This is a genomic window from Lihuaxuella thermophila, assembly GCF_900110165.1.
Taxonomy (GTDB): domain Bacteria; phylum Bacillota; class Bacilli; order Thermoactinomycetales; family Thermoactinomycetaceae; genus Lihuaxuella; species Lihuaxuella thermophila.
The window spans coordinates 1-57,671 of record NZ_FOCQ01000005.1 but is presented as its reverse complement, the minus strand read 5'-3'; the positions used below and the strand labels follow the sequence as shown (position 1 = coordinate 57,671).

Sequence of the window (57,671 nt, the reverse complement as noted above, 5' to 3'; positions counted from 1 at the left end):
CAGCACGTTCTTCCGCATGGCGCTGATCGTTTCGCGCGCGATCACTTTGTTTCCGATGGCCGCCTGGATGGGAACTTCAAACATTTGCCGCGGAATCAGCTTTTTCAATTTTTCAACCAGCGCGCGCCCCCGGTGATAAGCGCGGTCCCGGTGCACGATAAACGACAGGGCATCTACCACTTCACCGTTTAAAAGAATATCCATCTTCACCAGATTGGATGTTTTGTATCCAATCAGCTCATAATCAAACGAAGCATATCCTTTGGTGCTGGATTTCAACTGATCGAAGAAGTCGTAGACGATCTCCGCCAAGGGCAGTTCATAGGTGATATTCACGCGGTTGGTATCGATATAGCTCATATCGAGATATTGTCCGCGTTTATTTTGGCAAAGCTCCATGACTGTGCCTACATAATCGTTCGGCACCATGATGCTTGCCTTGACATACGGCTCTTCCACATGGTCAATCTTTTGCTGCGGCGGCATCAAAGTCGGATTTTCAATGTCCATCACCGAACCGTCCGTCAGATATACTTTATAAACAACGCTCGGCGCCGTAGTGATGAGCGGAATGCCAAATTCGCGTTCGATTCGTTCCTGGATGATCTCCATATGGAGCAGCCCCAGGAAACCGCAGCGGAATCCAAAGCCGAGTGCGGTTGACGTTTCCGGTTCGTAGGCGAGAGAAGCGTCGTTCAGTTCCAGCTTTTCCAGCGCCTCCCGCAAATCGTCGTAGTCGGAAGAGTCGACCGGATACAGCCCGCAGAAAACCATCGGGTTAATCCTGCGGTAGCCGGGCAGCGGTTCGGCAGCCGGATTATTGGCATCGGTAATCGTATCCCCCACCCGCGTATCTTTCACATTTTTAATATTGGCGACGACAAAACCCACTTCACCGACGGACAGTTCGTCCATCGGCACGGGGTGGGGCGAATAAGCACCCACTTCGGTAACTTCAAAGGTTTTGCCCGTAGCCATCATTTTGATCTTCATGCCTTTTTTAATCGTGCCTTCCACCACACGCATGAAAATGATAACTCCTTTATAGGAGTCATACAGCGAATCAAAGATCAAGGCACGGAGCGGCGCATCCGGGTCGCCGGCCGGAGCGGGAATTTTCTTAACCACTTGCTCCAGGATCTCTTCGATGCCGATGCCCGCTTTGGCCGAAGCCAGCACAGCATCGCTCGCGTCGAGGCCGATCACATCTTCAATCTCCTGTTTAACCCGTTCAGGCTCGGCGCTCGGCAAGTCGATCTTGTTGATCACCGGAATGATTTCCAGGTCATTTTCCAGGGCCAGATAAACGTTGGCCAGCGTCTGCGCCTCCACTCCCTGCGAGGCATCAACCACCAATAAAGCTCCCTCGCACGCCGCCAAACTCCGGGAAACTTCATAAGTGAAGTCGACATGTCCGGGAGTGTCGATCAGGTTGAGAATATACTCCTGACCGTCTTTCGCCCGGTAAGGGAGGCGGACCGATTGCAATTTGATGGTAATCCCGCGCTCCCGTTCTAAATCCATTTTATCTAAAAACTGATCCTGCTTTTCCCGTTCGGTAAGCACACCGGTCGCATCCAAAATCCGGTCGGCCAGTGTGGATTTCCCGTGGTCGATGTGGGCGATAATGGAAAAGTTGCGGATCCTTGCTTGGCGTTCTTTTTTATCCATCGCCGTAGTCCCTCCTGCAAAAACGAGCACGACTGCATTCCTTAATTATAGCAGGATGCACGCTTTGCTTCAATGGAACAGACGCCTGTGGAACCCGCTTTTCTAATCCGCCCAGCTAAAAAGAAACTCGGCAATTTTCCGCGTTGCCTCACGGATTTCCGTTCCCATCTGGTTGCCGATCGCTGCTAACCGGTTGGATTCTTTCTCCACCTGACGGGCAACTCCCGCTACCTCATACCGGTCCATCTTCTCAACAGGATTGGATGTCTCCACGACCTCCCCCAAAACAGCGATTTCAATCTTTCCGTTTTGCGGACTGATTTGGATGGCGCGCGGAGCCCCTTCTGTCCCCTGTATTTTTTGTATATTTTTTTCTGCCGAATCGATTCCCAAAAAGATTCCCAGGATGAGCATCCCCACAAGACTGATGATCTGAACCGATGCGCGCATCCCATTCACCTCGATCATTTGTTGACATCACGGCTTGGCCGGCTCTCCCGAAACCGGGACCGCATCATGAATCTTCTCTGCTAACACTTTTGCCAAAATATCCAGAGATCGATACGTTTCCTCGAAATGATTGCCGACCCCGCCCACTTCCACCAGGATACTGTTGGGCGATAAAGACTGGTTATATTCTCCGTTATTTCCATTTGTGCGCTCTTTAATGACAACAGCTCTCGAAAGACCCGGATGAAGCTCATTAATCCGCTTGTGCAAATAACGGGCAAACTGCAAATTTTCTTCAAAGTTTTTGCTCGATCTCCCCACAATAAAAGCAAATCTGGCGTAGGCTTTTCCATCCTGTCCGCTCACCAGCGTCGTTTTGCTCCGGGGGAGCGCATCACGGTGGATGTCAATCAAATATTCGATGTCATCATGCTGTTTCATCACCGCTTGCACCATTTTGCGCGATTTCACATACGATCCCTGCCAAGTATATTGCTTTTGGGTGAAAATCGCACCCACGCCCATTTTTTCCAGTTGTTTAACCAAATGTTTGCTCAAATAGGTTACATTTTTGTTGAGATCGCTCGCCTGGCCCGGTTGTTTCTTTCCCAGTTCGGGCAAATAGGACTCCCAAAAATGTGTGTTATAAACGAGTACCCGTTTGGTTTTCACACCGCCCTTTGCAGGTTCTTGGACCAGCGGGTCATCCGCGGATTCGGACTCCTTCAACCCCTTTAAAATTTCTTTTTCCAACTCTGCCGGCGGTGGTGATTCGATAGGAATCGATGTATAGTCCACATCCTCACTCGCCACGTCTATTTCCGAATCAAACAGGGCAAACATGGGAAGCTCCCTTCCCAAAAAGGTTCGCGGATCACGAAAATCAATGCTGGTCATCAATTCAAAAATGAGCCGGGACACCATTTTTTCCATTCCGGAGGCTTGTACATGCTCTTTTAAGTAAGGGATCTCCCCGCCCATCACCATCACCAGCGTTTTGTCGGAAATGTGGGAAGTCCATTTGCTTAACTCGGAGGACCCAATGCTGTTTTCCGCTTGAATCATCGCAAAAGCACCGGCAAAAGAAAAGATGAGCGCCGTTCCGAGAAGCAGCAGCACAAATACCCGGCGCGTTTTGGGGCCGGACATATTTACCGTGGTAAATCCGCGATATCGGTTTCTCATCTCGTTCACCCTCTATCAACTCGTCTCATCCTCAAACTATGAGAGAGTTGCAAGGAGTAGAACCTATCAAAAAGAAAAAGTAGAAAGAGAGGATCATAAAAAAATAAGAGAATATACCGTGTATATCCTCCATAGAGACGGTTATTGGACATGTGAAGCCACATTATCCATGGTTACCGCTTCATGCAGGGCACAGTTGATGCCATTGGCCACCAATTTGGCGATATTGGCGATAAAGGAGTCCACTTCTTTCGGGGTCACAATGAGATTTTGCCCCAGCGGAGCCAGCACCTCCTGAATTAATTGTCTCTTTTCCTCAGCATCCAGCCCGCCGAACATTCCCATCATCCGGTTTCGCGTCTCTTTCGGCACCTCATGTTCCTGCAGTTCTCTCACCGTCGGCCGGTTGTACGGATCGAGCGGATTGGAGCGTATTCCTTGCATCTCCCTGCTGATGTGCGACAACACAAAGTCGATCGTATCATGGGCGATGGTCACCGCATCCACAACGGTTGGAACTCCAATCGCAATCACCGGAATGCCCAGTGTTTCCCTATTTAATGCCTTCCGCCTGTTCCCTACCCCCGAACCCGGGTTGATGCCGGTATCGGCCACTTGAATCGTGGTATTCACCCTAGAAAGGGCCCTTGAGGCCAAAGAGTCAAAGGCGATGACGAAATCGGGCTTCGATTTTTCCACCACTCCGTGCACGATTTCACTGGTCTCGATTCCCGTAATCCCCAATACGCCCGGGGAAATGGCGCTGACCGAGCGGTAGCCCTCCGCCACGTGCTCCGGGGACAATTGAAAAAGATGGCGGGTGACCATGGCATGTTTCATTACCAGGGGTCCAAAAGCATCTGCCGTCACATTCCAGTTGCCAAGACCCACCAGTAACGCCTTGTCATTCGGACCAATCCCCACTTCCTGCAGAAAACGGTTAAATTGATCCGAAAAATGTGTAGCCACCCGGTTTTCCAGCACTGAATCTTTGGAGCGAAGACCAGGAACTTCCAAAGTCAGATATGTACCGGGAACTTTTCCCATTTCTTCCCCGCCGGCTTCGTCATCGATCCAAATCCAACTGGTCGTGATCCCGTTCTCCGTTGTCTCTTCAATGCGGACACCCGGAATCGAACTTCCCTCCCCGCGACGTGCAACCGCCATATCGTGAGCCTCGCGCGCCAAATCCGTCCGGATCGAATAACCGCTCAAATCAATTTGATGCTCCCGCTGCATTCCGTTCACTCCTTCCATATACCTAGCTGTATTTTTTGCAATTGCGTGTTTTAATTATTCTCCCGCATGCCTGTTATTGCTTTTTATCTTCCCTCATGCTAGAATATTGCGTGTTGCATGTAATGGGATGCGTAATAATGCCCCGGGAGGTGAAAGATTTGGCTAACATTAAATCCGCAATTAAACGTGCAAAAACCAACGAGGTACGTCGCGCACGCAACGCTGCCCAAAAATCCGCCATGCGTACTACCGTGAAAAAATTCTTGGCTGCCGTGGAAGCGAATGATCAAGCACAGGCAACTGCACTGTTGAAAGAAGCGACCCGCAGCTTGGACAAAGCGGTAACCAAAGGGATTATCCATAAAAATGCAGCTGCACGCAAAAAATCCCGTCTGGCTAAAAAGCTGCAAGCTTTGAACGCTTAATTCACATACCCTCTGAGCCGGGTTCAGCCAGGCTGCTGACAAGAGTCAGCAAGCCTTTTTACATAGGAATACCGTTTAAAAAAGCGCCTTTCTTAGATTTTGGTTCTAAGAAGGGCGCTTTTTTTGACAAAAGAAATCCTCATGAAAAGGATTATACAAAAAGATGAAGAAGGAAATAGAATCAAACAGAAAAAAATATTATTGCAAAAACAAAATATAAAAGAAAAAATGCTATACTTTAGAGTAATCAAACATCACTCTCATCCGAAAAGCAGGTGATTCACATTGAAGGGAATTCCGGTTCCGTTTGTGCGTGCCAATCAGTGGTTTATCTTGCTTTCCGTCCTGTTGACCCTGGTACTCGGCCTTCCTGAAATCCTGTTGATTCCCCTCCTCGCCGGCTTGTACAGTCTGGCTTTCAAACAAAACCCCGTTTTTGGGCTGGTGCGCCCGTTCTTAAAAAAACCGCCGTCTGATTATGAACAGGAAGACCCGGAACAGCAACGGTTCAATCAATGGATCGCCGTCATCTGCCTGGGACTCAGTTACCTGGGATTTGCCACGGGGTATGGTGTGGCGGGGTATATATTTATGATCATGGTGGGAGCCGCCTCGCTGCTTGCCATCCTGGGCTTTTGCATCGGATGTTTCATTCGCTATCAATACATTCAATGGAAGCATCGCCGCCAGTCGGGGTGACAGCATACAGGGAAAATCAGCAGAAAACCGGCGGCCATATCGTTTCCTGTCCGCCGGCTCCATCCTTTTCAGCTAAAAAACAGATCCACAATATCTTTGTCTGCCGATCGTTTGATCCGGTAAAACTCTGAATAACCGCAGTTTTTGCATGAAACAACTTTAAATTCATTGTGCTGAATATCAAAGAAACGACTTAGGCCTGTTCCTGTCGCTGCAATCTCTCCCACCGTCACTTCCTGACCGCCGCATTTGGGACATCCTCTTTTCATCGTTTTATATCCTCCACTTACGGCTTAAAGCAGCTTTCGGGCCGTCTGGCTTTTTTCCGCCTCTTTTTCGTCCTTCATCGTCCCCAGCAGGCGGTCCATCACCGGGTTGGTCACTCCATACCAATAATGTTCGCTTTTAAAATGATGCAACAGATGGTATTTTTTCAGCATTCGGCCCCACGGGGTGAGCGGTTTGATCGGGCGATGGGCTACATAATGCTTCCACTCGTAATAGAGTTGATACCCCATTGCTCCAGTGACAAAGGAAATGGTCACGTACGCGTTCCCGCTGATCAAAAACGCGATCGTCCCAATCAGCAGAAATTGGGGAGCCGTATACCAAACCGGCAGAAAAAGCAACTTCAGGTTATCGGGATCTTCATGGTGATCATAATGCAATCGCTTAAGTAATTGAAGAAGAGTCCGGTTTTTTGGCGGTTTTAGATGAAAGAAAAATCGATGGGTCAGATACTCGCTGACAGCAAACAAGACACATCCCACCACCGCTGCCAACCAAATCCGGCCTTCCCCCACACGTGGCACAGTCATGACGACCCCGGCTGAGAAAAACAGGCACAGGATGAAAACGTCGTAATGGGAGAAAAATTCTTTCAGATACTTGGACATCGAATCACTCCTTTCCATTTGATCCACCTATAAACATTCTAACAATTTTTATGATTGCGGAATATCTTCTCATGCATAAAAAAATGCCGGGGAAGCATCCCCGGCACTCCATGTTACAAGAGCCCCATCGCCTCTTGCATTTTCCTCAACGTGTCGTCAGCGGTTTGAGCAGCGCGCTCCGCTCCTTCTTTCAGAATGCTTATCAGTTCCTGCGATCTCCGGATTTCATGGTATTTTTGCTGAATCGGGGCGAGATGGTCGATCGTGATCTCGACCAGGTCTTTTTTCAGCTGACCGTATCCGGCTCCCTGATACCGTTTTTCCAGCTCGGATACCGGTGTGTCGGTGAGCAGGCTGTAGATGACGAGCAGATTGCTGACGCCCGGTTTGGTTTCGGGATCGAAGCGGATCACGTTTTCGGAATCGGTCACGGCCCGCTTCAATTTTTTCTCAATTTTCTTTGGATCATCCAGCAGAGTAATGTAGTTGAACTCGCTTTCCGCACTTTTGCTCATCTTTTTCTCCGGGTTATCCAGTCCCATAATCCTTGCGCCAACTTGACCGATCATCGGCTCGGGGATGGTAAACACTTCCCCGTAGTCGCGGTTAAACCGTTCGGCAAGGAGACGGGTCAACTCCAGGTGTTGTTTCTGGTCTTCCCCTACCGGAACGAGGTCCGCCTGATAGATTAAAATATCCGCCGCCATCAAAACAGGGTAAGTGTACAGGCCGGCCACGACGGATTCCGAACCTTTGCTCTTCTCTTTGTACTGCACCATCCGGTTTAGCTCTCCGATCCGCGCAACGCATTGCAACAACCAGCTCGCTTCACTGTGGGCACGGACCTGTGACTGCACAAACAGCGTGGCCTTGTTTGGATCAAGGCCGATCGCCAAATACATTGCCGCCAAATCCAATGTGTTTTCCCGCAGCATGGCCGGGTCGCGCGGCAAGGTCAAGGCATGCAGATTCACAACGCAGAAATAGCAATCCGCTTTATCCTGCAACTGCACAAACTGTTTCATCGCACCCAGGTAGTTTCCCAGGTGAGGAACGCCTGTGGGCTGAACACCGGAAAGAACTCGTTCCATGCGTCTTCACTCCTTTAATAAAATAAAACAACTCGTCCCAACTAGGGACGAGTTGTGCTCGCGGTACCACCCTAATTCGCTTGTTCAACCATCCAAGCGCACTTCATCACATAACGGTTTTCGACCGGTATCACCTACTGGGAAGGTTGACCTTCCGTTCGGATCACAGCTCCAAAGCCCATTCACACAGTTCCCTGTTTGGCTTGCACCACCCGCCAACTCTCTGGACAGTTTCCTGTGTTACTCTTCTTTTTCATCGCCGTCGTGTATTCCCATGTAAGAGGAGACAAAAGATATTTGAAGAATATTTTCCTGTAATAGAAAACAGAAGTCAAGTTTTTTCCTACTTTTGCTCCGCTTCGGATCACCCGGGCTCTTGCAGTTAAAATGGGTTAAGAGATGTTTATCTGATGTTTGACCGATGGAGCATCAGCTTTTGCATAGAACAATCCTTCCAGTGAGAAGATATGGTTTGAAGTTTGAGTCCTGCCATCTCAAGCTGAGGTTACGCATAACTTATTTACAAAACACTAAAAATGTGCTAGTTTTTTCATGATTAGGGAGGTAGGTTGTATGGGGCACGCTTTACCTGTCAATATGCATCTGTTCGCACCACTTGCATTGATCGTGATGGCTTCCATGGTCATCGTCATCCGTTTAAGAGCCACCCAAAAGCCCACATCGGCCAAAAAGATCATCCTGCCGCCGCTCGGGATGAGTACCGGATTCTTGATGTTTCTGTTTCCGCCTACCCACATTCCATGGTCGTGGGCGATCCTCGCGTTTCTGGCCGGGGTTGTCTTTTTTTCCATTCCATTGATTCAAACTTCTAAATTTGAAGTGATTGATGATCAGATCTACTTAAAACGTTCCCGGGCGTTCATCTGGATCTTGATCGGCCTTCTTGTGATCCGGCTCTCGCTCCATACCTACATTGAGCAACACATCAGCATCTACCAGACCGGCGGACTTTTCTTTATCCTTGCCTTCGGGATGCTTCTTCCATGGCGGCTGGCCATGTTTTATCAATACAAAAAGCTGGAAAAACAGTTGGTAAGCAAAGTGGTACAATCATAACTAACCCCCCGCTGATGTCGGAAAGCGGGGGGTTAGTTTTCGTTTTCCATCGTTTCTTCGGAGACCACCCGGATGCCGTGACGGCGGAGAAGAGCAGCCGTCACCCCTTGTCCGGCTTTTTTTACTCCCCGAAACTGCCCGTCGTAAATCATGCAGCTTCCGCACGACGGGCTTTTTTCTTTCAAGATCGCCTCTTTCGCCCCTACCGATTGCGCAATTTTGAGCGCTTCGTACGCTCCGCGGATAAAAGCTTCCGTCACGTCATTTCCTTGATTGTCGATGACCCGCGCTTTCCCGTCCAGCACGTCCTCACCGTCTCCCCCGACAATTTCCGCCGGATTTCGCGGAGTTGGCAGGCCTCCCATCACTTCAGGGCAGACAGGAACCGCTTCCCCTTTTTCAACCAGTTCTTGAATCCGGCTGATCCGGTTATGCCTTTGATCATACCGGCAGTTTATGCCGGCAAAACAAGCGCTGACAATTTTTTTGCCCATCATGATCCCCGCCTTTTGTAATTCCCGAGCTTGAATTAAGATAACACAAACGGATTGTAGAATGAAAGTTGCGAACTTGACCAAAACTCTACTCGAACAGACTTGAACTTGATACAATGAAGGCATACTAAATGATGGAACCGTTTTACCAGAGGAGAGTGTTTCTTGTGCCTGAAAAAGTGATTGTGGTGGGTGGAGGTTTGGCCGGCTTAAGCGCCGCTGCTCGACTCGCGCACAATAATTATGATGTGACTTTGTTGGAGAAAGCCCCAAAACTGGGCGGGCGAGCGATCTCCATACCGATGAAAGGCTTTAACTTCAACTTTGGAGCTCACGCGATCTACGCTCGCGATAAATCTATTTTGCGTAAATTTGAAAGCGAAATCCATCTGAAAGTCGACTGGAAAGATTTTTCCCCATCAAAAGCTTTCTATGATTTAGGCTCATATACCACGCCCATGCCGGCAACACTGGAAGGCCTGTACCGCACAAAAATTTTGGATTCACAAAATAAACTGCGCTTTGCTTACGAAGTCTTTAAAACAATGGCTGCAATCGAGCGGGGGGAAGACGGGGTTCCCATCGGTGAATACCTGGAAAAAGAACCGGAGCAGGTGCGGGATTTGCTGCTCACCGTAGCTTCATCCAACTTCTTTACCAATGAGGCGGAAAAAATCCCTTCGCCCCTCTTTTTCCAATATTATAAGCGATTGTTCTCCACTCATCGGGCCGTTTCCTACATCGGGGGCGGTTGGCAGGCGATTGTTGATGCGTTTGCTGAGATCATCGAAAAAAATGGCGGGAGCATCGTGACCAAAGAAAAAGTGACCAAAGTGGAACTGGATGGAAAGCGCATCACCGCCGTTCACGGGAAAGAGCAGGTGTACCAGGGAGATCATTACATTTTCTGCATTCCTCCCAAAGAATTGTTCAGTCTGTTCAGCGATACACCTCAACAGAAATACTTTGAAGAGTATGCGCGTTATGTTCCCACTCAAGTGGTTGTTTACGATGTGGGTCTCAGCGAACGGATTCGCAGTCCGTTTACGTATGTATATCAAAAAGCTCAGCGCGTGTTCATCACCGATATTTCCTACTATGACACGACTTGCGTGCCCGAAGGCGGACAGTTGATGCAAGCGGTTGCCTATCTCAATGAGGAAGAGATCGCAAGCGGCAAGGCGGATGAAAAAGTAGCCCTGATCGAATCCGTCTATGACAAACATTTCCCGGGCTGGCGGGAACGCCTCGTCGCCAAACGGGTCTCCAAAAGGGCGACCGTGCAGGAAATCAAATGCATTGACGACCAGCGCCTGATGCCGGTCAAGTTTTACAGTCTGTCCAACGCCTATTTTGCCGGTGATTGGTGCAAAGGGGAAGGACAACTTTCCGAGCTTTCCTTCAGCTCAGCCTATGAAGTGACCAGCCGGATCATGAAGCATCCCGTTGAAGAATAAAACAACACAAAAAAGCAACCAGTGGATGGCAACTTGCACTGGTTGCTTTTTTCATCACGTCATCACCATGACCACAAGGGTTCCCAACAGGGTCATGACGACGGAGACAGACGCGAACACGAGCGAAAAAAGCATTTTGTCATCGGCATACACTTTCAGTTGTTCCGGCGTTTTTTGGTCGATGCGCCGGGTATGGACACGCAGATTGAAATTGAGCACGAGAAGCATGACAAGCGGGATCACAATCAGATACCAAAACGGGATTCCCTCCATAAATGGGGTATTGCCGTCGCGGATCAGAGCCTGGATGAAGAAAAAGATGCTCAGCGCGAACTGCAGGAGAAAGCCTGAAGTGTAATAACGGCGCCAACTGTTCCCCAGCTTGTCCAATTCATAACGAATCAATTCTTTCATTCCCGGGAACAGCTGAAGGAATGGATGGGGTCGTTTTGAAATCTGCAAGCTGATTGCAGGGATAAGGAAAATGAGACCCAATACGGAATAAACCACCACCCCCGAAGCCCGGCTCAACACCAGGCCAAGCAAGAGGATCAGCGTTACGGCAAACATCAGATTCATATAGATGAACTGCTTTCTGCGCAGGTTGTTCAAGCGACGCTCTTCCATACAAAACCTCCTCACACCGCATATTCTGTGAAAGTGCATCGAGGCGGGCGGTCGTCGGCCACCCTGTACGAATGCGAAAAGTCTGTCTCTCCAAGGCTCGCTCGGACCGGAAATCCGTTTGTTATCCATCTTAACATATTTTGGTCCCCGTGCCTGATCCAGTTGTTGCAATCGGAGGAACATCCCGGTTTCACTTCCCATCCGCTGGATGGACTTGGATCAACAATCGCTCCACGCCGAGCACTTTATCGATTTTTCCCGATTTGATATCCTGTTCCGTTGCAATCGCTTTGGCCAGCAAAGAGCGGAGGATTTTTTCGGAAAAGGACGCTCCCTGCTTGTAGGCCAACTTGACCGGATAAGGATGAATCTTTAGGAAAGAGCCGATTTCCTTTTCGGACATCCCTTGTTGGGACAAAACCTTTACTTGAAGCATGAGACGGAATTGGCGAATGATCAGGGCCAGTATTCTGATCGGTTCTTCCCGCTGATCGAGGAGATCGTACCAGATGCTGAACGCTTCATCCAGTTTCCGCTGCGCGATGCGGTCGATGAGTTTAAACACATCCTGTTCCAACGTCCGGGGAACCAATTCCGCGACCATCTGAGAAGTAACCGTTCCCCCTTGTCCTGCGTAAATGGCCAGTTTCACACATTCCTGATGCAGGAGGCGCAAATCATTGCCGACCAGCAGGACGAGCTCCCTCAATGTTTGTTTCTCTATATTGACGTTCAGCTGCTTGAACCGCTTTTTTAACCAGTCGACGAGCATCGGTCCGTTCAACGGCTCAAAATTCATCGTGCGAGCCTGCTTCTCCAATGCTTTGGTCACTTTTTTTCGTTTATCCAATTTATCTGTGGGAGCGATGAGGACCACAACGCTGGATGTAAGAGGCTGCTGGAGATAAGAGAGCAGCGCCTCGGGATTGTGATCCACCCCGCCCCTTGTTTTCTGCGTGGTGAGAAAGTAGGCGTTTTTCCCGACAATCAAGCGGCGATCCCCAAAAAAAGGAAGAGTTTCCGCCTCTTGCACAAGAGTCTGTACCGGAACCTCTTCCAAATCCAATTTGACGATGTTACCTAAACCGTCCCCGTCCGGCATGAGTTGCTTTTCCATCCACTCGACTGTCTCTTCGATCAAAAAGGTTTCTGTTCCGTAAAAAAAGTAAACCGGATGAACGATTCCTTTCTTGATTTCTTGCAACAACTCGCGATCCATAGACGCTTTTTCACCTCTTCATCCCGTTTACTTGGTTCTTTTCTTTTGCACCACATCAATCGTAACCTTCCTGGTCATCTCTTGTCCATCTTTCCCGCTAAGGACGGCTTCAATTTCGCGGTTGGATTTCCATGTAAGGGCGATCAACCGCTCACCTTTAAACCTTTCGCTCCGATATTGAATCTCTCCGGACGGTTTGCGGACAATCAGGCGCTCCTCTTCCCATTTCGCTTGATAAACCTGATCGGGTGACCAGACTGCCCCCTGGGATTCAAAGGTAGTCATGAATGTGCCGTCCTCTGAAGATCGTTGCCGGGGATCGGCAGCAGATGAGCCTTCCTTCTTCACGCTGGTTTCCATATATGTGGATGTGGACGGCTGGGAGCCCTGTTCCAACGGTAAAAACGGAAGTGTGAAAAGAGCCGCAACAGCCGCGATCGCCACTGCCGCCCCTGTTTTTACCCACCGGGAGCGGATGCGCTTTTGTTGCTTGTCAGCGGCTTGTGCTAAATCTTCATCAATGGCGGGGAGGATCGAATCGATGACACTGCTTGGCGGGACGACTTTGGGCAGCCGGGATAACTCATTGGACAGCGACCGAAGTTGTTGGGCGAGCTTTCTGTCTTCGGGCCTCTGAGACAAGTGTGCCTCCAACGCTTCTTTTTCTGCAGGTGACAAATCGTCATCCAAATCACGCTGAATCAGTTCCATTATTTTTTCGCTTCCCATCGAGTCACCCCTCCTTCCCGGTATTCAGCCAACCACTGCTGAAGCTGTTTTCTGGCCCGAAACAGATGGGATTTAACCGTATTCAAAGGCAATTGCATCGCATCCGCAATTTCCTGGTAATTGTACTCCTGTACATATCGTAAAATAATGGCTTTGCGCTGCGCATCGGGCAACCGTTCAATCGCTTGCTTCAGATCGGCCGCGACCGCCCCGCGCTCCACTTCCCTGACCGCTTTCCGGTCTTCGTGCCATGCTTCCTCTTGTATAAAAACCACCTTCTTTCTTTTCCGGAAATGATCCATGCACACATTGGTCACAATCCGTTGTGCCCAGGTTTCCAGCATGGAATCCCCCTTAAAAGCGGGAAGGTGTTTATATATTTTAAGCAATGCTTCCTGGGTGGCATCCATGGCATCCTGCTCATTGCCCATCCAGTAATAAGCCGTGCGGTAAACGGGTGTCTCCAATCGTCTCAAGAGCTGCACAATCGCCTCACGGTCTCCGGACTTGGCCCGCTCTATGATTTCCTGGTCGACCAATCCAACCCCCCCTAATGAGATAGACTCCGTTTGTGATTCATAAGTTGCAACCAAAAAAGCCGGACTTTCAAGGTTGAAGCATCGTTTCCGTCCTGATGCCTTCCGGCCGGATCTTTACCGTGACGGCTCCGTGTCGGTCGGTTCTGAGTACCGCCGCTCCAATTGCCTGTAAACGTTGGAGCACTTCAGGAGCCGGATGGCCGTAACGGTTTTCCCTCCCTACAGAGATGATCGCCTGACGGGGCTTCAGTACTTGAAGCCATTTCGCCTGTGTCGATGTTCGGCTGCCATGATGGGCTACTTTTAACAAATCAACGGTTGGCAGCGCCCATTCCGACAAGACTTTCGATTCAGCTTCTCGCTCCATATCACCTGTCATCATGATTCGCATTTGAAAGACAGAAAGCAGAAAGACAACCGAATCATTATTGCTCTTTTCGTTCGTACCGATCAATCGGGACGGATCAGGGTGAAAAAACTTCCACTTGATGCCCGGCTCCACCTCCCAAGATACCCCGGGAGACAGCGTATAGATCCGTGTTCCTTTTTTGGCCAGCGTTTGGAGCAACCTCTTTTCCGTCTGGCTGCCGGGAGGATGGGGATTGCGGATGACCCTTCGAACAGGAAAGCGCTCTGCTACCGCCAAGAGTCCCCCGATGTGATCCGTGTCCCCGTGAGTGATCACTAATTCATCAATCTGACGGATGCCCCGGTATTTCAAATATGGAACGACGATCCGTTTTCCCACCTCAAATGGATCGCGCCTGATTTGCCATGGTTTCCTCGGGAAAAAGGGAGTTCCTCCTCCATCCACCAAAATGACTTTTCCTTCCGGTGTTTCAATCACCGTACAATCCCCTTGCCCTACATCCAAAAAAGCGATTCTGGCTTCGTCCTTTCCCCACAGGTGTGCCTGATGGGCAACCGCAACCAAACATATGAAACACAGACCGGAAAGCATTCGGTGCCGACCCGGGAAAATCAAATTTCCCGCCCAGCTGATCCATAGATAGATAGCGGCCAAAGAATACAGCAAAACCCACAGAAGAGTTGGCGGGACCCAGGTGACATGGGCCCAAGACCACTCTAACAACAGATCCGTTCCCTTATGTACCAGATCGAGCAACAGGGAAGAGAAGCCGGCCAGCCATCTTCCTGCCGTTTCATGTACAAAACCGAGCAGCAAAGCTGCCGTCGAAACGGGGATCACCAATGAGCTGATCACAGGGACAAACAGCAGATTGGCAAACCACGACAGAAATGAGAACTCATAAAAATGATATATGAGGACCGGAAAAGAGACAACTTGCGCTACCAATGCAACAGCGATCCCCTGATTCAGCCGATGCCACGGAAAGGGAAGCTGCCGGGCGATCGGTTCCACCCCGATAATGAGAGCGCCGGTCACGAGAAAGGTAAGCTGAAATCCCGGTTCAAAGATTTGATAAGGATTCCAGGCAAGTTGAATCAACAGCGACAGAGCCATAAAGGAGAGCAGTTCCTTCCAGCGGCCGAAGAGGACTGCCAACAGACTTAAACCGGCCATGATCGCGGCACGGATCACCGGAGCCTCCGCCCCTGTTAAGATCACATAAAAAGGAAGGGCCAGAATGACGAGCAAAGCTGCCTTTTCTCTGGTCAGCCCCGTTTGTTTCAGCAGAAAGTACAGACAAGCAACAAGCACCCCTACATGCAGACCGGAAATGGATAAGAGATGAACGATTCCCAGGGTGGAATAAGCGGCTTCCATCTCCGCATCGACTCTCTCCCTCTCCCCGAGCAACATCCCCCGGATCAGTCCGGCGTATGCAGGAGAATATATTCGCTCGATCTGCGATCCCAGCTCCTCCCGCAAGCGATCCATCCAGACAAACAGATGATCGCGGTCTGCCGATAAAATCTTCACCCTGTCTAAAGATTCTCCTTTGGCCAGCCAGTGAATTTGTTGCCTGTACAAATAGGCACGGTAATCGAACGCACCCGGATTTCTCGCCGGTGAAGGCCTTTCCAGCACCACGAGCGTTTCAATTTTCCAATAACGCTGAAATTGGTGCGCATTTAGCCACTCTGTTTCATTTTGCAGCCGAACCGTTACCTTTATCTCTTCCTCGGGGATTCTCCACCGGATTCGTCCGTCAGCCAACTGGCGAACCTTTATATCAAACAACAATCGATCCCCGTCGACTTGAGGCCGGGAAACAATCTCTCCCGTGATGACAGCCGCCGTTTCCCCGTTTGAACCGACGACGGCCGCGATGGCAGAATGATTGTTCACCTCTGCATAGGCATAACGGGCAGCGCCGACGGACAAGCCAACCAGAAACAACGTAACGAGGAGCCCTTTTCTGTACTGGTAAAAAAACCAGGCACCCAAGACGCTGATCCCAACCGCTAAACCGGCATATAAAGAAACACTTTTCCACCCCCAGTGACACAGCAAACTCCCGGTAATCCATCCCAAACTGCTCCAGACCAACGGTTGCTTCAATTCATTCTCACCTTTCAGGAAAATAGAAACCGGTTGATTTTTATCAGATGTGCATCGGCTGACCATTAATGGTGAGAATTATTCCCTATGGTTACTGTATTTTCCTTCTCATCTGTAAAATCAATGATATCCTGACCGGTGAGAAAACTTTAACTTCGTTTGGAGATGACAGGGATTGACGGACGCGGGGGCAATCAAGGCGGATCGGCACAGGGCCCTATCCAAAAGGGTCCGGCAGTCAAGCTGCATCACCCTTACCGGCCTTCTCTTAGCTTTTCTACAAATCCCTTCATACGAACACGAAGATGACTCCGCATGGAAGCCCCGTTGGATGGAAAAGTGGATCTATAAAATCCCCGCATCTGTCCGCAAGACGGGTTCGAGGTAATCCACTTTTTCTCTCTGATCTTCCCGGCAGAACTTGCGAACGGCTTCCGGGTCTGTTGAAACAAAGGTCAATGAAGTAAATTCGGGCGTTTCTCCCGCGGACAACAAAGATTGGACGTGTTTTGCGTACAACTCTTGCAGTTCCCGGGAAGTGAGGCGAAGGTTCGCTTTGTAGATGACCGCGATCGATCTGAAAGGCCCGCCCAGTTTGACATATTTGGGATCAAAGGAACCAACCAGCTGCCGATTCTTTAAATCAAAACCGATTTCTTCCCGGCACTCCCGGATGACACTCTCTCTGAGATCAACCCGGTTGCCGTAAACATCCCGGGGATCGACGCTTCCCCCGGGAAACTGAAGCCTTCCCGGATGAGCCGTGTCCGTCCCCATTTCTCCGATCAACACTTGTTCATCTTGAGTCACGAGCATAACCGCACTGTAAATCACCTGGCAGGCGTACGCTTCCGGCAATGATTTTCTGTTGGTATACAAATAGTGCGCATAATCGGTTTTTACCAGTTCAACATTTAAAAAATCCGGGTTGGATTCCATCCTGCTGACGGTATAGATGGTTCCACGGGTAAATCTCTCTTGATCCCGGTTTACTGTGTTCCAATAGTGATCGATTTGTTCTTGAATGGGAAGCGGCAGGTCCACCGTTTCATCTTTAACCCATACCTGGATCCTTTTAGGAGCGGAAAGAATGGTCACCTTTTGATTCATAAGCGTCCTCCTATAAATCAGAAATCGGATGAATTGAATTATCTTATAAATTCATTTATTCAAAAGTTCGGAATTAAACGAGTGAAACAGCCAGCAGGCTGGATCAACCCGCTGGCTTTCCCTGCTACACCCTTGGGAGAGTAATCCCGGTCTGGTGCTGATATTTTCCTTTTTTGTGTCGGTAAGAGACTTCGCAGGCTTCGTCGCTCTCAAAAAATAAGACCTGGCACAGCCCTTCATTGGAATAAATCTTCGCTGGCAGCGGAGTCGTATTGGAGATTTCCAAAGTTACATATCCTTCCCAGCCCGGTTCAAACGGGGTCACGTTGGTGATGATGCCGCAGCGGGCGTAAGTGGATTTCCCCACGCAAATGGCCAATACGTTTTCCGGGATTCGGAAATACTCAACCGAACGGGCCAGGGCAAAGGAGTTCGGCGGGATGATGCACACATCCCCTTTGAAGTCTATAAACGAATCGGAGTCGATCTTTTTGGGATCGATCACCGAGTTTAACGCGTTGTGGAAGATTTTATATTCATCCGCCACGCGCAGGTCATAACCGTAACTGCTCAGTCCAAAGCTGACCGCTTCTCCTTTCCCGACATTGCTGTCGATAAACGGTTCGATCATTTTATATTCCCGAGCCATTTTTCGTATCCATTTATCTGATTTAATGGTCATTTTTCTCCCGCTCCTTCTCCTATTCTCTTTTTTTATGTCATTGTTCATTGTACATGATGAGAGCAAAAAGAAAAACGCCTCCGTGGGGAGACGTGTATGATTATCATTTTCCAGCTACAACGGACCACACTTTTTCTTCGATCGCCTGGGCCAGGTCATCGATCAGATCATCCGCATTTTCCAGGCCGACGGAAAGGCGCAGGAGGCCGTCGGTAATCCCGTGCTTTTGCCGTACTTCCGGCGGCATCGATGCATGGGACATTTTCGCCGGGTAGGATAAGATGCTTTCCACCGCACCCAAGCTCACCGCCACGATCGGCAACCGAACTTTGTTCAATATTTGCTTCGCTTTTTCTTCGCTGCCGACGTCAAACGACAACACCGCTCCATGGCCGCTGGCCTGCCGGTCTTGGAGATGGTGGCCGTCATGGGACGGCAGTCCGGTATAGTAAACCTTCTTCACGGACGGATGTTGCTCCAGCCATAACGCCAGCTTCTCCGCGCTTTTTGTGGAAGCCTCCATCCGCGCCTGCAAGGTTTTCAACCCTCTCATCACCAGCCAGGAATCCTGCACGCCAAGGATGGCTCCGAACGAATTTTGCAATTGTCCGATCTGCTCAGCGATCTCTTCCTCTTTGGCCACGACCAACCCGGCGACGACATCGCTGTGACCGCTGATAAACTTGGTCGCGCTGTGAACCACAATGTCCGCGCCCAAATCGAGCGGCTGTTGGAAATAAGGAGTAAGGAACGTATTGTCGACGATCGTCAGCAATCGGTTTGACCGGGCAATGGCCACAATACCCCTCAGATCGGTTACTTTCAACAGCGGATTGGACGGTGTTTCCACATAGATCGCTTTGGTATTGGAACGGATGGCGTTACTCACCTGTTCCAGGTCCGTGGTGTCCACAAACGAAACCTCAATCCCCATGCGGGAAAATACCCGGGTCAAAACGCGGTACGTTCCCCCGTACACGTCCTGGGAGACGATCAGATGATCTCCACGGGAAAAGAGCAAAAATACCGTAGAAATGGCTGCCATTCCGGAAGCGAAGGCAAAACCGCGACATCCTCCTTCCAGTTTGGCGATCATGTTTTCCAGCGCATGCCGGGTGGGGTTCCCCGAACGGGCGTAATCATACTCGCCCGGTTGATCGATGTGAAAGTGGTGATAGGTGGACGCCTGATAAATGGGAATACTGGAAGCACCCGTATAATCATCGATTTCGTTTCCGTTGTGAAGCAAACGCGTTTCAAATCTCATCTCCACTCAACCTCCTCAGACTTCTGACTGCTCTGCCTGCTGAAAAGCTTCAGCCAAATCTTCTTTTAAGTCGTCTATATGCTCAATGCCAACCGATAAACGCAACAATCGGTCACAAACCCCCACCTTCGCGCGAATCTCTTCCGGAATATCGGCATGGGTTTGTGTGGCGGGATAGGTCATCAGGCTCTCCACTCCGCCCAGACTTTCAGCAAAAGTGATAATCTTCAAATTGCGGAGAATAGCCGGAATCAACTCTTTCTTCTTCAACCGGAATGACAGCATCCCGCCAAAACCTCTCGCCTGTTCCGTCAGTATTTCTCTGTCTCTTTCCGCAAGCGCCGGGTAGAACACCTCATCCACCAACGGATGTTCTGCCAAAAACCGTGCCAGCTGCCAGGCGTTTTCCTGATGTTTTTCCATGCGCAAAGCAAGTGTTTTCATGCCTCTCATCAGCAACCATGAATCAAGCGGCCCGAGTGTTGCCCCGATCGAATTGTGAATAAAACCCACCCGTTCCGATAATTCCTCCCCTTTGGTGACGATCAGCCCGGCCAGCACATCGTTATGCCCGCCCAGATACTTGGTGGCGCTGTGGAGAATGATGTCTGCCCCCCACTGAAGCGGCCGTTGCAGGTAGGGTGTCATAAAGGTGTTATCAACGATAGATAATAATTGATGTCGTTTGGCGATTTGACAGACCGCTTTGAGATCGGTCACCCTCATCAGCGGGTTGGTCGGTGTTTCGATAAAAATGGCTCTGGTGTTGGTCCGGATCGCTTGCTCAACCGCTGCTTCGTCCCGCAGATCCACATAGGAAAAACTGAGCCCGTAACGCGAAAGTACTTGTTCAAATAAACGATATGTACCCCCGTAAAGATCGAGGGAAACAATCAAATGGTCCCCTTGGGAAAACAATCCCATCACCGTTTGTACGGCTGCCATGCCCGAACTGCAGGCAAACCCGGCGTCTCCTCCTTCCAACCGGGCAATGCTTTCCTCCAGGATATCGCGGGTGGGATTGGCCGTTCGGGTATAATCGTAGCCTGTACTTACACCACCGATATGTTCATAAGCGGTTGCAAAATAAACGGGAAAGTTGACAGCTCCCGTTTTCTTCTCTTTTTTGGTTCCCACTTGAGCCAGTTGTGTTTCGATTCTCATGATGCAGCCTCCTGCCACGGTCTTTGGATTGATACGAAAAAAGCCTCTTCTCCTGAATAAGAGAAGAGGCCGGCACCTTCATGTTCAGCATCTTCTCTTATCTCTCAGGAAAACATTCCTGCAGGAATTGGCACCATCCGATGCATGTCTCCACATCGAGGTTGCCGGGCTTCATAGGGCCAGTCCCTCCGCCACTCTGGATAAGAGAATGAATATCATACACAGTTTTAAGTTTTCGGTCGGTCATTCCACTTGGGATGATTATACTAGGCTTTTATCCCTGCGTCAACCCGATTGAAAAATATGCACTCGGCTGAGTAGGCATGCATTTCATTGATTTTGCCCGTTTTCTTCCCTTACAATGATGATGTTGGCTTGAAATTCTTTATTTTAGAGGAGGTAGCCCATGTCAAGAAACAAAGCACTGATTGAACTTACCGATAAATATGGGGCAAGGAACTATCATCCCCTGCCGATCGTGATCTCCAAAGCAGAAGGGATCTGGGTGGAAGATGCGGACGGAAACCGCTATATGGACATGTTGAGCGCTTATTCCGCACTGAATCACGGACATCGTCATCCCCGCCTGATTCAGGCTCTGAAAGAACAAGCCGATAAGGTCACCTTGACTTCCCGCGCTTTTCATAATGATCAGTTGGGAATCTTTTATGAAAAAGTGGCCCGCATCACCGGAAAAGAAATGGTTCTGCCCATGAACACCGGTGCAGAAGCCGTCGAAACCGCGATCAAAGCCGTTCGCCGCTGGGCTTATGATGTGAAAAAAGTTCCCGATAACCAGGCGGAGATCATCGTCTGCGAAGAAAACTTCCACGGGCGGACCATCACGGCTGTTTCCCTGTCCTCCAACGATGAATACAAACGTGGATTTGGCCCCCTTACACCCGGATTTAAGATTATTCCGTACGGCGATGTGGAAGCGCTTAAGAAAGCGATCACTCCCAACACTGCCGCATTCCTGCTCGAACCGATCCAGGGAGAAGCCGGCGTGATCGTTCCCCCGGAAGGTTACCTGAAAGAAGCTTATCGTGTATGTAAGGAGAACAACGTCCTCTTCGTCGCGGATGAAATTCAAACCGGATTTGGCCGTACCGGGCAAACGTTCGCTTGCGATTGGGAAGATGTGAAACCGGATATGTTTATTATGGGAAAAGCACTCGGAGGCGGAGTCATGCCGATCTCTGCAGTGGCGGCTGACAAAGAAATTCTGGGCGTTTTTGAACCGGGCTCACATGGTTCCACCTTCGGCGGAAACCCGCTGGCTTGCGCGGTTGCCATCGCTGCACTCGACGTCCTGATGGAAGAAGAGCTGCCGAAACGCTCCCGGGAGCTTGGAGAATATTTGATCAACGAACTGCGTAAAATCGATAACCCGATCATCAAGGAAGTTCGGGGTAAAGGCTTGTTCATCGGCATGGAGCTTCATGAACCGGCCCGGCCTTATTGCGAGGCATTGATGCGGGAAGGGCTTCTCTGCAAAGAAACCCATGAAAACACCATTCGCTTTGCGCCACCGCTCATCATCACCAAGGAAGAATTGGATCTGGCTTTGGAAAAAGTGCGTAAGGTGCTTTCCAAATAATTTACACCGGAAACAAAACCCTTTCTGGATGGACAGAAAGGGTTTTTCCAGTTACTGCACGATAATTTGATCACGAAACTTTGCCAGAATCTTTTCCCCAATGCCCGGAACACGGGTTAAATCATCCAAGGATTGAAATTTCCCGTGTTCTTCCCGATAACGAACAATCGCTTCTGCCTTTGACGCTCCGATTCCGTCCAATTGTTCCAACTCTTGTACGGTTGCCGCATTGACGTTTATTTTTTCAGAAGCAGACCCGGTCTCATCCGTTTTATTTGCCTGGATGAACACAGGAACCTCTTCCCCTTTCTGCGGGATATAGACAACCATCCCGTCGGAAAGTTGCCCCGCCAGGTTTACCCGGTTGAGATCGGCTGACTGTACGGTCCCTCCTGCTTTTTGAACGGCCATATAAACCCGGGAATGGGCATCCAGCTCATAAATTCCGGGCTTGCGGACGGCCCCTTTCACATCGACAATCACTTTTGTCGCTTTAACGTTCTCTCCTGAATTTGTATCGGCTTTCTTTTTCTCTGTTCCCATGGCTTGATAAGGCTCAAGGGGAGCCGGTTGAGATGATTCCTTCCCATTCCACCAAAAGCTGGAGAATAATATAATAATAGTAAGAGCTAATCCAATTCCCAGCATCTTCTCTCTGGAAGTCCAATCGGCCCGGATCATTAAATCGCCCCTTTTGTTTATGAGTGGCTTCATATCAGTCAAGCCGGTCACGTAAGAATAAAAAAAGGATGTCTGTCCGTAACTGCACATAGGAGGGATCATCTGTGAAGATTGGTTTTATCGGAACCGGGAGTATGGGCCGCACCCTGGTGGAAGCATTTATCCGAGCGCAGACATTCCGTCCCTCGGAAATCGTCGTCAGTAACCGCACGCAAAGCAAAGCCGATCAACTGGCCGCGAAGTATCCGGGAATGCGCGCAGCTCAAGGGAATATCGAACTCGTCCGCGAAGTGGCATGCTTCTTTATCTGCGTAAAACCAGGTGAATTCCGGACCGTGCTGGAAGAGATTGAAAACAGTGTCCAACCGGAACAACTGGCGTTCTCCATCACCAGCCCGGTCATGCTGGAAGACTTGGAAAACTGGCTCCCCTGCAAGGTGGCCAAAATCATCCCCAGCGTCACCAATCAAATTCTTTGCGGCACCTCTCTTTATATTCCCGGTTCAAGAATGAACGAGCAGGAACAAAACTGGTTGCACCAGTTGCTGGCCACCATCAGCACACCGTTAAAGACGGATGAACAGCACACGCGCATCGCTTCGGATCTGGCCAGTTGCGCACCCGCTTTTCTCGCAAAAATTCTCGAGCAGATGGTGGAAGCGGCTGTGAAGAAAACAGGCATTCCCAGAGAGACGGCCGTTCCCCTCGTAAACCAGATGGCGCTCGGGGTAGGGAAATTGTTGACCGAAGGCGGATACACGCTTGAAACATTGCAGCAACGCGTCGCCGTTCCAGGGGGGATTACGGCGGAAGGCCTCCGCTTGTTGGATCGGGAATTATCCCCGGCGTTTGAAAAATTGTTCCACATCACCCACGACAAATATGCGGACGACGTGGAGAAAGTAAAGAAGTCTCTTCGAAGAGACTGAGTTTTTCATATTTTGTATTTTATACCAGATATATTTATTTTTTCAATCATCTGCAAGTTTATTTAAGAATCATTTATCGTTTTTCGATCCCTCCGGATCGATGGGAGTCCGCATTCGCGCATGGCACAGCACTTTGCTTCCACGCTCTCACGATGATTCCTTCTTTTTGGCCAGCATCGGCAGTGGCACTATTCATGGGAACTACGATTCAAGGCTCTGCGATGTAATCTGCTCATACACCAGTACGAACCTTTTTTTTCAGGAAAACACTTGCTTCTTTCATTTAGATTTTATAAAATGTTTAGACATATAAATGTTAAAGATGGATTGAACTGTTGGAGGCAAAAAGATGAAATTTTTAAAGATGAAGGAGCCCGCAAGCACCTGGACTCACTTTATCCCGTTTTTGGCAGGAATCGTGGGCCTGGTGTTTCTGATCCTGGAGTCAGTGAATAATCCTGCAAAGCTGGTCATCATGACGATCTTCGGGGTCAGTGTCATTTTGTTGTATGGAGCAAGTTCGCTCTACCATTGGATTCGAACGACCCCTGAGAAGGAATTAATACTGAGAAAGATCGACCATATGGCCATTTTTATCCTGATCGCCGGAACCTACACGCCTGTATTGTATTACGGGCTGGCGGGAGCTTGGAAATGGGTGATGTTGATTGCGGTATGGCTCCTCTCCTTCATCGGAATGGCCATCAAAATCTGGTTCATTGATCTTCCCCGCTCCGTATCGACGATCTTTTATCTTGCGTTAGGTTGGATTGCGGTGATCCCGTTTGCAAAACTGGTTCAAACTCTGCCTGTTGAAGCCATCATTTTAATGATTGCAGGTGGTGTCGCATATACCATTGGGGGAATTATATATGCCACGAAAATATTGGATTTGATCCCCAACAAATTCGGTTTTCATGAAGTATTCCACATCTTTGTCTCACTGGGAACATTGCTTCACTTCTTCATGATTTTTCACTATATCATGCCGCTTTGAACCAAAAGAAAATGTTGTAAAGGGGTCCGCACCGTTGCAGACCCCTTTGCAATAGTTTAATTCGCAACAATATTGACCAGTTTACCTGGTACGACAATGACTTTCCGCACCGTCTTCCCTTCGATCAGCATCCGGATCCTGTCTTGTTGAAGCGCTTGTTTTTCCACTTCATCACGGGAAGCGGAGGTGGGAACGACTAATTTTTCCCTCACTTTTCCGTTGATTTGCACTGCGATTTCCACTTCGTTTTGCACGAGAGCCTCCGGGTCGAATGCGGGCCAGGCTTCCTTGTGCACGCTCTCCTGTTTCCCCATCATTTGCCAGAGTTCTTCGGTGATGTGCGGCACGAACGGAGCCAATAATATGACTAACTTTTCCAACGCCTCGCGGAAGATGGAACGGTCAGCGTTTTCCGGATAGGCGTACAGGGCATTGACCAGTTCCATAATCGCGCTGATCGCGGTGTTGAAGTGATTTCGCTCTCCGATCTCGTGCGTCACTTTCTTGATCGTCTGATGCAAGATGCGGCGCAATTCCCGGGCATCTCCGGTCAACTCCCGTCCGGTGTCGGCTTTCTGGCCGAAGAGTGATTCATTTTGGGCGATCAAGCGCCATACCCGGTTCAAGAAACGGTAGCTTCCCTCAACTCCGGCATCGCTCCAATCCAAATCACGGTCCGGCGGTGCGGCAAACAAGATAAAGAAACGCGCCGTGTCCGCCCCGTACTTCTCGACAATCTCCAACGGGCTGACAACATTGCCCTTTGATTTGGACATCTTAAATCCGTCTTTGAGCACCATCCCCTGGGTCAAGAGACTTGCGAACGGCTCATCCACCGCGATCATACCGGCATCATACAATACTTTGGTAAAGAAGCGGGAATAGAGCAAATGAAGGACCGCATGTTCGATTCCGCCGATATATTCATCGACCGGCAACCAGTTGTTAACTTTCTCCGGGTCAAACGGCACCTCTGTGTTTTTGGAATCCGTATAGCGCATAAAGTACCACGAAGAGTCAAAGAACGTATCCATGGTATCCGTTTCTCTCCGCGCTTCCCTGCCGCAGGAAGGACAGGTGGTTTGAACAAAGGTCTCCGATGTGGTGAGCGGATTCCTCTTTCCGTCGAAGACGACATCTTCCGGTAAGAGAACAGGCAGATCTTCCTTGGGAACCGGAACCGTACCGCAAGCATCGCAGTAGATCATCGGAATCGGAGTTCCCCAGTAGCGCTGGCGGGAGATGAGCCAATCCCGCAAGCGGTAGTTGACCGTCGGTCCGCCCTGGTTGGTTTCGGCCAGGTGTTCGGCGATGGCGGAGAGAGCTTCCCGGTTGTTCATGCCGTTAAAAGGACCGGAGTTGACCAGCTTTCCATCCTCTGTATAAGCCTCCGTCAACGGTTCCTCCAGCGGTTCGCCTTCCGGTTGAATCACCACTTTGATCGGCAGATCATATTTCTTCGCGAACTGGAAATCACGCTCATCGTGTGCCGGCACGCCCATGACCGCGCCTGTGCCGTAATCCATCAATACATAGTTGGCCACCCAGATCGGAATCATCTCTCCGGTGAGCGGATGTTTGGCATAGGCTCCGGTCGGATAGCCCACTTTTTCTGCATCCGTCGAAGTGCGTTCAATCTCGGTTTGTTTTTTCATCTGTTCAATGAACTCGAGAATCACGGATTCGTTCTCTTTGCCTTTGATCAGCCGCGGCACGAGTGGATGCTCAGGCGCAACCACCATATAGGTAACGCCATACAGGGTATCCGGACGGGTCGTAAAGACGGTCACCCGTTCATCCTCCAATTCGGGAATGGAAAAGCTGACATGAGCCCCCTCGCTTTTGCCGATCCAGTTTCTCTGCATGGCTTTCACTTTTTCCGGCCACTTGGGCAGACGGTCCAACCCTTCCAGGAGACGTTCCGCATAGTCGGTAATGCGCAAAAACCATTGCTCCAATTCCTTTTTGGTTACTTCGGAATCACAGCGCCAGCATCGGCCGTTTTCCACCTGCTCATTGGCCAGTACGGTGCTGCAATCCGGGCACCAGTTGACAAACGCCTTTTTCCGGTAAGCCAGCCCCCGCTCGTAAAAGAGCAAAAACAACCATTGGTTAAAGCGGTAGTACTCCGGCAAACAGGTGGCGACATACCGGTCCCAATCATAGGAGACGCCCATCATGGACTGTTCCTTCACAAATCGGTCCATGTTTTTTAACGTCCATTCTCCCGGGTTGACGCCTCGGTTGATGGCGGCGTTTTCAGCCGGCAAGCCAAAAGCGTCCGCTCCCATCGGATGCAAGACCCTGTATCCGTTCATCCGTCGGAAACGGGCGATGACGTCACCAATGGAGTAGACGCGCATATGCCCCATATGAAGGCCGTCCCCCGAAGGATAAGGAAACTGTTCCAACGCGTAATACTTTGGTTTCGACGAATCTTCGTCCGTCGCATATAAACGGGTCCCGGCCCAGTGTGCCTGCCATTTGGATTCAATCTCTTTTGGAGTGTACTCCTTCACTTTTCTTCATCCTCCAAACCTGCGCAAGATCTTGCTTACGTTTTTTCTTCCCATATAATCATAAAACCTCCCGCCCCCAGCATTTTTTGGCTAGGGACGAGAGGTTAAATAACCATACCCGCGGTACCACCCTAATTAGTGTCTGCCATCGGCATACACTCACTCTGGATCCGTTAACGGGGATGAGCCGCCAAAGAGTACTAAGTGGTTCCCCTTTGGAGCGATGAGGTGAGTTCATTTGCTTGCCCAGATTGACTTCCACCAAACCGTCAACTCTCTGTGCTGGGTGAACAAATTACTGATCCTCATCCTAGCTTGTCAAATATTTATCTTAAATTATATAGAGCCGGATTGACCGGTGTCAATGCCCTTTTAACCAAAAATTCTTTTCATATCCACACATTTTACCCAATTTTTACGGAGTGTATACATGTCTACTGTACACGGACTTGACGCGCATCTCCCCATAATCGCTCCAGTCCGTAGAACTCACGTTCATCTTTGTGGAAAACATGTACAACCACATCACCGAGATCGATTAATACCCAACGTGCATCGTGGTAGCCCTCAATTCCCCGCAGCATGATATTGGACTCAAGGACTTTTTCTTTAATCCCTGACACAATCGCCTGCACTTGGGTTTGAGAGTTTCCGTGGCAGATCACAAAGTAATCTGCAAATACGGATAACCCGCGGATATCCAGGATGGTCACGTCCTGGGCTTTTTTTTCCTCGGCAGCGGTGGCTGCTAACTGAGCGATTTCCACCAGATTCAAATAGATTCCTCCCTTAAACGCATTTCATTTCGTTTCACTTGATCCAGCATGTCATTTCGCGCAAGCAAAGTGAGAGGATACACTTTTTGCCCGCGTTCGATCAAGAAGATGATGGTATTGTTCAATGCCTGCAGAACGGCTTGATCCAAATCGCTTTCGGCAAGCTCCCGCACCCGGTCCACACCCGGAAAACGCCGGCCGGGTTCGATGTAATCGGCCAAAAAAATGATCTTTTCCAGCTCGGACATGCGGGGGCGTCCAGTCGTGTGATAGCGAATGGCATTTAAAATGTCTTCATCTTCGATGTCCCATTCTTTCCGGGCCACTTCAGCGCCGACGGGAGCATGCCACAATTCTTTGTTATACGAAAGGAGATCTGGGGGGAGATGGCATGTTTTGATCCAGGAAATCAACTCGTTGTCCGGCCAAAACTTACAGTAGTCATGCAGGATAGCCGCTATTTCAGCACGGTCCGGATCGATCTTCACCCGCTTGGCGAGCCGGACCGCCGTGTCGGCCACACGGAGCGTGTGTTCCCATCTGGCGGGAGTCAGTTGTTTTTTAGTAGCTTGCAATAATTCATCACGATTCATACAACCGATGCTCCTTCATATACCGGCAGACCGGATCCGGGACCAGATAGCGGATCGATTTCCCGCTGTTGAGCCTTTCCCGGACTGCAGAGGATGAAAGATTGGTTTCAATCGCTTCCCGAATCCAAATGACCCGCTCCGCCATCTCAGCCGGCAAGTCATCCGTACTGAAGCCGGGACGCTGCAGACCAATGATTCGGACATATTGTAGGATTTTCTTTATTTTATACCAATGGGGTAAATCTTTCACCATATCTGCCCCGGCAATCAGAAAAAATTGGTAATTTGGGTATTTATCGGTCAATTCTTCCAGCGTATCAATCGTATAAGAGGGTCCTCTTCTCTCCAGTTCAATGCGCGATAAACAGAAATCCGGGTTGCCTTCAATCGCCAGCTCCACCATGCGGGCCCGATGATGAGCAGGTGTAATGGGTTTGTCCAGTTTATGCGGCGGCTCGCCAGCCGGTATAAACCAAACCCGGTCAAGCTGAGCTTCTTCCAGCGCTTGCTGTGCCAGGAGGAGATGCCCCAGGTGAATCGGGTCAAATGTTCCGCCAAAAACCCCAACCTTCATCTCCATTCACTCTTTCTATGTTTCTATTTCCTGTTCAAGATATTTCTAAAACCTGTTTCATAAGCGGTATGGGCGCCGGTTTTCCCATCCAGAGCTCCAAGGCGATGGCCGCCTGATGAATCAGCATTCCCAATCCGGTATGAATTTGTGCCCCCTTTTCTTGCCCCGCAATCAAGAATGCCGTTTGGCGGGGGCGGTAAACCAGGTCGCTGACAATGTGCCCTTCATGCAACCAATCGGCAGGGATCGGGCTTTCTTCTGTACAGGGGTACATGCCCACGGATGTGGTATTCACTACCAGGGTCGCTTCTTCCACAGCTGTTTTGCTGTCGGTAATCGAAACGGCAGCCGTCCGGGTCCATCGGGAAAGGTGTTCCGCCAGTTGTTCCGCTTTTTCGACGGTACGGTTGGCAATGGTAATCTTTTCGGCGCCCGCTGTTGCCAGTGCATAGCCGACCGCGCGGGCGGCCCCCCCTGCTCCGAGAAGCACTACCCGCTGCTCGGACAGCCGGATGTCGATCTCTTCCGTTAGCGACCGGAGATATCCGGCGCCGTCCGTATTGTGTCCAATCCATCTGCCCTGATGATAAACAACCGTATTGACGGCACCGATTTCCCTGGCACTATCGTCCAGTTCATCCAGGTGCGGGATGATGGCCACCTTATGGGGAATCGTCACATTCCAGCCTCGGAACTTTAATGCCTTCATTCCCTCTACCGCTTGCTTCAATTCATCCGGTGAAACATCATACGCCAAATAAATGTAAGGCATCTCCATCGCTTTCAGAGCCGCATTCATCATCTCCGGCGATTTGGAATGTCCTACCGGATGCCCGAGTAATCCCAGCGAACCTGTCTGGCTGGTAATCATTTTTTCTCCTCCCCTTAAAGATTGAAACGCCCGTCATGGGCGTTTAAATCATAGCCGGACGTGTTACCACCCGAATCCCTTCAGGAGCCCAGACATGAAGAAGTGCTTTTTCTTTGCCGCATGAGATCCAGCCAAGGCCTGTAATCACCACATCTTCTTTTTCCTTTCCCGACAGGTGGATCACATGCTTTGTCCATGGAGGCAACGTTTCCGGTTTGTCCGGCGGCACCAAGAGTTCGCCGTGGTGTTTTTCCTGGAAAACCTGCGCATGGTCCAGTTTCGTGCGGTGAACATACAAGCGGTTGGATACATAGCAGACAAAGGGCTGTCTGGGGCCGCTGACAAAGTCTAACCGGGCCAGCCCGCCCAAAAACAGCGTTTGCCTGTCATTTAATTGATACACTTTGGGATGGATCGTGGAAGATGGGACGATGACTTTGAGATCGTTCGGGCTCATCCATTCACTGATCCGGTCTTTGCGCACAATCCCCGGTGTATCCACGATCGCTTTACCGTCGTCCAAAGGAATGCGGATCGCGTCCAACGTGGTGCCGGGATAGGGAGAGGTGGTAATCACATCTTTTTCCTCGCCTCCCAAATCGCGCAGCAACCGGTTGATAAACGTGGATTTGCCGGCGTTGGTCGTGCCCACAATATAGACATCCCGCCCCTGCCGGTGCTTTTCGATGGCCTGGACGGCCTTGTCCATGTTGATTCCTTTGGCCGCACTGCACAAAACCACGTCAACAGGAGTTACCCCCAAGCCTTGGGCTGCTTCCATCAGCCACTCCCTCAACCGTCCCCATTTGACAGACCTCGGAAAAAGATCGATCTTGTTGGCCAGCAAGAGAAGCGGGTTGTTTCCGATATGACGGTGAATCCCGGGAATCCAGCTGCCTGCAAAATCGAACAGATCCACAATCTGGACGACCAGACTGTTGGTATCGGCAATTTCACTCAGCTTTTTTAAATACAGGTCAGGATCTTGGGCCACGGTGCCGATGTCGCCATAGTGCCGGATTCGAAAGCACCTTTGGCACAGAACCTCTTCCCGCGTGAGCGCCGATTCCGGAACATATCCCAGCTTACCGGGATCTTCTGTCTGGATCAGCACTCCGCATCCGTGACAAACATATTCTCTTTCTTCGCTCAATGATTTTCCTCCCAACGAAGCAAACCTCGTTTTTCCATCCAGCGAAAAACCAATCGTTCAATTTGCCGGTTTATTCTTGTAAAAAAGCCATCCACATTGGAGACGGGCGTCACCAAAATGGTGTATAAGCCCATCCGGTTGCCGCCAAGCACATCCGTCAAGAGCTGGTCACCGATGACAACGGTTTCTTCTTTATTGCTGCCCATCATTTGCAATGCTTTGCGAAATGCTTGAGACAACGGTTTTTTCGCTGTGTGAATATACGGAATCTGTAAAGGGGTAGCAAACTGTGAAACGCGCGTTTTCGTATTATTGGACACGATTATCACTTGAAAACCCATATGTTTCACTTCATCCAACCACTCGATCAGTCTGGGGGTCGCATCCGGGCGTGTAGACTCTACCAATGTATTATCCAGGTCAACGATGACCGACTTGATCCCGCGCCTCTGCAACTCATGAAAATCAATCGTATAGATCGATTGCGCATACATGTCAGGAATCATTGATTTTAACACATGCCCACCCCGTCCGTATCAAACTTATCGGCAATAAATATATCACAGTGCCTTCCCGGTTGCAAAAGGTTGTAATACGACTTTAACGTATTTGGCGGGTTCACTTTGGATTTTCTTTTCAACCGTCGGTTGGTTCAGCAGGCGCTTTTCAAGTGCATTTATTATTATCGACCGTGCAGGCATCGGTTCCTCTAGTTAATAGCATAGGATATAATGAGATTGGATAAATTTTTTACGAATGGAAAGGCAGGATTCCCATGTGATGGCTTGCCCCTACAAACAAAAAAATGAAATATGGACAAAGGGGAAATTACATGCATCCATCACTTTCTTTTCGCCTTCTCTGGATCGGACAATCTCTGGCCAATTTGGGAGATTCACTGTATATTTTAGCGATCGTCACTCTGATCTACCAATGGACCGGTTCAGCAACCTTAGGGGCACTGGTCCCTGTCGTCCGGCTCTTTTCCCAACTGATCAGCGGTCTGATTGCCCCTCTCTTGCTTGAACGGTTTAAACTTCTGCCGCTGCTGGTCATTTCCCAGGCAGGGCAAACACTGCTGTTTACCGGTTTAACCTTATTGTGCATCCTGGTCCCTTCCGCGGAGTTGACCGGATCCATCTGGTGGTTGATCGCAGCGATCTCTTTTTTTGACGGTTGGAGTACCCCTGCCCGGAATGCCCTGGTTCCGAGACTCGTATCGAAGGAGCAGTTGGTGAAAGCCAATGGTCTTCTCTCAACTACGGATCAGACATTGCTGCTGCTTGGCTGGTCACTGGGAGGAATGCTGGCGGCTGCCTGGGGATCCGGGAATGTTTTATGGTTGACCGTCGTTTTTTTCATTGTTTCCACATTGTCCCTGTTTTTCATCCGCGACCCCGCCCAACGGGACATAAATCCGCAACCCGAAACAAAGAATTGGAAAGTGATCAAAGACGGATGGCAAACGCTTTTTTCCCATCCGGTTTTGAAGCGCGTCACCCTGATGGATCTGCTGGAGCATGTCGCCGGTACGGTCTGGGTAGGTGCCGTCATCCTGGCTTATGTGGACAAGGTGCTGCATGAATCTGCCGCCTGGTGGGGATTCATTAACGGAAGCTATTTCGCGGGAGCCATTCTGGGAGGAATTCTGGTGATGGCTTTCTCCAAATGGATGGAAGCCCGGCTGATCAAGGCACTGTTTCTCGGCAGTTTCAGCATGGCTGTTTTAACTTTTGCCTATGCCGGCACCACCACTCCCCTGATTGCCCTCATTCTCTGCCTGATCATGGGGCCTCCCTATCAAGCACGGGAAATTGCCCAGCGAACGCTCTTTCAAACGGAGACCAGCCTGGAGCAAATGCCCAAGGTTTTTGCCGCGCACAATACGCTCACTTACGCGGTATTTGGCATCGCGGCTTTGGGAATGGGTTATCTGGCCGATCTCTTCCCTGTGCAAACCGTTTATTTCATTTCCGCTGCGTTGTGCGGGTGTGCTGCCCTGATTTCTCTAACCATCAAAATGAAGGAGCCGGCTCCTCAGCCTTCCCCGGCCGGCTATAAACAAAAACGAGCCTCTTAGTCAGGCTCGTTTATACTTTTGGCACTGCCCGGCTTCTGTCTGCCCTTTTTCAGAAGAAACCAGGTGACGGCGATGAGAATGGCCCCCAGGAAAAGGAACGTGCCAAATCGTTGCGAAACTTCCATGAAACGGTGGACAGTATGCAAACTTCCCAGATTTCCCACGAACAACAGCAACGTATTCCAAGGGAAAACCCCAAGATAAGTAAAAAAGAGAAAACGCCCTACCTTTACTTTGCTGATTCCGGATATATAGGAAATATAGTTTCCGAAGCCGGTGGGACGGGAAAAGACAATCGTCCACTCTCCATATTTATGGAACCAGGCTTGGGCTTTTTCGATTTTCTTCGCATCAAACTTTTTCTTCGATAATTGCTCCATTTTACAGCCGACGGAGTATGGAATCAGGGTAAACAGCGTGTACACGGCACTATTTAAAGCTCCGATCCATACGAGCTGCCACGGGCTCACCTGAAAAAGATAGCCGTACACGAGTACGAACAACGCTCCGGGAAACGGCAACGAAGAAGCTTCGATGGCAGTCGCCGCAAATAGCCCCCAGACTCCGCATTTTTCGAGAAAATCCAAAGCGTATTGCAGCATGTGCCCACTCCCTGATGAATTGAGTCATACGACGCTGCCCTTAATTAGAAACAGCATAAAAACATTCAGTATCCAGTATAGCATGAACCGGATGGAAGATGAAAAAAATCATCCGAAATCATCTGGAAAATATTTACCTGCTATGCTTGTTGAAACTGAATGCTCGCTTCCACTTCCAGCTCAACGTTTCCCCTGAGCGCATTGGAGATCATGCACGTTTTTTCCGCCTGTTCCGTCGCCTGTTTGATGCTCTTCAGTTCTTTTTCCCCGGCTGAGGTTTGAACGATTAACTTCGGGCGGTGAATAATTTTTTCAAATACCAGCTTCGGATCGGCACGAACAATTCCTTCCGTTTCCAGCGACAACTCTATCACCGGCAGCCGGCGCCGCTCAATAATGGCGGCCAAAGTGATCAGATAACAAGTCCCGGCGGCGCCAATGAGCATTTCATCCGGATTGGTGCCTACATCCGGCCCGTCCATCACTGCGGGAATGGATATTTGCGATTTTAAATGACCGGCATCAATCGTGCCTGTACCGTTTCTCCCGCCGGTCCAGGTAGCTTTCATAAAAAAATGATGTCGTGACAAAAAGATCCCCACTTTCTCTGGTTATGCACCCGTGTTTAGATCTATTATTATTTTATCAGAAGAAATCGAAGGACATAAGAAATGAAATCATTCGGCTGAAGACGCATCAGGGAGGATGAGACAGAAAAAGAGAGCGGAAAGCGCTCTCTTTTGCGTTACATTATTTGGTTTCTTCTTCTGTTTGCTGCTCTTGTTGAGAGTCCGTCTCGGCCATCGGTTTGGAAACATTCGGCAAAGGCTCCCTTACTTCCTCAGTAATGTCTTTGGAGACGATGCCTTGCCCAGTCTTCTTAGGATCGGACATATGAATCCCCCTAACGAAAATGATGTTCAAATTATTTTTAATTGCAGATAATATAATAATATATTTATTTATATCATGAATAGGTGGATTTACACTAGCCCGAAGGTGTTTTTTCAACGATTGGGGCAACTCCCGATTCATTTATCCGATCCGTTCCCAGGTCTGATTAAACCACCTGCAACTCTTTGGGAAAGCGCGTCAACGTTTCACAGCCCTTTTGAGTCACCAACACATCATCTTCGATCCGTACTCCCCCAATGTCCGGTACGTAAATTCCGGGTTCGACGGTAAATACCATTCCCGGTTGCAACAGCGAATCATTCGTCTCGTTCAGTGAAGGATATTCATGGACATCGATCCCCAAACCATGTCCAAGGCGATGCGGGAAAAACTCTCCGTAACCTGCTTCTTGGATGAACTTTCTGGCCGTCCTGTCCACATCCCCGATCCGCGTTCCGGGCTTACAAGCTTCAAGCGCTTTTAATTGTGCGTTCAACACCGTGTCATAAATCTTTCGCTGCTGTTCATTTACCGTGCGGAAGGCAACGGTGCGAGTGATATCTGAACAATATCCGTCCAAATTTACACCGAGATCAAAAAGCACCAAGTCACCCGCTTTCAACTCCCTTAAGCCCGGATGTCCGTGTGGCAGGGCGGTTTTCTCGCCAAATAAAACCATGGTGGCGAATGACATTTCACGGATTCCTTTTTTCTTCATTTCCCATTCGATCCGGGCGACCACTTCCATTTCGGTACATCCTTCTTTCAATGCGGAAATTCCTACTTCAACCGCGTAATCGGCCAATTTAGCCGCTTCTTGCAATACCTTGATCTCGTCTTCATCCTTAATGAGGCGCAGCTGGTTCATCGCTTCATCCACAGAAGCAAAACGAACATCAGGCACTGCCGACTGCAATTGTTCCGCACGCAAAAAGGAGAGATGCTCTTTTTCGATGGCAATAGTGGAATCTGCACCAATCGAACGCTTTTTCAGCTCAACGCCGATCATCTCCCAGGGATTTTGCACATCATCATACCCGAGAATCGGAAAAGACCAACCCGCACTTCGGGCACTGGCCACTTCCATCTTCGGGCAGACCAGAAAAGGCTCTGCATCCCGAAATACAAACAGGCCGAGCAGCCGTTCATGCGGCTGGCAATGAAAACGGGACAGATAAAAGACATTGTGCGGGGAATTGATGAAAGCGGCTTCAATCTCCTGTTGACGCAACCATTCGGAAAGCTTTTCCCATCTTTGTTTCATGTATAAACCCCCATTCAAAAATACAACCTTGTCTGTTTCTGGAATAATCCGGAGATGAAGGTGGACGGTATTAAGCCCGCCCCGATGCACAATCACAGAAACACTCCTGGTTCACATCACACATTCACAAAAAAACCCAGGAAACTTGACCCGCTGCTTTATTATACTTCATCCCCATGTCCCACAAAAACAAGCCTGCTGCAAAAAAGTGAATGAATGATTCCCACACGCATTTCAGGATGTGGGGAAGGGCCGCATTCCATCCATCACTACAACTGACCAACCGTCCATCTGCATAAAGGTTCTGGTTGCCCGTGATGGACACCTGTTCCCGGTTGAATGAATAGCCGGCATCATTTAGGTTTTACAGCGGCAATTACGGGGAATGAGAAAAAAATAGCCCGTGTAAGCAAACCGGGCGGGGCAGTTCCCATCAGATATACCGATCAAAAAGCAAGCCCCCTCTTTTAAGCTGTTTGTTTTTTTTGGCCATTCCATTTTGCAAAAGGGGATGATCTTTCATGCATTCTTATTATTTACAAAACAGGCATGAACTGCTAGAATTTTTATGCAAATAAAAGAGGTAATTTCGTTATTGATGAAGAATATATAAAATAGTACACAAGAAAACTTCCGATGCGACAAATACGGAACAGGAGGTAACGGAATGACTGGAAACAAAGGATATTTATGCGAAAATTGTGGCAAATTCCCTGCGAAGTATGATGCCCGGTCGATCATAGAAGGAAAAAACTATTTAGTCTGTTTTCACTGCTTAAAGGAGATGAACAGACTGAAAAAACATGAGCATCCTTCCCTGGCCGAGACTGATCTTTGCTCTTGGCCCGCCGACGACTTAAAAGAGAGCCCCTTCGGACGCCCTTTTTAATTCGGTTTTCCCCGTCTTCGCCTCCCGCCCCATTTCCCCGACTCCCCTTACCGGGGGGATTCCTTTGACCAGCCGAGAAAACGGTTCCATCGCGGCTGCTCCCCTTCCGACTCAACCGCATGAAACCAAGCCCCCGATTTCAAACGCTGGATGATCAAATCCAACTCCAGATGTCTTCAGCGCCGGAAATAAAAAAAGCCCCGGAAACAGCTCCGAGGTCTGTAGAAAATGGTTATTGCACCCATTACAATACCGGTTCAGCCGCCGGCCTTTCCTTCAACTGTTCTTGGCTGTCGGAAGAACGGTCCAACACTTTTTTGTGGTTGAGCAGCCAGTTGAGGAAGATGGCCGTAAAACTGCCCAGTACAATTCCGTTTTCAACGAGAAGTTTAACAGCATCGGGAACAGATTTGAACACTCCCGGCACGACGGCAGCTCCCAATCCTACTCCGACTGAACATGCAACGATCAACAAGTTTTCATTCCTCTTAAAATCAACACTGGAGAGCATGCGCACCCCGTAAGCGATCACCATCCCAAACATCGGGATCATGGCCCCGCCAAGCACTGCCGTCGGAATGATCGTCGTGATGGCGGCCACCTTGGGCAGGCAACCCAGCACGATAAGAATCAATCCGGCCGCAATCACCACCTTGCGGGTTTTTACTTTGCTCAAGGCAACGAGTCCGACATTTTGTGAGAAGGTCGTGTAAGGGAACGCATTAAAAATCCCGCCGATGACGATGGCTAATCCTTCCGCCCGCAACCCCTTTTTCAAGTCGTCGGAACCAACTTTCCTGTCACAGATATCCCCCAGGGCCAAATACACGCCGGTCGATTCAATCATGCTGACGATGGCCACAAGACTCATGGTAATAATCGCGGAGAGGTGGAATTCCGGAAGCCCAAAATAGAGCGGTTGAACCGGACGGAACCAGTCAGCTTCCCCCACCGCTTTCAAATCAACCAGCCCCATGAAGTAAGCGGCAACCGTCCCGATCAAGAGAGAAATGAGCACCGAAACCGAGCGGATATATCCGTTAAAAAAGCGGTTGATGAAGATCACCGACAGCAGGGTCAGCGCGGCCAGAAACAAATTTTGCCACGCGCCGAATGAAGGGGAGCCTTGTCCGCCCGCCACATTATTCATGGCCACCGGGATCAGGGAGACACCGATCGTCATAATCACGGACCCGATCACAACCGGGGGGAACCATTTCATGATCCTGCCGAAAAACTGGGCAACCACCATCACCACGATACCCGATGCGATCACAGCCCCATAAATGCCGGCAACTCCTTCAATTTTTCCGATGGCGATCATCGGCGTGACCGCAGTAAATGTACAGCCGAGAATCACCGGCAGTTTGATTCCCAGATGGCGCCCGCCAATCACTTGAATGAGCGAAGCAATTCCACATGTAAACAAATCAATGGAGACGAGATAAGCCAGCTGTTCCTGATTCATCCCCAAAGCAGGGCCCACGATCAAGGGAATGACCACGGCCCCCGCATACATGGCGAGCACGTGCTGCAGACCCAGAAAAGCCGTTTTCCAAATACTTAATTTCATTCCTCGCGCCCCCTTTACCTTTAAAAGACGAACGATAAGATCGAAAATGATTACAATCATTCGTGTATTTGATGTGTCCTATTTTATATCAAATTGCAGATAAATGTAAGACCTTTTTTTAGCAATTACCGATTTTCAGTGATTCGCCATAACAAGCAATCTGACAGATCCGTTCCTGACAGGAGAAATGGATGAAACAAACAGAAGGATCTTCCCATGATTAAATGTTCAAAGCCCCGGCTTTTCAAAAAGAAAGCCGGGGCTGTTCCGCATTACGCCTTCACCGCTTTTCTGATCCGTTCCAGTCCTTCCGTTAACACCGAACGGGGACATGCGATGTTCATCCTCGCAAATCCTTCTCCGCCGGGTCCGAACAGATAGCCTCGAGATAAGCCTACCTTTGCTTGTTTATGCCGGGGCATTGTCTATGAATCAAATCTGGCCTTTGGTCTCTCTTTGAATTTTCTCTAAAAAGGATTATTTTCCTTCTGCTTCTTTCTCAGATCGCGATGACAAAGACTCAGGCAGGGATAACACTTAATACTCCATTTTTCGAAAAAACCATCAAACATACAAACCATAACTGGTGATACTACATACCTATTTATTAGAGATGTTAGAAGCGTGGTCAAAAGAATGGCGATCGCGACAGCCAAAACACTCAAGAAAGAGAAGATCTACACGGATAAGGAGTGAGCGAAATGTTTGGAACCGGAAGATTAAGAGTAGTACGAGTACAGCGTAACATCGTAACTCTTCAGGCGGTAGATTGTAGAGACGGGATCTTTGCGGTAAGAATTTTCCCGAGAGGACGAAGATCCCGGACCATCCGATTTCCCGGATGTCCGCACAATGTGACGTTTAGTATCGATAACCAGACTACCCGGATTGTGATATTGGATTGCCAGGAACCCGGGGGCAGTTTTGATTCATCCTGGAGATGGAGCCCCAATCAAAATCAACCGATCAGAATCAGATTGTCCGAACTGTTGCAAAGTATCTAATCAACACTTTTCCCAAAAAATCCACTTGCAAGTGTGAGGAGTCTCAAGTTGAAGTAGTTTACAAATATAGGGTAAACTACTTTTTCTTTTGTGAGTAATCCTATTCCGTTCCGAACCCTATGGACCCCATGACCCCTGTGTTTCCTGTTACTCTACCTTTTTCCTTCATCCGTTGATCCATTTTTGCAAGTTCATTCCACACTATCTTTCAATGATGGAACAAAAAATCGCACCCCCGGCTTTAAAAGACACGATGATATGCCTTAATTATCCTGTTCGTCATTTTCTGTGTTATATTTTCTTATCATCTTTTCTTTTTCATTTTCCGTCAACGTATCCCACAATAATCGGATCATACACTGCAATTCATTTATTCTGCTTTCCCGTTCCTCATCGGTGATATTGGGAGCGATGATTTCGATTGTCGTCTTTCCAATCCTGTACTGTCGATCCGCTTTCAAACTTCCTTCTCCCTGCACAGTCATCACCTCAATTCACTCTATGCAGGAGATGGAAGAGGACTGGCATGGAAAATTTGCCGTTAAACGGATTCGGTCGGTTCAAGAAGGAAACCGCATAGCAACCCGGCCACCCAACGGATAGACGAAGTTGAAAATAACAATCAAACAGCCGGCCAAGTTCACCGGCTGTTACCAAACCGCTTCCGCTATGTGCCGGATGAAGACGTACCCCGATTCGTCCCCATTCGGTAAAACTCATGAAACAGCTTGATCAATGCCCTCTTCTCAATCCTCGACACATAAGAGCGAGAAATACCCAATTCTTTGGCGATCTCCCGCTGCGTCTTTTCTTTCCCTCCACCAAGACCGAACCGGCACCGGATCACTTCCTGTTCGCGTTCATCCAAAATGTGTATGTGATTGTATATTTTCTTTTTCTCGATCTTCATCTGCACCTTATCAATCACTTCATCACGTTCCGTTCCCAGAACATCAATCAGAGTGATTTCGTTTACCCTTAGTGTTTATCTGTCTTATACTCTAACTTTAGAAAAGGCGATTCTTGTGGCTACCAACCAACTGAAGGGAATCGCCTTCACCCTAATCCAGTAGAAAGGAGCTTGATTTCAGTGTACACCCAACTCAGAAAAATGGGAACCATTTGCCATCAGTGTGGGATTCGTTTCTACCAGGATCGGTCTAATCAGGTGTATTGTTCTGATCCTTGCCGAAAGTTGCGTTATTACCATTCCCACAAAGACCGGCTTAACCGACACCGGCGGGAGCGATACCAGAGAAGACGTAACCCCTCACTCCCCTATTTTCGCTAGACGGAAAAATTAAAAATAGTGGCGTTTTTTAGCAGACATGAAAGAGATACCTGGAATAGGGGAGGGAGGTTGCGATGGAGATCATAGAATACCCGGTACACGGGATCAACTCTTATACTGCAAAGTTCATTGAAGAAGATGACGGCTATATTGTGGAAATCTACCCTCAAGACCCACCTGCAAAAGAAGAGGAAGACTGGCCTGCATTGATCCGCTTTATACTCTGGATCTTCGACGATCCCCCACAGCAAGAAGAAATCAAGCCGCTTGTAAGAAAAAAATTTGCGTACTCAGTTGATTACGTGAACGCAGTTAATAAGATGGTTTATCAATATGAGCTTCCTATCAAACATAGACAAGAACTTTTTAGCTGGGACGGCCAAGTATTCGAGCCCCCCTCATCATCAACACGATCCACGCGGGCTGATAAAAATGAGCCTCAACTTAAATATGAAATCGAAGATGTACCATTCAGGGCAGGAGATAAGTCCGGAAAGATCCGAGTAAGGCGACCGATTCTAGTCGGCGGTAAGAAACCCAGACACTTGAAAGAAGAAGCCTGGGCGCTACAGAAGGAGGCGAGGAAGAATGATCAAATGGGCAATCAAACTCAAAAGCAAAATTAACATAGTATCAATCAATCTGTTTGTTGGGTGTTTGATTGCGGCGTGTGTGTTAATTTTATCCTACGCCCATACAACAGCGCTGTTTGAACGATCAGGCTACCGTTCGCTTTTGGCCCATCTCGGGGTGATTGGTTTTGAGGCAGCGTTTGTTCTTGGGACGGTCACTTTGATTTGGGCGACGTTAAACGGTGAAAAAGTTCGACTGTCAACCAGGTGTGTGTTTGGTTTAGGTGTTCTGTTCAATCTGTATTCAAACATCACCTCCGGGATTGCGAAAAACGGACAGCCGTTAGTGTTCTATGTCTGGCGGGGGATTGTCATTGATGAGGCCGTTTTAGTGGGCGCGTTGATTCCGTTACTGATTGTAGCAGCCGAACTGGTTATCAGTGACGCAATCGTACAGTATCGCAGACAAAGAGGCAAACAGCGGATTGGTCAAACAGTCGAGCGGCCCAAACAAACAGGCAAACAATCAGACGGACGACCGATCAAACAAACAGACAAGCAGACGACTGATCAAACAAACAGGCAATCAGGCGAGCCGTCAGACAGTCGGACCGTTGAACAAACAGACCAACAGTCGAACAAACGGACAGACAAACAATCAGGCAAACAAACAGACTGTCAAACACTTGAAACAATTGCCCTCCGTTTGAAAGAGGAGCTGGGTGACTGGCCGTCATACCGACGGCTGGCAAAAGAGGCGAATGTAACACCATATCAAGCCGGCCAAACGATCAAACGATTAAAGCAGCGGGTAAGCTAAACGTTGGAGGAAATGGTGATAATTCTTATTTCATAAAATCTGCCGATGAATGATTAAACCCCCAACCTCAAAATTAGTTGGGGGTTTAACAACACAAAGGTTTATAATAATTCTTCAAGTGCAGCATTTAAATCACCAAATGTTTGGTATCTTTTAGTCCTGTCTTTTTCAAGGCATTTCATTAGTATTCGTTCCAATTCAGGAAATGGCTCTGCGCCAGCCTGTTCAAATGATCGTATCCTTCCCTGGCTTACCGCCAATAACTTTTGTTCAAAAGGAATAGCTTTCAAATCAATTTTTTCCTCTTCCTCTAATGATTCAACATAAACAACAGGAGTCTTTCCAGTGTAAAGGAAAAAAGCGACTGCTCCAAATGAGTAAATTTCAGAAATAGCATCTAATGGAATATTTGCATTTCCATCCATCATCTGAGTCGTAGTTTCTGGAGGGACATAATGAACCATTCCCCCTCTATAATCAGAATTAGGATGGTTTACATTAACTGCCGTTTCCAAATCAATCAAATGAAAGTTTTCTTCTTTGTCTACAACAAAATGTTTAGGCTGGAGATCCCCATGCAGATAACCGCATTTATATAGATGTACTACATTCTCAAGCATTTTACATAAGTCCTGGATAAACTGGCGTTTGTGATCTATTGAAAGGGGTTTTTCTCTCAGATATGAACAATGGTGTGTAACAGTTACCCCATCAATCCACCGGCGAAGCAACCAAAATATAGAGTCAAGTTCCCCGCTAGCTACAAACAGGTCTCCCGTGAATTGATTTACGTCCCTCAGTATTTTCGCTTCTTTTTTCAATGCGTGAGCCCTGTTCGTAACTTTTGTTTCATCTGAGAGAAGATCCATCATTTTGATCATCATCTCTTCATTGTCACCCTTGATTTTATATGAACATCCTTTTCGGGCATGTAGGGGCTTCAACACAGTTAATTGCATGTCAAGAAACTCACTTAGTTTATCGATAAATTCTAAATAGCGACGATCCTCGTTAATTATCATTCTTAACAATCATCCTTTCCCATTCTTGTTTCCCCCAAATGAACACAGACTGATAATACCTATGACGTCTCATGCTTTCGATAGACGAAATATCACAATCTGAAACTAAAAAAGGTGCATGTACATTTTTCCCTTGATCCAAGGATTCAATTAATTTTGGCAGTAAGAATGGAGCTTTTTTGAAGAAATAAGGATCTCGTTCTTTAATTGCTGAACGAATTGATAAGAAATGACAAGGAGGTTCAGGTATGCTTAGTCCCTGTCTGCTGGTTGCTTTTTCATTAATCCAAAACTTTCCGACCATTACCCCTACTTGTGTGTAGAGTAACTTCAATAACCAATGGGGCCATGAAAAAAGCTCTTCGCCATCGATGTTGTGAAATCTTTCTGGAAGATCAAATATAACATTTTCACATGCAAGAATCCCTTTAGGACTGTTTTGATGATGCTGCCGGTATTGACGAAGTTGCTCACAATGAACAACTCCATAGTAAAACATCTCTTCTTGAAGCTCCTCTATTGTATGACCATTTAATCTGTAATAGGTAGCAAATAAGACATCATTTTTTTCGGCTGATTTGAGAAAGGGGCAATAACCATCTGAAATCCTTAAACAATAGGCACTGTATGGATCGGGTTCACTAAACTTGATGACTCTACGTGATTTAAATTGAATCATCCATCTCACATCCTCTCCGAAAAAGAAACTCCAAGTGAATATCTTGGAGTTTCTTTTTTACAGTTGAGTGTTATTCATGTTTGCCAGGTGTACAATCCCATGAGGCGCGGGTCCATTCCCCTGTTGTCAAATATTCATGGTATGCATTTTCATCGAGATTTCCTTGATCATCCATAAACCAAACCGGATGAAGTTGGCCAAATCGTTTTTCGTACTCGTGGATCCAGTGAATTGCTCCTTCTCCCTTTGCTGGTGAGTGTCCTACAACTACACCGCCATGTTCCTTACAAAAGTTTTGATATTTGGCGGGATCGGTATAAAGCTTATGCCAGATAGAGTCAATCAGCCTGGAAGGCATGTTTAAACCTTTAACACCCTCAGCGAACAATTGGAAGAATCGACCGAGTTCAATTTGGGCGGATTGAAGCAAACTTGGTTTAGTAGGAGATAAAGCAGTCATGTAAAATGACCTCCTCAAAAAATTTGATTTTTGCAAGTCGGAATGAAGTAAAATTTTAAATGCGGCAGAGCATCCCTCCCTTCAATAAATTTGGTCACCAGGCAATTGCGGGTAATAAACTTTTTACTTTTCCGTTAATTTGCAATACATCACCTATTTTTAAAACCTTTCCGTATTCGAGAGTAAGCGTGATATCTTCGCCTTCCTTTGTCTCGAATGTTACAACCATAGCCTTTCCTATTTCCTCAAGTGAGTAGTATTGGAGATGACAGTAGCTTGTTACATCTTGGTTCTCAAGAACTTCCTCAAAATACGGCATAGATTGAGTGATTACTCTAGCTTGGGGATTGTTTTTGATGTCCTGAATAAAAGCATTGACTTCTCTTCTTGGACCCTCAATCTTGAGACTCAACATAAATTGATCACCCTTTTTTTATTGTATTCATTAAAAAAATCATCTTGAAAATAGCAGAATGGTTATTTATCAATTTTTCCAATGTTCCGATCACTTAAATTGTAATGCACACTGTCAAAATTAATCAATATTTCCGAGTATTAATATCGGAATTAAAATTGACATACTACTTGAAAGATGTAATCGAAAAAAAAAGCTTTTTTTATCATTACCCCTGTGATTACCAATGTGAATTTCCCAAAATCGATTTTGGAATCACAACTACCATTGATCATTCCCTCTTCCCTCCTATATCATGTTAATAGTATGAATTTTTAAAATGAGGTGAGAGACCAAAAATGGGTCTACTTGATCAGCTTGATAAGGGCATTATTAGTTATGCGGTAAGGAAAAAGAGGAATGAAAAGGGACTTACCCAAGAAAAGTTAAGTGATAACACTGTCTCGGATTCGACTATCTCCAATTTGGAGAACCAAGAAGCCAACGTAAAAGAGGATAAAATAATACATATATTTGAGAAGTTAGGTGTACCGAAAGAACAGATACCTCACCACATCAAAGAAATACAAACAGAAATTGAGTCATTACAATTTAAACTGGAATTCATTGAAAGTTTGATCGAAAAAGGGGACCTTGAAGGAGCATTTGAGAGGATTAATCAAATATCATTAGAAGATTATCATCCGCTTGCAGCTTATACCTTTTTTCTAAAAGGGCGTTATTTATACAGAAATAAAGAGTGGGACAAGGCCGAAAGGCAATTCCTACATGCCATCAAGATTTCTCAGAGAAACAAGATTAAACACAAAGATAACATTCTGGCTATGTGTTACAACGAGTTAAGTCGATGTAGATATAACCAGAATGATTTAAAAGAAGCTGTTAGTTATGTAGATCAGGGTCTAAATGAAGTTGACGAATCCCTGGAAAAGAATGATATTAAGTACCCGTTAATCATCAATAAGATTTACTATTCACTACGTTCTTTTCAAAATGACCAAGCGTTTCAGCTATTAAATGAAGTCTGGCCTTTAATTCCCCATATACCACAAACTCAACTTATACTGGACTTGTATAAGTTCCGCGCTATTCTGTTACGTAAAAGCCAAAATTATTCAGAAGCAATTCAATGCTGTAAGGAAGGAATTAGACTAGGTTACCGAAAAAACCCTACCAGGACAATGGATTTGCTGTTGATCCTCGGGAGCATCCATCTAAAAAGGAATGAATTCAAAGAAGCAAATGAATACTTCCAAATGGCTGTTTGTCTTGACAAAAGCTTTGAATTTCCTCGACGACATATAGACGCCTACATTTACTTGAGCATTTTATACTCTGCTCAGGAGGAATGGTCAGAAGCTTATAAATATCTGAATAAAGCCATTGAAAAGGGAAGGGAAATCAAGGATGTTTTTCGATTGACGAAAGCGCTACTCGTTCGCGGGAATTGCCATCTTAAACAACAGGAGTATGAAAAAGCAGCCTCCTATTTTCAAGAGGCTGCAGATCTCTCAAATGAACACGGTCACAGAAATCACCAGCGCACAGCGTACTTTAAAATGGCGCAATGTTTTGGTAAGCTTGGGAAGGTGGAGGAATTCTCAGAGTGTACTAAAAAGTTGTTTTTCCTCCAACATGAAATATTTGAAGGTGAGGATGATGATTATGAGTTTATTTAATTTACAATATCCCTTCAATGTAGCCGGCAGAAGAGCGGGCGAAGATGACGATGATACTGTTGGCCGTTGATTATATTCAGTCTTTTCTCTAATTGTCCACCCACTAGTATATCAAAACTCAGCTATCCAAACAAAGGTTTGGAAGCTGAGTTTTTTTCTGTAAAATGACAATTTCGATCTTTATTTTTCCTCAATAATTTCAGCATTCATTTGAGGAATGGTGATGGTCCAACCAGCCTGGGAGGTGTAGGTTTTTTGTTCCATCATTGTCCCGTATACAGTCACAATATCTTCTTCTACAGCATCAGTACTTCCAAAATAATTAACCCACACTACATCGTTGAAGTCCCAAATATCGTAACCTCTATAGGTGACGGCTATACGCATGAAACCAATTCCATTGGATTCCTGTATTTCGAGGACCTGACCCCTGAATTTCACATTCTTTCCAATGTATTTATCCGGACTTTTTTCGAGTTGCCCATATTTCACTGTAATACAGGATTTCTTGAAGGCCTCTTCTTTTGCCTTTTTTTCTGCTGCGATCTCCGCAGCAGTTTTTTCTCGCGTAACTGTAATTGTTTGTCTGGCTTCCTGATACCCGTCCTTGGAAGCCACAACCTCATATGAGTATTCTCTTGGGACGTTGGTGTCTACTTCAAATTGAAAGTTCCCTTTCTCGTCTACTCTAACACCCGAAGGTTTGCCGTTATAGAACATAGTGACTTTTGTTCCTGGCTCAGTGCTTCCTTTTATAATATATTTGTTATCTTGTGTAGTAATGGTGGTTGAATCAAAGGAAAGTTTTACGGTGGGCTTAACTTCTTTTTTGGTTTCTTGTGCAGCAACTGGAGTATCAGCTTTTGGTGAGGCAGCTGGTGGATCCGTTAGAGCTGAGGACACGCCCCAAACAATTAGCACAATCAATCCTAAAAAGAAAGAACCTCCACTGACCCCAAGCATGATCAAACCTTTCTTTCGTGTTTCTTTATCGGAAACACGTATGATTGCGTAAATTAAGAATCCAATTGAACCAAGGATGAAAATGGCTCCTTTAGACCAAAAGCCGGTGATGATAAATAACAACCAGAGCAACAGTTTTTTCCATCCTATCTTTTGGTAAATCATCCCCAACTGTTGCAAAATTTCATTTGATTTTGATTCACTCATGTAAATCCCCCTTGTGGTCTTGATTAATTATTTATTCGTTGGCCATAACCATTTTCCGTCTGTATTTTTAAAAAAATTCGGGTAACCGAAGGAGGCCACTTAAAACCCCCAACACCGCTTTGATGTTGGGGTTTCTCTATGGCTAGTCTAGAAGAAGCGAAACGAGCTTTCAATACCATTATGGATTCAATTAACTGATCAAGCTAGGCAGTAAAAATGGTATGGACAGCTACCCTTTCAATACCATTATGGATTCAATTAACCCAACTTGAATTTCATCGCCACTCCGGAGAGGTTGCCCTTTCAATACCATTATGGATTCAATTAACCGTTACCGCTGGTGTACTTGGGCTTGGGGCGGCTATCTTTCAATACCATTATGGATTCAATTAACCCCGCAAGGTTGGACCGATATAGAAGACAGCACAGATGGCCCTTTCAATACCATTATGGATTCAATTAACCCAGTGTGTGAACATCACAAATATCAAACAATTTCATTACATCAAAAGCGAAAAAAATCTGTGAACCTCTGATCTTGCAAAAACATTGGGAGGGTTCACAGACATTTTAATCAGTTGAAGGAAATTGAATACCAAATCCATTATGGATTCAACTAGATCAAAAATTAATTGTCTATATTTCAATTCCAGAATGGATTTCAAAGCAAATAGTTTATTGTAATAAAAAATAGGTTAACTCGTCTACTTTTAAATATAGTATGTATTTGAAGTAAAATCAAATAAACACATAAAAAAAGAAAAAATCGGACCACAGGATAATAATAGCACATTTGCCAAATAACAAAATATTTATTATATTGACATCATCTGTTTAAAAATTAATTTTCTATAGGAGTGAAATAGGTGATGTTGCGATCATGCGAGCCGAATTGAAGTTTCATATAGATGAGGAAGTTCTGTTGCCCTATGACCTCAATTACTCAATAAGCAGCTTTATCTATCACTGCATCGGACAATCTGCTCCATACTTGGCCAGTTGGCTGCACAACACCGGTTTACAGTACAAAGGAAAAGCATATAAGCCATTTGTCTTTTCTCGTTGCGATTTCACCTCACGAGTTAACCTGCATTCAGGTATGAAAGTTAGAGGAATGCTTTCGTTCCAGATTGATTCGATTATGCCTGAGATTATTCATCACTTTATTGAAGGAGTATGGATGCTCGGGCATTTACGTCTATTAGATTTTTCTTTCCCTCTGCAACAAGTTGATCTCTTACAGGTCGATTTTTCCGAAACCATGATCTATAAGTCATTAAGTCCAATTGTGGTTCCCATTCAAATAAACAGCAAGGTCATTTTTTGTCATCCTCTCGACAGCCGCTTTTACGACAGTATGAGGAATTCCCTCAAGAAATGGTACTACCTGCGCTGGCAGGAAGAGTTCCCGGAAGAGGAGGCGATTCATATCCGCCTGTTTCGTCCAGAGAGGTTCCAACTCGAAAAAACGGCTGTCTTAACCCGTTACAAAGAAAAAAAGATCAAAGGTTACCTCATCCCATTAGAAATTGATGCACCAGTAAAAATGCAGCAAGTGATTTATGAGGCCGGCCTGGGAAGTTATTCCAGCCAAGGGTTTGGATGCGTATCAATTTTAAATGATTTCCATTGATAAAGGGAGGTGATATGAATGAAAGTGAGGCTGTACCATACTCAAGATCCTTGGATGGATATTGGCTTGGTAGCTTTTTACGAAGCGTTGGATCATATCCAAGAGAATGAAGAGTTGATGGACGAACTGGCTTTGACTCCCGGGTATCTGTCCTTCTCTTTGGAAGAAGATCTAATGGAAGATTTGCAAGATCATCTCATTACCTACTTAAAAGAAAATCTAAATAAAGTTCTTCTTCCCCCTGCCGAACTAAAACTTCTCAATATTAACGATTGGAATAAGAAAAACGAGCGTGGTTTTCTTAACGAGCTATACAAACGAACTTTGTCCAAAGATGAGATTGATTTCCTGAAAAGCAAAACGGATGATTATGGTCAACCCAAACAATACTTAAGCCAACCGCAAAAAGTGGTCGAAATCTCTTGCGCAAGAAATTTTATCGGGCTAAAGGCAGATTGGCGGCGCATGACCGAGACCTATGAGGAGGAAGTAGAGGGTTTCTTCAAACAGTTTTTTTCTGAATCCCCAAAAAAGAAAACCTGCCCCTTGTGTGGCCAAGATGCTGATCCGAAAAGTTTCCGTCCCATGAATCAAAGCCGCAATGTATTATTTAACCAGCATCACGGTACACCGATCCGGGGATATGCTTCTTCCGTATCCAAGGAAAGCATGTGCCCTACTTGTAATTTGCTGAATTTATTTGCCACGCTGCAAGTAAAGAGGCATCCATACTTTGTTAATAAGCACCAAATCACACATCTCCTTGTTCCGGAAGTATCCAATCTGAGATCTCTTTCTCAACTGATGCAAACGATCTCTTCCAACGGATTAGAACAAGATCTGAGTGTAAATAAAAAAATAATCAGCTATCGTACCAATATCAACAAGCTGAAACATCCGACCTTGTATGTTTCTCTACTTCAACTCTATTTCTGGATGAATCACATTCAAGAAGAATCAGGTTTTATCCATAATCCTTTAGAAAATCAAGATCGTTCAGCTTTAAATGGCTGGCTCATTCCCAGGTATAATAAAGGGCAAAATGTTATTTTCAAAGAGTTTACCCGACTTTCAGTGGATGAAGACCTATTTTCCCTCACTTTGCGTATTCATTACAACAACAATCTTAACGAAGGGGATGTGGTCAATGATTTTATCAACTGTATTCGTTCAGAAGATGAACAGCTATTGGACCATATAGCAGAAGGAATTTTCCGCAAAGATGTCCGAAAAATCGCGCGAAATGTGTATCAACTATATAAAGCTTCACTCAAGCACCCGCAGAAATACAATATTTCCATCCGGGGTTCCCGCTTTTTTAGTGAGTATCTTCCTTACTTATACAAGCATATTGAAAAGGAGGATGTTGCCTTGTTTAACGACCAACTCCATGAAGATCTTCGTTTATTGGGTAAAGTCATTGGCCAGCATACAGATTTGTCTGCCATGAATAAACTGAACACCGCAGCTTCTCGTGACACGTTTATCGCCGCTTTAAAAGAGGCACTATTTAAAATCTATAAACAACAAATTTCTTCGCAAAAAGACCAAAAAGCAGACGAAATCTATAACATCGGCACGAAACGCATGCAGAATATTCTTACCCAGTTAGATGACAAACAACTGTTGACCATCCGGGATACCTTGGTCATCTATGCTAGTTTGGCTGCTTTCCAAGCCAACAACTTAAAGAAGAAGGAGACGATGGAAGCATGATCAAGTCTATATTGCTCAGTTGGCTAACTAGAACCGATCTTGGGAACTTGAATGCTGGGGAAGGGGCTGGAAACTTATCTGATTTAAAACTCTATGATAATGGCCGCAAGCCTTATGTGTCCGGACAAGCCGTGCGTCGCGCTTTATTTGATACCATCCAAAGGAATTATCCTGAACATTTTCATTGTTCCCCCGAAACGCCATGTGGGGACGTAGAAAATTGCTGGAGCTGCGATTTGCGCGGATTTCTCGCAACCGAAGAAGGAAAAGGTGGAACACGACGCTGGTCACCGGTCAAATCTTCACCTGCGCTGGGACAAATTCAAAAAGATATTATCAATGACCTATTAACTCGTCATTCTGACATTACCAAAGAAAATCGGGAAAGCAAGGATATGCGCCTGGCTTATGTGCAAATGGTGGAAAACACGTACAAAGTCAATCTTGTGATAGATGTGGACAATATTGGACGCGTGGTGGAACCCGTCATTGAAACCAAAGGAAAAAAACAAAAAGTAACGGGTTACCAAACCACGATTGATATCGGTGAACAAGAGCGGATGATCCGTGTACAAGCTTTGCTTGATGGGGTTTATCACCTGAGTGGCTTTGCAAAACAAGCCCGTGCCCTGAATTCCCTGGCTCCCGAGTTTTTGTTTATCTCATTGAAAAACACGTATAATCAACGTGGCCTCAACGCTTTGGATCTGGATCATGACTGCAACATGCATCCGGAACGTTTATCCATCATTCTAAAGGAACATCAAATGTTGGGAGATCAAGTCTGTGTAGGTTGGACTCCGGGAGTGATAACAAATGAAAGCGAGATTCGCCCTGTTTTCGAACAATACCATGTTCCTATTCTCTCGGTGCTTGAAGCTATCGAATGGGCGAAGGAACAAGTCGGCAAAAAGCAGGGGTAACCATGCGCATTCTCACCTTTGATTGCCATGTACCCGGATGGTGTTCCTTTCGGATTCCTCATAGCATTAACGCCCATTTAACTTATCCCGCTCCCCCTCCGACCACAGTGTATGGACTGATCGCGAACGCGATGGGGCTCTGGCAAGATGATTATTCTTTGATGCCCCACATGGAAGTCGGGATTCGGATCTTGAATCCAGGCTCAAAAGTTGAAACATTTACACGTTGGATGAAGTGGAACCCGGCAAAAAACAGCATGACAATGACTGTAGTGAAACAAAAGCTGATTCAACCTGCTTATCGAATATATGTTTCTGCAGAGGAATCACTTCTTAACACGATTTATGAAGCGCTAAATCAACCAGCTCGTTTGCTTTACCTGGGGGAGTCCGACGATCTGGTTGAATTGTCGCAAATCCTTATTCAAGATGCAAATACTGCCCAATCCAAGCGCATTGACAGCTCGGTTCCTTTCCACCTCATCCCGGAACAGGGAATGGTAAAAAACGTATCTGTTGTCCGATGGCCGGTAAGATTTGAGCAAAACCAGCGTTCTTACTCCGTTCAATATGGTATGGTGTATCTTGGAGAGCAAATAAAATTGTCTTATCCTATCCCTTGTTTGCAGCTCTCCCATACAGAAGATTACATTCTGTTGAAAGGTGGAGCCGAACATGTTGCTGGCTAAACCATATCATGCGTTGCAGGCTCATTTGGAAGACGCTTATAGCGTCTTCCGATTCTTATGGTCACAACACCAAGAAATTTTCCAAGATTGGTGTCAAAAAAATAATCTGGATCTTGAAGAAACCCATCGTTTGTTAGCTCTTGGCGTTTATTTGCACGATATTGGTAAAGCCAATTTGGAGTGGCAAAAATATCTCAATAGCGATAAAAAGAAAACGCGAATTTCTCATCCATTGCTTTCTTTTGCTGTCCTTTGGGAACTGTTTGCCCGGTGGAACGGGCATACTTTCTACACCCAACCGCTTTTGCGCTCGGTGTTGACCGCAGTCCTAGCCCATCATCATATGCTTCATAACGAAAGCTATGAACATGTGAAGAGTTTATTCTCTTCCTCTATTCACCTTCCAGGTGATGAAGTGAATCAAATGATCCAGTCTTTCCTCAAAAAGTATCCGTTCCCTTCATTTACGCCTTTTAACGCGAATGAATTGGAATGGACTGGGCCAATATTGGCGGAAAGAGTGAGAAAAATACGACAGTATGTAAATCGATTGGATAAAAAAGAGAAGAAGCTAGCCAAAGCCCTTCATACGTTTTTTCTCAGTGTCATTTGTCAATGCGACCACACCTCCAGCGGGATCGCTGAGGAGCTTTACCACAGTGGTACTTTGGAAAAAACTAAGCCTGCTCTGGAGCAGATGGGAGACTTAGCACTGCAACAGCGTATTCCCACTTTAATCATCGATATAGAAAATCCGGTCTTTTTACGTCCAAATTCATTGCAACAACAGCTCATCACGAACATTTCCCCCTATATGATGCTTCGGGCAGGATGTGGTGAAGGAAAGACAGGAGCGGCATTATGGTTTGCACGTCATTGGTTGGAACAGAAAAAAGCCAATCGAGTCATTTTTACCCTCCCCACCCGGTTTACGATCAATTCTATGTACCAAGATTTCATTTCTGCGGAACGCTACGGGTTTGCAGAAGAAAACATCGGTATTTATCATTCTGAGGCCTTACGTTTTTTGAAAGGAACCAAAGACGAAACAGAAGAGAATGAAAGATTATGGCAAGAACTGAGAAGCCAAGTATACAAAAATAGCATTTTCCAAAACGGAATCACCATCACCACTGTGGATCATCTATTATACAGCCTCCTCCATTCCCATAAAAATGCGGACTTGGCTTTTGGCAATATCCAACAATCCGTCATTATCTTTGATGAGTTGCATTATTACCAAGATTTTACACTTAAAAAGATTGGGGAATGTTTCCGGCTGCTGAAAGAAATGCAAATTCCCCACCTTATTATGTCGGCCACACTTCCCGATTCATTCTTTAAAAAAATAAATAAAATCGGCAAAAGAAAACCTTATATTCTAGTTGAAAGCGGCGTACCAGTCAAAGTGAAAACTCCTTTCATCATTGAAAAAGCAAAAGAACCTCTGTTTTCTCCTGAACAAGGTATAAGCGCAGACGCAATACAATGCATTAAAGACCATTTGTCCCTTCGTCAAATGATCATTACCAACCAGGTAGAACGAGCCAAATCTATCACGAAAGAACTAAAGCAAATCTTTCCCAACCACAACATCATTTGCTATCATTCTGAATTCACCCCCAAAGATCGGGCGAAAAAAGAAAGATGTATCAAAATCCTGTTTAAACCGACCAAGGATCGAAGCTTGTTTGAGAGGACATTTATTCAGTCCATAGGTTACATAGATTGTGACCAGGTAATTCTAGTCAGCACGCAAATCTGTGAGCTAAGCTTGGACATCAGCGCAGATATTCAGCTAACTGATCTGGCTCCAATTGATGCTATGACTCAACGCGGGGGTCGTCTGCATCGGATGGGAATTGCACCAACGCCAAGTACATGCGAGTGCAGACACTGCCAATCAAAATTGAACATGCCCGATTATATCTATAAGCAAGTCATTTTCCCGCTAGATCGAGAAAACAAAAAAGCTGGTTATCCATATGTAAATGAAGAAGAATGGGTTCAGCGCGAAAGCAATCTTCTTCAACAAAGCTGGGATATTATCGGAACGAAGTATTCTTTTCCAAATGTGAAAAAGTGGGTTAATCAGTTGTATCCCGACTTCTGCGACTTGGTGGACAAAGATATGCGGGAATACATTTTAGAAGATGCAGTTTTCGGCAAAAAACCCGTTGATCGCTTTGGAAAAAACTATGATGGCGAAGAAAGTGACGGTTCTTTCCAAGTCCGTCAATCACAGTATCGGACTGTCGAAGTGCTCCCATCGTTTTATCAGGAAGAAATTTTGAATAAAATTTTAGACCAAGATCCAGCCAAAGCGTTGGATATCATCAAAGACTATATCGTTTCAATGAAGGCCTATCGTTTTGGACAATGTAAACAGATGAAAGTCATTGATCTCATTGAACCTGTTCAAGATATAAAATTGCTGTTCGTTAAAGTCCCATATGATCCGAATGGCATTGGATTTGATTTTCAAGATACACCTTCTTCTTCAATCTTTATGGCTTAGGGGGATCGAAGTTGGACATTCGCTTGATCGGCGGTCAACACTTTTATTATTTGGAAAGCTGCAAAAGGCAATTGTGGCTGTACATCCACAAAGTGAATCTCGAAGAAAACTTTGAGTCGGTCGAACTTGGCCGACTCATTCATGACGAATATTACCAACGAGAAGATAAGGAAATACGCGTTGATGGAATGTTGATTGATTTTATCTCAAGAGACGGTTATGTCCACGAAACAAAATCATCTAAAAAGCCGAAAAAGGAGCATGAGATTCAGCCATTGTTTTATGCGTATTACCTAAAGCACATTCTGGGTTACGAACAGATCAAAGGGGCAAAAATACACTACCCATTAATTAAACAGGTAATCGAATTGCAATTGGATGAAAAACGAATTCAAGAAGTTGAAGAAAAAATTTCTCAAATCCTAATGATCGCCAAGCAAAAGCATATGCCGGAAATTCACTCTAATATCCGCTTGTGTCGAAAGTGCGCGTACTTCGAATTCTGTCATATTTAAGAGAGGGAACGGTTATGCCAAAGCAATCTTTTTACATTACCCGAGAAGGTAGGCTGAAAAGGCATCATAACACTGTACGGTTTGAGCATGAGGATGGACATCTCTACATACCCGTAGAGCAAATTGAGGCCATTTATGTCATGTCTCCTCTTGATTTAAACACCAAGATGATCGAATTTTTTAATTATAACCAAATCCCGGTTCACTTTTTCAACTATTATGGTTATTATTCGGGAAGTTTTATGCCCAGAGAATCCAAGGTATCTGGGTCCATTTTAATCAGACAAGCAATTGCATCTGATGATTTCGCTGAAAGGATTCCAATTGCCAAAGAAATTCTGCGTGGAGCAGCGGCAAATATCATGAAAAACGTTAGACAATTTGAGCGAAACAATGAGGCAGTCCAGGTTTTATCCCTACAAATCGAAAAAGAAGTTCATCACCTTAGCAAAACAACAGACATCGCAGGATTAATGGTGATTGAAGGAAATATACGAAAAAAATACTACCAATTAATCGATCACTTCATGGAGAACAAACATCCTGATTTTGTAATGAATGGCCGAGTAAAGAGGCCCCCCAACAATAAAATGAATGCTTTAGTCTCGTTTATCAATTCACTTGTTTATGCAACAACATTGAACGAAATTTATCATACCCATCTTCATCCAGCGATTAGCTTCCTTCATGAGCCTACCGAACGGCGCTACTCATTGGCACTTGACATCAGCGAAATTTTTAAACCACTGCTTAGTGACCGTCTGATTTTCCGGCTCATTAACCTCAGAATACTTTCAAACCAGTCTTTCGACGAATCAGATGGCATCTGTTATCTGAATCAATCGGGAAAGAAGAAAGTATTGGAAGAATACCACAAAAAGCTCACAACAACAGTTAAACACCGAACTCTGGGCAGAAATGTCAGCTACCAAAGGCTAATTCGGCTTGAATGCTATAAGCTGATCAAACACTTACTTGGCGAAAAAACTTATTCGAGTTTCAAGATCTGGTGGTGAGATTCAATATGTATGTGGTAGGAGTATATGACATCAATGTAAAGCGTGTGGCTAAGGTAAAAAAAATCTTTCAACGCTATATGTTCTGGATGCAAAACTCCACATTCGAAGGCAGCCTGACCCAAGCCCAACTGCGGGAATTAAAAAATGCATTAAAACTTGTTACAAATCCGAAAGAGGACCATATCATCTTTTATATAATTAGAAATGAGGATGTAGTGAAAAAAGAAGTCATTGGTGATCACCATCAAGATCCAAGTAATATTCTTTAGCTTGATAAAATGTCTGTGAACCTCCCGGGGATTTTGCAGGATAAGGGGTTTACAGACATTTTTGCATGTAGGTATAATTGAAATGCTTGAATCTTCTGTAGTTCACACACGGCTTTAGTTGTAACCATAATGGGATTGAAAGAGTTGGTTTCCGACGCGCTCCGTCACTATGTCGCGTCCTTTAGTTGTAACCATAATGGGATTGAAAGCTGTGATATCCCTTAGCTGGGCTCTGGTTTGATTTGGCTTTAGTTGTAACCATAATGGGATTGAAAGTATGCCGGAGATGAGCCAAGTAAGGCGCTTTATGGCTTTAGTTGTAACCATAATGGGATTGAAAGCGGATCAGCCGATCTTTCTTCCCGAAATACACTCCACTTTAGTTGTAACCATAATGGGATTGAAAGTAAGGTCAAAAAACCAGTCGACGGTTCGTCTATTACCTTTAGTTGTAACCATAATGGGATTGAAAGACAGGGATAAGCATTCACTCTGACGATCCGGATGAGCTTTAGTTGTAACCATAATGGGATTGAAAGTGGTTGAATGATACGCCACTCCATTTGCAAGTTCTGCTTTAGTTGTAACCATAATGGGATTGAAAGGTCCATCAACAAACTTGATCTATACGTTTCATCCATCCTTTAGTTGTAACCATAATGGGATTGAAAGTTGGGTCTTAATGCCCCCCATAAGTCCAGACAATTATGCAACTTTTTGAGTTAGCATTTGTCTAAATTCTCTTGGAGACCTGTAATTCAAAGCGGAGTGAG

The 57,671-nt window shown here is 46.7% G+C and carries 56 protein-coding genes, 1 pseudogene, 2 CRISPR repeat arrays, 1 riboswitch and 2 other annotated features (1 of these 62 running past the window's edge); of the genes and pseudogenes, 19 read left to right on the top strand and 38 right to left on the bottom strand.

Translation table 11 applies throughout. The features are described from left to right. The 4 genes from lepA to gpr form a co-directional block, all read right to left on the bottom strand. Positions 1–1,671 carry the 5' portion of a translation elongation factor 4 gene (lepA, locus tag BMW55_RS06680; protein WP_089966630.1) on the bottom strand. Its footprint begins 147 nt before the window's first position, so only the first 1,671 of its 1,818 coding nucleotides appear in the window; the start codon lies at positions 1,669–1,671; its stop codon lies off the left edge, out of view. A 102-nt stretch (positions 1,672–1,773) separates the two neighbouring features. Then, entirely contained in the window at positions 1,774–2,121 is a 348-nt protein-coding gene (locus BMW55_RS06675; RefSeq protein ID WP_170839781.1) for a DUF3679 domain-containing protein, read from the bottom strand. A 27-nt stretch (positions 2,122–2,148) separates the two neighbouring features. Next, positions 2,149–3,306 (bottom strand): stage II sporulation protein P, encoded by a 1,158-nt coding sequence (spoIIP, locus tag BMW55_RS06670; RefSeq protein WP_089966626.1) that lies wholly within the window; start codon positions 3,304–3,306, stop codon positions 2,149–2,151. Positions 3,307–3,447: 141 nt separating this feature from the next. Continuing rightward, positions 3,448–4,545 (bottom strand): GPR endopeptidase, encoded by a 1,098-nt coding sequence (gene gpr, locus BMW55_RS06665; protein WP_089966624.1) that lies wholly within the window; start codon positions 4,543–4,545, stop codon positions 3,448–3,450. Between the two features lie 158 nt (positions 4,546–4,703). Between gpr and rpsT the strand changes: the two genes are divergently transcribed. Together rpsT and BMW55_RS06655 are read left to right on the top strand one after the other, a co-directional pair. Beyond that, the gene (rpsT, locus tag BMW55_RS06660) at positions 4,704–4,970 is read left to right on the top strand and encodes a 30S ribosomal protein S20 (protein ID WP_089966979.1); all 267 of its coding nucleotides are present in this window, start codon (positions 4,704–4,706) and stop codon (positions 4,968–4,970) included. A 285-nt stretch (positions 4,971–5,255) separates the two neighbouring features. Continuing rightward, positions 5,256–5,669: a DUF4395 domain-containing protein gene (locus BMW55_RS06655; protein ID WP_089966622.1), complete on the top strand. Its 414-nt coding sequence runs from the start codon at positions 5,256–5,258 to the stop codon at positions 5,667–5,669. Between the two features lie 68 nt (positions 5,670–5,737). Here the strand turns inward: BMW55_RS06655 and BMW55_RS06650 are convergent, their stop codons facing one another. From BMW55_RS06650 to trpS, 3 genes are all read right to left on the bottom strand, one after another. Beyond that, positions 5,738–5,938, bottom strand: a complete 201-nt coding sequence (locus tag BMW55_RS06650; protein ID WP_089966620.1) for a zinc ribbon domain-containing protein — start codon at positions 5,936–5,938, stop codon at positions 5,738–5,740. Positions 5,939–5,962: 24 nt separating this feature from the next. Continuing rightward, on the bottom strand, positions 5,963–6,565 hold the full coding sequence (locus tag BMW55_RS06645) for a sterol desaturase family protein (protein ID WP_089966618.1): 603 nt from the start codon (positions 6,563–6,565) through the stop codon (positions 5,963–5,965). Positions 6,566–6,678: 113 nt separating this feature from the next. Then, complete coding sequence (gene trpS, locus BMW55_RS06640) at positions 6,679–7,656, bottom strand: tryptophan--tRNA ligase (RefSeq protein ID WP_089966616.1); 978 nt, start codon at positions 7,654–7,656, stop codon at positions 6,679–6,681. A gap of 40 nt (positions 7,657–7,696) precedes the next feature. Beyond that, positions 7,697–7,922, bottom strand: a binding site (T-box leader). A gap of 307 nt (positions 7,923–8,229) precedes the next feature. Between trpS and BMW55_RS06635 the strand changes: the two genes are divergently transcribed. Then, positions 8,230–8,733, top strand: a complete 504-nt coding sequence (locus BMW55_RS06635; protein ID WP_089966614.1) for a CcdC family protein — start codon at positions 8,230–8,232, stop codon at positions 8,731–8,733. Between the two features lie 32 nt (positions 8,734–8,765). On the opposite strand, the gene BMW55_RS06630 is transcribed toward BMW55_RS06635, so the two are convergent. After that, positions 8,766–9,227 (bottom strand): 2-thiouracil desulfurase family protein, encoded by a 462-nt coding sequence (locus tag BMW55_RS06630; protein WP_089966977.1) that lies wholly within the window; start codon positions 9,225–9,227, stop codon positions 8,766–8,768. Positions 9,228–9,394: 167 nt separating this feature from the next. Here BMW55_RS06630 and BMW55_RS06625 point away from each other — a divergent pair, with 167 nt between their 5' ends. Continuing rightward, positions 9,395–10,684: a phytoene desaturase family protein gene (locus tag BMW55_RS06625; RefSeq protein ID WP_244527469.1), complete on the top strand. Its 1,290-nt coding sequence runs from the start codon at positions 9,395–9,397 to the stop codon at positions 10,682–10,684. A gap of 54 nt (positions 10,685–10,738) precedes the next feature. Here BMW55_RS06625 and BMW55_RS06620 read toward each other — a convergent pair whose 3' ends face one another. The 9 genes from BMW55_RS06620 to BMW55_RS06580 form a co-directional block, all read right to left on the bottom strand. Then, entirely contained in the window at positions 10,739–11,311 is a 573-nt protein-coding gene (locus tag BMW55_RS06620) for a hypothetical protein (protein ID WP_089966612.1), read from the bottom strand. 190 nt (positions 11,312–11,501) lie between these two features. Next, positions 11,502–12,530 (bottom strand): DNA polymerase III subunit delta, encoded by a 1,029-nt coding sequence (holA, locus tag BMW55_RS06615; RefSeq protein WP_089966610.1) that lies wholly within the window; start codon positions 12,528–12,530, stop codon positions 11,502–11,504. 27 nt (positions 12,531–12,557) lie between these two features. Further along, positions 12,558–13,259: an anti-sigma factor family protein gene (locus BMW55_RS06610; protein ID WP_089966608.1), complete on the bottom strand. Its 702-nt coding sequence runs from the start codon at positions 13,257–13,259 to the stop codon at positions 12,558–12,560. After that, the gene (locus tag BMW55_RS06605; protein WP_089966606.1) at positions 13,241–13,798 is read right to left on the bottom strand and encodes an RNA polymerase sigma factor; all 558 of its coding nucleotides are present in this window, start codon (positions 13,796–13,798) and stop codon (positions 13,241–13,243) included. The genes BMW55_RS06610 and BMW55_RS06605 overlap by 19 nt, the downstream gene beginning before the upstream one ends. A 67-nt stretch (positions 13,799–13,865) precedes the next feature. Next, positions 13,866–16,286, bottom strand: coding sequence for a DNA internalization-related competence protein ComEC/Rec2 (locus BMW55_RS06600; protein ID WP_170839780.1), 2,421 nt, complete (start codon positions 16,284–16,286; stop codon positions 13,866–13,868). A gap of 345 nt (positions 16,287–16,631) precedes the next feature. Further along, entirely contained in the window at positions 16,632–17,396 is a 765-nt protein-coding gene (locus tag BMW55_RS06595) for an NUDIX hydrolase (protein ID WP_089966603.1), read from the bottom strand. A 124-nt stretch (positions 17,397–17,520) separates the two neighbouring features. After that, positions 17,521–18,078, bottom strand: coding sequence for a dCTP deaminase (dcd, locus tag BMW55_RS06590; RefSeq protein WP_089966601.1), 558 nt, complete (start codon positions 18,076–18,078; stop codon positions 17,521–17,523). Positions 18,079–18,181: 103 nt separating this feature from the next. Beyond that, the gene (locus tag BMW55_RS06585) at positions 18,182–19,345 is read right to left on the bottom strand and encodes an aminotransferase class I/II-fold pyridoxal phosphate-dependent enzyme (RefSeq protein ID WP_089966599.1); all 1,164 of its coding nucleotides are present in this window, start codon (positions 19,343–19,345) and stop codon (positions 18,182–18,184) included. Positions 19,346–19,360: 15 nt separating this feature from the next. After that, positions 19,361–20,509 carry an aminotransferase class I/II-fold pyridoxal phosphate-dependent enzyme gene (locus BMW55_RS06580; RefSeq protein WP_089966597.1) on the bottom strand — a complete coding sequence of 383 codons (1,149 nt, stop codon included), beginning with the start codon at positions 20,507–20,509 and terminating at the stop codon, positions 19,361–19,363. A gap of 94 nt (positions 20,510–20,603) precedes the next feature. Beyond that, positions 20,604–20,716, bottom strand: a riboswitch (SAM riboswitch). 199 nt (positions 20,717–20,915) lie between these two features. Between BMW55_RS06580 and BMW55_RS06575 the strand changes: the two genes are divergently transcribed. After that, the gene (locus BMW55_RS06575; RefSeq protein WP_089966595.1) at positions 20,916–22,109 is read left to right on the top strand and encodes an ornithine--oxo-acid transaminase; all 1,194 of its coding nucleotides are present in this window, start codon (positions 20,916–20,918) and stop codon (positions 22,107–22,109) included. A 51-nt stretch (positions 22,110–22,160) separates the two neighbouring features. Here the strand turns inward: BMW55_RS06575 and BMW55_RS06570 are convergent, their stop codons facing one another. After that, complete coding sequence (locus BMW55_RS06570) at positions 22,161–22,790, bottom strand: helix-hairpin-helix domain-containing protein (protein WP_170839779.1); 630 nt, start codon at positions 22,788–22,790, stop codon at positions 22,161–22,163. Positions 22,791–22,894: 104 nt separating this feature from the next. Between BMW55_RS06570 and comER the strand changes: the two genes are divergently transcribed. After that, positions 22,895–23,719, top strand: coding sequence for a late competence protein ComER (gene comER / locus BMW55_RS06565; protein ID WP_089966591.1), 825 nt, complete (start codon positions 22,895–22,897; stop codon positions 23,717–23,719). Positions 23,720–24,068: 349 nt separating this feature from the next. After that, on the top strand, positions 24,069–24,716 hold the full coding sequence (gene trhA / locus BMW55_RS06560) for a PAQR family membrane homeostasis protein TrhA (RefSeq protein ID WP_244527468.1): 648 nt from the start codon (positions 24,069–24,071) through the stop codon (positions 24,714–24,716). Positions 24,717–24,772: 56 nt separating this feature from the next. On the opposite strand, the gene leuS is transcribed toward trhA, so the two are convergent. The 7 genes from leuS to BMW55_RS06525 all read right to left on the bottom strand — a co-directional run bounded on the left by leuS (position 24,773) and on the right by BMW55_RS06525 (position 31,708). Next, positions 24,773–27,235, bottom strand: coding sequence for a leucine--tRNA ligase (gene leuS, locus BMW55_RS06555; protein WP_089966589.1), 2,463 nt, complete (start codon positions 27,233–27,235; stop codon positions 24,773–24,775). Positions 27,236–27,324: 89 nt separating this feature from the next. Beyond that, positions 27,325–27,556 (bottom strand) — a binding site (T-box leader). Between the two features lie 113 nt (positions 27,557–27,669). Next, positions 27,670–28,011, bottom strand: a complete 342-nt coding sequence (rsfS, locus tag BMW55_RS06550; RefSeq protein WP_089966587.1) for a ribosome silencing factor — start codon at positions 28,009–28,011, stop codon at positions 27,670–27,672. After that, positions 28,008–28,604 carry a bis(5'-nucleosyl)-tetraphosphatase (symmetrical) YqeK gene (yqeK, locus tag BMW55_RS06545; protein WP_089966585.1) on the bottom strand — a complete coding sequence of 199 codons (597 nt, stop codon included), beginning with the start codon at positions 28,602–28,604 and terminating at the stop codon, positions 28,008–28,010. The genes rsfS and yqeK overlap by 4 nt, the downstream gene beginning before the upstream one ends. After that, on the bottom strand, positions 28,594–29,178 hold the full coding sequence (gene nadD, locus BMW55_RS06540; protein WP_244527467.1) for a nicotinate-nucleotide adenylyltransferase: 585 nt from the start codon (positions 29,176–29,178) through the stop codon (positions 28,594–28,596). Before nadD ends, yqeK begins: the two co-directional genes overlap by 11 nt. Positions 29,179–29,212: 34 nt before the next feature. Further along, positions 29,213–30,049 carry a shikimate dehydrogenase gene (gene aroE, locus BMW55_RS06535; RefSeq protein ID WP_089966580.1) on the bottom strand — a complete coding sequence of 279 codons (837 nt, stop codon included), beginning with the start codon at positions 30,047–30,049 and terminating at the stop codon, positions 29,213–29,215. A 43-nt stretch (positions 30,050–30,092) separates the two neighbouring features. Beyond that, positions 30,093–31,202: a ribosome biogenesis GTPase YqeH gene (gene yqeH / locus BMW55_RS06530; RefSeq protein WP_089966577.1), complete on the bottom strand. Its 1,110-nt coding sequence runs from the start codon at positions 31,200–31,202 to the stop codon at positions 30,093–30,095. Beyond that, positions 31,199–31,708 (bottom strand): YqeG family HAD IIIA-type phosphatase, encoded by a 510-nt coding sequence (locus BMW55_RS06525; protein WP_280139755.1) that lies wholly within the window; start codon positions 31,706–31,708, stop codon positions 31,199–31,201. The genes yqeH and BMW55_RS06525 overlap by 4 nt, the downstream gene beginning before the upstream one ends. 326 nt (positions 31,709–32,034) lie before the next feature. Between BMW55_RS06525 and BMW55_RS06520 the strand changes: the two genes are divergently transcribed. Further along, complete coding sequence (locus BMW55_RS06520; RefSeq protein WP_170839778.1) at positions 32,035–33,282, top strand: MFS transporter; 1,248 nt, start codon at positions 32,035–32,037, stop codon at positions 33,280–33,282. Here the strand turns inward: BMW55_RS06520 and BMW55_RS06515 are convergent. The 8 genes and pseudogenes from BMW55_RS06515 to BMW55_RS06485 form a co-directional block, all read right to left on the bottom strand. Next, positions 33,279–33,884: a DedA family protein gene (locus tag BMW55_RS06515; RefSeq protein WP_089966571.1), complete on the bottom strand. Its 606-nt coding sequence runs from the start codon at positions 33,882–33,884 to the stop codon at positions 33,279–33,281. The genes BMW55_RS06520 and BMW55_RS06515 overlap by 4 nt on opposite strands. Before the next feature lie 140 nt (positions 33,885–34,024). Further along, on the bottom strand, positions 34,025–34,474 hold the full coding sequence (locus BMW55_RS06510; protein ID WP_089966568.1) for an SACOL1771 family peroxiredoxin: 450 nt from the start codon (positions 34,472–34,474) through the stop codon (positions 34,025–34,027). A gap of 160 nt (positions 34,475–34,634) precedes the next feature. Next, positions 34,635–34,778, bottom strand: a complete 144-nt coding sequence (locus BMW55_RS19285; protein ID WP_170839777.1) for a hypothetical protein — start codon at positions 34,776–34,778, stop codon at positions 34,635–34,637. 166 nt (positions 34,779–34,944) lie between these two features. Further along, positions 34,945–36,042, bottom strand: coding sequence for a M24 family metallopeptidase (locus BMW55_RS06505; RefSeq protein ID WP_089966972.1), 1,098 nt, complete (start codon positions 36,040–36,042; stop codon positions 34,945–34,947). Positions 36,043–36,898: 856 nt separating this feature from the next. Then, entirely contained in the window at positions 36,899–37,021 is a 123-nt protein-coding gene (locus BMW55_RS19810) for a hypothetical protein (RefSeq protein ID WP_280139747.1), read from the bottom strand. A 154-nt stretch (positions 37,022–37,175) separates the two neighbouring features. After that, entirely contained in the window at positions 37,176–38,504 is a 1,329-nt protein-coding gene (locus tag BMW55_RS06495) for a nucleobase:cation symporter-2 family protein (protein ID WP_089966564.1), read from the bottom strand. Positions 38,505–39,771: 1,267 nt separating this feature from the next. Next, on the bottom strand, positions 39,772–39,969 hold the full coding sequence (locus BMW55_RS06490; RefSeq protein WP_139179456.1) for a hypothetical protein: 198 nt from the start codon (positions 39,967–39,969) through the stop codon (positions 39,772–39,774). 206 nt (positions 39,970–40,175) lie between these two features. Beyond that, positions 40,176–40,481: pseudogene (locus BMW55_RS06485) on the bottom strand (sigma-70 family RNA polymerase sigma factor); the annotation flags it as partial. Positions 40,482–40,873: 392 nt separating this feature from the next. Here BMW55_RS06485 and BMW55_RS06480 point away from each other — a divergent pair. Together BMW55_RS06480 and BMW55_RS06475 are read left to right on the top strand one after the other, a co-directional pair. Continuing rightward, positions 40,874–41,425: a hypothetical protein gene (locus BMW55_RS06480; protein ID WP_089966558.1), complete on the top strand. Its 552-nt coding sequence runs from the start codon at positions 40,874–40,876 to the stop codon at positions 41,423–41,425. Further along, a complete protein-coding gene (locus tag BMW55_RS06475) occupies positions 41,388–42,191 on the top strand; it encodes a hypothetical protein (RefSeq protein WP_089966557.1) in 804 nt (267 codons plus the stop codon). The genes BMW55_RS06480 and BMW55_RS06475 overlap by 38 nt, the downstream gene beginning before the upstream one ends. Positions 42,192–42,292: 101 nt before the next feature. Here BMW55_RS06475 and BMW55_RS06470 read toward each other — a convergent pair whose 3' ends face one another. From BMW55_RS06470 to BMW55_RS06455, 4 genes are all read right to left on the bottom strand, one after another. Further along, positions 42,293–43,213, bottom strand: a complete 921-nt coding sequence (locus tag BMW55_RS06470; protein WP_089966556.1) for a protein kinase domain-containing protein — start codon at positions 43,211–43,213, stop codon at positions 42,293–42,295. Then, the gene (locus BMW55_RS06465) at positions 43,203–43,892 is read right to left on the bottom strand and encodes a hypothetical protein (RefSeq protein WP_089966555.1); all 690 of its coding nucleotides are present in this window, start codon (positions 43,890–43,892) and stop codon (positions 43,203–43,205) included. The genes BMW55_RS06470 and BMW55_RS06465 overlap by 11 nt, the downstream gene beginning before the upstream one ends. 70 nt (positions 43,893–43,962) lie before the next feature. Further along, entirely contained in the window at positions 43,963–44,352 is a 390-nt protein-coding gene (locus BMW55_RS06460; protein WP_089966554.1) for a glycine-rich domain-containing protein, read from the bottom strand. Positions 44,353–44,446: 94 nt separating this feature from the next. After that, the gene (locus tag BMW55_RS06455) at positions 44,447–44,767 is read right to left on the bottom strand and encodes a hypothetical protein (RefSeq protein ID WP_089966553.1); all 321 of its coding nucleotides are present in this window, start codon (positions 44,765–44,767) and stop codon (positions 44,447–44,449) included. A 338-nt stretch (positions 44,768–45,105) separates the two neighbouring features. Between BMW55_RS06455 and BMW55_RS06450 the strand changes: the two genes are divergently transcribed. After that, positions 45,106–46,446: a helix-turn-helix domain-containing protein gene (locus tag BMW55_RS06450; RefSeq protein WP_089966551.1), complete on the top strand. Its 1,341-nt coding sequence runs from the start codon at positions 45,106–45,108 to the stop codon at positions 46,444–46,446. 180 nt (positions 46,447–46,626) lie between these two features. Here BMW55_RS06450 and BMW55_RS06445 read toward each other — a convergent pair whose 3' ends face one another. After that, complete coding sequence (locus BMW55_RS06445; RefSeq protein WP_089966549.1) at positions 46,627–47,616, bottom strand: hypothetical protein; 990 nt, start codon at positions 47,614–47,616, stop codon at positions 46,627–46,629. Positions 47,617–47,782: 166 nt separating this feature from the next. Next, a CRISPR array of direct repeats spans positions 47,783–48,080; the repeat unit is 29 nt; unit sequence CTTTCAATACCATTATGGATTCAATTAAC. 416 nt (positions 48,081–48,496) lie between these two features. Here BMW55_RS06445 and cas6 point away from each other — a divergent pair. Genes cas6 through cas2 form a run of 8 tightly spaced genes read left to right on the top strand, consistent with a single transcriptional unit; the run spans position 48,497 to position 56,898 of the window. Continuing rightward, the gene (gene cas6 / locus BMW55_RS06440; protein WP_089966547.1) at positions 48,497–49,249 is read left to right on the top strand and encodes a CRISPR-associated endoribonuclease Cas6; all 753 of its coding nucleotides are present in this window, start codon (positions 48,497–48,499) and stop codon (positions 49,247–49,249) included. A gap of 18 nt (positions 49,250–49,267) precedes the next feature. Then, positions 49,268–50,965: a hypothetical protein gene (locus tag BMW55_RS06435; protein WP_089966545.1), complete on the top strand. Its 1,698-nt coding sequence runs from the start codon at positions 49,268–49,270 to the stop codon at positions 50,963–50,965. After that, positions 50,962–51,888, top strand: a complete 927-nt coding sequence (gene cas7i / locus BMW55_RS06430) for a type I-B CRISPR-associated protein Cas7/Cst2/DevR (protein WP_089966543.1) — start codon at positions 50,962–50,964, stop codon at positions 51,886–51,888. The genes BMW55_RS06435 and cas7i overlap by 4 nt, the downstream gene beginning before the upstream one ends. Positions 51,889–51,890: 2 nt before the next feature. Continuing rightward, positions 51,891–52,577 (top strand): CRISPR-associated protein Cas5, encoded by a 687-nt coding sequence (cas5, locus tag BMW55_RS06425; RefSeq protein WP_170839776.1) that lies wholly within the window; start codon positions 51,891–51,893, stop codon positions 52,575–52,577. Beyond that, on the top strand, positions 52,564–55,095 hold the full coding sequence (locus BMW55_RS06420; RefSeq protein ID WP_089966539.1) for a CRISPR-associated helicase/endonuclease Cas3: 2,532 nt from the start codon (positions 52,564–52,566) through the stop codon (positions 55,093–55,095). Before cas5 ends, BMW55_RS06420 begins: the two co-directional genes overlap by 14 nt. 11 nt (positions 55,096–55,106) lie before the next feature. After that, on the top strand, positions 55,107–55,610 hold the full coding sequence (gene cas4 / locus BMW55_RS06415) for a CRISPR-associated protein Cas4 (protein ID WP_089966537.1): 504 nt from the start codon (positions 55,107–55,109) through the stop codon (positions 55,608–55,610). Positions 55,611–55,624: 14 nt separating this feature from the next. Next, positions 55,625–56,626: a type I-B CRISPR-associated endonuclease Cas1b gene (gene cas1b, locus BMW55_RS06410; protein ID WP_089966535.1), complete on the top strand. Its 1,002-nt coding sequence runs from the start codon at positions 55,625–55,627 to the stop codon at positions 56,624–56,626. 8 nt (positions 56,627–56,634) lie between these two features. Beyond that, positions 56,635–56,898, top strand: a complete 264-nt coding sequence (gene cas2 / locus BMW55_RS06405) for a CRISPR-associated endonuclease Cas2 (protein ID WP_089966533.1) — start codon at positions 56,635–56,637, stop codon at positions 56,896–56,898. 112 nt (positions 56,899–57,010) lie between these two features. Next, a CRISPR array of direct repeats spans positions 57,011–57,570; the repeat unit is 30 nt; unit sequence CTTTAGTTGTAACCATAATGGGATTGAAAG. Positions 57,571–57,671: the final 101 nt, after the last annotated feature.

What these genes read in the sequence shown, in the direction of transcription:
- dcd (WP_089966601.1), bottom strand. Translation starts at nt 18,078, where the DNA reads ATGACCATTAAATCAGATAAATGGATACGAAAAATGGCTCGGGAATAT.
- BMW55_RS06445 (WP_089966549.1), bottom strand. Translation starts at nt 47,616, where the DNA reads ATGAGTGAATCAAAATCAAATGAAATTTTGCAACAGTTGGGGATGATT.
- holA (WP_089966610.1), bottom strand. Translation starts at nt 12,530, where the DNA reads ATGGATCGCGAGTTGTTGCAAGAAATCAAGAAAGGAATCGTTCATCCG.
- trpS (WP_089966616.1), bottom strand. Translation starts at nt 7,656, where the DNA reads ATGGAACGAGTTCTTTCCGGTGTTCAGCCCACAGGCGTTCCTCACCTG.
- BMW55_RS06570 (WP_170839779.1), bottom strand. Translation starts at nt 22,790, where the DNA reads ATGATCCGGGCCGATTGGACTTCCAGAGAGAAGATGCTGGGAATTGGA.
- cas5 (WP_170839776.1), top strand. Translation starts at nt 51,891, where the DNA reads ATGCGCATTCTCACCTTTGATTGCCATGTACCCGGATGGTGTTCCTTT.
- trhA (WP_244527468.1), top strand. Translation starts at nt 24,069, where the DNA reads ATGAAATTTTTAAAGATGAAGGAGCCCGCAAGCACCTGGACTCACTTT.
- BMW55_RS06585 (WP_089966599.1), bottom strand. Translation starts at nt 19,345, where the DNA reads ATGAGATTTGAAACGCGTTTGCTTCACAACGGAAACGAAATCGATGAT.
- BMW55_RS06525 (WP_280139755.1), bottom strand. Translation starts at nt 31,708, where the DNA reads ATGATTCCTGACATGTATGCGCAATCGATCTATACGATTGATTTTCAT.
- spoIIP (WP_089966626.1), bottom strand. Translation starts at nt 3,306, where the DNA reads ATGAGAAACCGATATCGCGGATTTACCACGGTAAATATGTCCGGCCCC.
- BMW55_RS06520 (WP_170839778.1), top strand. Translation starts at nt 32,035, where the DNA reads ATGCATCCATCACTTTCTTTTCGCCTTCTCTGGATCGGACAATCTCTG.
- BMW55_RS06595 (WP_089966603.1), bottom strand. Translation starts at nt 17,396, where the DNA reads ATGAATCAAAAGGTGACCATTCTTTCCGCTCCTAAAAGGATCCAGGTA.
- BMW55_RS19810 (WP_280139747.1), bottom strand. Translation starts at nt 37,021, where the DNA reads ATGGAACCGTTTTCTCGGCTGGTCAAAGGAATCCCCCCGGTAAGGGGA.
- BMW55_RS06480 (WP_089966558.1), top strand. Translation starts at nt 40,874, where the DNA reads ATGGAGATCATAGAATACCCGGTACACGGGATCAACTCTTATACTGCA.
- gpr (WP_089966624.1), bottom strand. Translation starts at nt 4,545, where the DNA reads ATGCAGCGGGAGCATCAAATTGATTTGAGCGGTTATTCGATCCGGACG.
- yqeK (WP_089966585.1), bottom strand. Translation starts at nt 28,604, where the DNA reads ATGAATCGTGATGAATTATTGCAAGCTACTAAAAAACAACTGACTCCC.
- BMW55_RS06465 (WP_089966555.1), bottom strand. Translation starts at nt 43,892, where the DNA reads ATGATTCAATTTAAATCACGTAGAGTCATCAAGTTTAGTGAACCCGAT.
- BMW55_RS06515 (WP_089966571.1), bottom strand. Translation starts at nt 33,884, where the DNA reads ATGCTGCAATACGCTTTGGATTTTCTCGAAAAATGCGGAGTCTGGGGG.
- BMW55_RS06610 (WP_089966608.1), bottom strand. Translation starts at nt 13,259, where the DNA reads ATGGGAAGCGAAAAAATAATGGAACTGATTCAGCGTGATTTGGATGAC.
- BMW55_RS06630 (WP_089966977.1), bottom strand. Translation starts at nt 9,227, where the DNA reads ATGGGCAAAAAAATTGTCAGCGCTTGTTTTGCCGGCATAAACTGCCGG.
- BMW55_RS06645 (WP_089966618.1), bottom strand. Translation starts at nt 6,565, where the DNA reads ATGTCCAAGTATCTGAAAGAATTTTTCTCCCATTACGACGTTTTCATC.
- BMW55_RS06650 (WP_089966620.1), bottom strand. Translation starts at nt 5,938, where the DNA reads ATGAAAAGAGGATGTCCCAAATGCGGCGGTCAGGAAGTGACGGTGGGA.
- cas2 (WP_089966533.1), top strand. Translation starts at nt 56,635, where the DNA reads ATGTATGTGGTAGGAGTATATGACATCAATGTAAAGCGTGTGGCTAAG.
- BMW55_RS06470 (WP_089966556.1), bottom strand. Translation starts at nt 43,213, where the DNA reads ATGATAATTAACGAGGATCGTCGCTATTTAGAATTTATCGATAAACTA.
- cas1b (WP_089966535.1), top strand. Translation starts at nt 55,625, where the DNA reads ATGCCAAAGCAATCTTTTTACATTACCCGAGAAGGTAGGCTGAAAAGG.
- aroE (WP_089966580.1), bottom strand. Translation starts at nt 30,049, where the DNA reads ATGATTACCAGCCAGACAGGTTCGCTGGGATTACTCGGGCATCCGGTA.
- BMW55_RS06635 (WP_089966614.1), top strand. Translation starts at nt 8,230, where the DNA reads ATGGGGCACGCTTTACCTGTCAATATGCATCTGTTCGCACCACTTGCA.
- cas6 (WP_089966547.1), top strand. Translation starts at nt 48,497, where the DNA reads ATGCGAGCCGAATTGAAGTTTCATATAGATGAGGAAGTTCTGTTGCCC.
- BMW55_RS06675 (WP_170839781.1), bottom strand. Translation starts at nt 2,121, where the DNA reads ATGCGCGCATCGGTTCAGATCATCAGTCTTGTGGGGATGCTCATCCTG.
- cas7i (WP_089966543.1), top strand. Translation starts at nt 50,962, where the DNA reads ATGATCAAGTCTATATTGCTCAGTTGGCTAACTAGAACCGATCTTGGG.
- BMW55_RS06450 (WP_089966551.1), top strand. Translation starts at nt 45,106, where the DNA reads ATGGGTCTACTTGATCAGCTTGATAAGGGCATTATTAGTTATGCGGTA.
- nadD (WP_244527467.1), bottom strand. Translation starts at nt 29,178, where the DNA reads ATGAAGGTTGGGGTTTTTGGCGGAACATTTGACCCGATTCACCTGGGG.
- BMW55_RS19285 (WP_170839777.1), bottom strand. Translation starts at nt 34,778, where the DNA reads ATGTCCGATCCTAAGAAGACTGGGCAAGGCATCGTCTCCAAAGACATT.
- BMW55_RS06575 (WP_089966595.1), top strand. Translation starts at nt 20,916, where the DNA reads ATGTCAAGAAACAAAGCACTGATTGAACTTACCGATAAATATGGGGCA.
- BMW55_RS06435 (WP_089966545.1), top strand. Translation starts at nt 49,268, where the DNA reads ATGAAAGTGAGGCTGTACCATACTCAAGATCCTTGGATGGATATTGGC.
- BMW55_RS06495 (WP_089966564.1), bottom strand. Translation starts at nt 38,504, where the DNA reads ATGAAATTAAGTATTTGGAAAACGGCTTTTCTGGGTCTGCAGCACGTG.
- BMW55_RS06420 (WP_089966539.1), top strand. Translation starts at nt 52,564, where the DNA reads ATGTTGCTGGCTAAACCATATCATGCGTTGCAGGCTCATTTGGAAGAC.
- BMW55_RS06620 (WP_089966612.1), bottom strand. Translation starts at nt 11,311, where the DNA reads ATGGAAGAGCGTCGCTTGAACAACCTGCGCAGAAAGCAGTTCATCTAT.
- BMW55_RS06475 (WP_089966557.1), top strand. Translation starts at nt 41,388, where the DNA reads ATGATCAAATGGGCAATCAAACTCAAAAGCAAAATTAACATAGTATCA.
- BMW55_RS06455 (WP_089966553.1), bottom strand. Translation starts at nt 44,767, where the DNA reads ATGTTGAGTCTCAAGATTGAGGGTCCAAGAAGAGAAGTCAATGCTTTT.
- BMW55_RS06580 (WP_089966597.1), bottom strand. Translation starts at nt 20,509, where the DNA reads ATGAGAATCGAAACACAACTGGCTCAAGTGGGAACCAAAAAAGAGAAG.
- BMW55_RS06460 (WP_089966554.1), bottom strand. Translation starts at nt 44,352, where the DNA reads ATGACTGCTTTATCTCCTACTAAACCAAGTTTGCTTCAATCCGCCCAA.
- BMW55_RS06505 (WP_089966972.1), bottom strand. Translation starts at nt 36,042, where the DNA reads ATGAAACAAAGATGGGAAAAGCTTTCCGAATGGTTGCGTCAACAGGAG.